We start from the raw sequence: 43884 nt of genomic DNA on the forward strand, positions 1-43884 counted from the left end.
CCATGACCTTGTTGTCAAAACCGATCACGACCGCCCATTTGCCCGCAATTTTCCCAAGACCGTCAATGACATTGGTGGTGCCCTCAACGTTGTCCGCAGGGTTGAAAAGCGTATGAAGCGGGGTCCAGGTGCCGGGGTCCACGATATATTCCAGGCGCTGCCATACGGTCATCTGGCCGCGCTGGTTGATCTTTTCTTCGGGAATACCTGCGTTTTTAACGTCGTCCACTGCGGCTAAGATCTGTTTTTCCAACCCAAGGACCTGCTCATAATTATTCTGGGTGCGTTTTATGGTCCCTTTTTTGAGCGCTTTACCAAAAGGCGTCATGTTTTCAAAATAGGATTTCATTTGTTTTTCCTTTGACGCCTAATCAATGACGGCTAACAGATCATCCTCCTCCACAACATCCCCCGCCTTGACGACAATCTTTGACACAGTGCCGGAACAGGGGGCAAATATGGGAGTTTCCATTTTCATGGCTTCGATAACCAGAATTTCGTCGTCCTCTTCTATGGCTGCGCCCGGTTCAACGCTTAAGCTGACAATTTTCCCTGACAGGGGTGCGAGTACCTCTTCAGACATGTGGATCTCCTTTCTTAAAAAGTTACCTGTTCGCTTTTCTGATACCCAACTGATCCAGAGCAATAATCCACTTGCAGATATTGGCGGAACCTTCCACCATGGCATAAGTGGGAGCATCCCGGTAGTAGCGGGCCACGGGATATTCTGTGGAGTAGCCGTAGGCACCCAAAATCCGCATGGCATAGTTGGCACATTTGTAAGCCACTTCGCCGGCCATGTATTTGGCCATGGCCACATCCATGCCGTTGTTCAGTCGTCCCTGATCCTTGGCCCAGGCCGCTTTGTAGACCAGAAGACGGCTTGCTTCGATTTCCGTGGCCATCTGGGCGATCATGTCCTGGNNAGCTGGCCCTGGTCCTTCTGCCAGGCGGCCTTGTAGACCAGCAGCCGCGCCGCCTCGATTTCAGCCGACATCTGGGCGATCAAGTCCTGGTTCATCTGGAACTCGCCGATCTTTTTGCCAAACTGTTTTCTCTGATTACAGTACTTGACCGCTTCGTCCAGACAGGCCTGGGCCAATCCCACGCCGCCGGCAGCTGCAGACAGACGAGTCTGATTCAAAGACGAAAATACAATTTTAGCACCATCACCGGGTTTGCCAAGGATATTTTCCTTGGGTACCTTAACATTGTCCAAAAACAGTTCGCCTGTGGGGGAAGAGTGGGAACCCAGCTTGTCCAGGGAAGAAGTTTTTATACCGTCATAGTTTTTGGGTTCAATCACAAAGGCGGACAGCCCCTTGGAGCCGGCAGATTTATCCGTATAAGCGTAGTAGATCAAACAGTCTGCCACATCGGCATTGGAAATCCAGGTTTTATTGCCGTTGAGCAGCCAATGATCGCCCTTATCTTCGGCCGTGGAGGCGATGTTCATGACATCAGAACCTGCATCCGGTTCGGTGATGCAGAAGCCGCCGATGTATTCGGCAGTGCACAATTTTTTCACATATTTTTTACGAATTGCTTCATTACCGTATGTATAAATGGTGTAAGCACAGCCCAGCACCTGCATATTCACCTGGACCCTCAGGGATGAAGAGGCACTGGCCAGTTCCTCGGTCACGATCATGGCTGCCAGAAAACCCAAGTCTTCTCCGCCGTATTCTTCAGGAATTACTGTGCCGAAATACCCCATTTCACCCAGGGGATGCATCACCTCTTTAATGGGCAGGTAATGCGCCTCATCCCACTGGTCTGCAAAGGGAACGATCTCTTTTTTTGCAAATTTACGAATCTCTTTCTGGAGCATTTGCAATTCTTTGCTTAATTCAAAATCCATCTTAATCTCCCTCGCTTCTCTTAAGGCGTATCAATCCTTTTTATCCATTCAGATAGGATTATCGTAAAATTAAAAAAGGGTCAAGGAAAGTCTGATTAAATATTTGATCAAAAATGATTTTTAAACCCCTGCATTTTTATTTTATCCTTGCTGATTTAAATAATATTTACAGCAGAAACAAAGACTGAAAACAAATCAAAATTCTGTATTGAAAAATCTTATTCCCAGTGTGCCTGAACCCTGCGTCATGAAAGAGTTTGTAAAAAATTGTAAAAAACTGTTGGCTTTTTGCCCAGCAAAGCTCATTTTTGGGCAGAAATTATCAAGCGGATAATGGGTTCAAAAAATAAGAGAAATATATCATGGAAAATGACATTCTTATACATAACGGCATCCTTTTAACCATGGAAGATGGACTGCCCGTGATTGAAAACGGGTTCGTCCATATTAAACAGGGCAAAATTGCGGATTGCGGACCCGCACTCCCGGAACAGATAAGGAATATGGCCCAAAACCCTGCACGACAGATCGACGCCTGCGGCGGAATTATTATGCCCGGACTTGTGAACGGGCACACCCACACACCCATGTCCATGTTCCGGGGACTGGCCGATGACCTGCCCCTGGATCTCTGGCTCAATGGGCATATTTTTCCTGCCGAAGCAAGGAATATAAACCCAGAATCCGTGGCGCAATGGACAGCCCACTCCTGCAGGGAGATGCTGGCCGGGGGCATCACCACCTGTTGCGACGGCTATTTTCTGGAAAGCCATGCGGCAAAGGCCATGGCAGATAGTGGCATCCGGGCTGTGGCCGGCCAGGGGGTGATTGATTTTCCTGCGCCGGGCGTTCCTGATCCTGCCCAAAATATTGATCATGCCAAAGACTTTATTGAGAAAACCAGCACCCTGTCCCCGAGAATTACCCCGTCTCTTTTCTGTCATTCTCCCTACACCTGTTCAAAACAGACGCTTGTGGCGGGAAAGAACCTTGCCCGGGAAAAGGGGGTTCTGTTCCAGATCCATGCCGCAGAAACCCGGGCCGAGCCGGGTATGATCAAGGAAAATAGAGGGCTGTCCGTAATCGCCTACCTGGACAGCATAGGCATCCTTGATCCGGACACCCTTTTAATCCACTGCGTGTGGCTGGATGAAAACGACATTGAGATTATTGCCAAGCGCGGGTGCGGGGTCATCCACTGTCCTGAATCCAATATGAAACTGGCATCCGGGGTGGCGCCGGTACCGGACATGCTAGCTGCAGGTCTGACCGTGGGCCTTGGCACGGACGGGTGTGCATCCAACAACGACCAGGATATGTTTTCTGAAATGGACACAGCCGCCAAACTGCATAAGGTTGTGCGCCTGGATCCCTGCGTCATGGATGCCCGCACCTGCCTGAAAATGGCCACCATTGAGGGTGCAAAGGCCCTGGGACTGGGTGATATCACGGGCTCCATACACCCGGGCAAGGCTGCGGACATCATTGTGGTGGACACTACCGGCCTTCATATGACCCCCATGCATGACCCCTACTCAGGTCTGGTCTATGCGGCAAGGGCTTCGGATGTCTCCTGGGTGATGGTAGAGGGCAAAATACGCCTTAAAAAAAATCCGCCTCTCCATCCTTTGGGGACAGACAGACCGGCCGGATCATACAGGCCGACCACCCGTTGACTCCCTGTTTTGGATGTGCAGTGTCCGGCTTTCAATACTGTTTTTGTCGAGTCCCTTTACAACTTCGCTAACCGTTGTAAATGCAGTCTCAGCATGTTAGAATTCTTTATTATCAATTGGAGGGAATCGTGGAAAAACTAGTTTTTGGCCTTCATGTCAATAGCAATATCAATATTGAAATTATAAAAAAATCTCTGCTTTTTGAGCTGGTTAGAGAAGAGCCCACCGAACTCTTTTATATGACGGAGACAGGCGGTTATATCTTTATTGCCAACTACGGAAGTGTGGTGTTTGTCGATGTTGAACAGGATAAACAAACCCTTATCCTGCGCTCAATCCATAATCTCTTGGAAATTAAATCCACATCGGACTTTCAAAGTGAAAAATACACCATTGAAATCGACAGCAAAAAACAACGCAGAGTTCTTTTCAATAAAATCATTCTGACTTCATACGAGGTAGATAATATCTACACGATCATGTTCTCCATCGCCCAGTCCATTGCCTTAGGCTATTACAGTTCACGGTCTGAACATCTTCTAGAAGAGACAAGGGTTTACACCACCCAGCTGGAGACAAAAGGGAAAGTCGATCTAAAAGGCAGACAACTGATCCAGTATATCGGAAAAGCCCTGAACTTAAAAAATCAAATTGCCCGCAACCTCTATATCTTTGACACCCCGCAGCTCATGTGGGAGGAACAAAGCCTTGACCAGCTGCATACCGCCCTGACCCGTGAACTTGATATAACACTGCGCTACCGCTATATTCAGGAGAATCTGGGCATTGTCCAGGAGAATTTGGAGCTGTTTAAAGACCTTTCGCAGCACAGCCACAGTGCCCAGCTGGAGTGGATTATTATCATCCTGATCCTCATTGAGGTGGTCGATCTGTTTGTAACAAAACTGATCCACTAGTTTTAAAATATGAATGGAACGTTTAAGTTGTGAAGGAGGCGTGCATTATGGGAAAAAAGCTTAGGGCCTGTAAGGCGTGTAAAAAGAAAAAAGAAATTTTGCGAAAATCATCGGATACGTCAAAAGCATTTGTCTGCAAAAACTGTGGCGCCTCGTCAACTGAAGCTAAGATGCTTTGCAAACCAGTCATGAAGAAATTGACCTATTCATGCCAAAAATGCAAACGGTTATCAAATAAGGCCAAACGGTTGTGCAAGCCTGAAGAAATCATTTAGTGCTTATTGTGACGGTGCAATTTTCCAAAATATTAACAGAATGCTGTTTTTATGAACAATGAAAAAGACAAATTATCCCAGGAGAATTATGAGCTGTTCAGGGAGTTGGACCCGGACGTTCTTCAAAAAAAATTTCTCAATGCCCTGCTGAAAATCCAGAATGTCAGGCGTGGATCAATCTGGATCAAACGGGGCCGGACCTATGTTTGTGTTGAGGCCGCCGGCATTGACAGCGAAAATATTGTGGGGGTTACCCTGGATGCAGGCTCACCCTCCATTGTGGGGTGGGTAATTGAAAACGGCAAAATGACCATTGCCCAAGCGGGCTCCGATCGCCGTCACAACCGCGAGGTGGAAGCACATTTCGCCATCAAAAGCAGCCAGATCCTCTGTTTTCCTTTATTCATAGACGGACAGGTCTTTGGGGCGGTACAGATTATCGACACCAACCCTGACAGTATTCACCTCAATCTGGATTCTTCCTACCTTTCCCATTTGCAAAACCTGCTTGAAATCTGTTCCATCGCCCTGGGCAACGCCCTATGTTATGCCAGGGAGCAGAAAAAGAATCGCAGGCTCTCATCGGTTCTGTCCAGGGTTGAAAAGGAAAATACCATTATCGGCCAGAGCAAGGCCTTTCACAAAAGCATGGATCTTGTCAAAAGCTATGCACATACCGACTTCAATGTGCTGATAACGGGCGAAAGCGGGACAGGCAAGGAGCTTGTGGCAGAACGCCTTCACACGGGCAGTGCCAGAGCGGATTATCCCTTCCTGGTCCAGAACTGTTCGGCCATCCCCGAAACCCTTTTGGAAAGCGAATTGTTCGGGTATAAAAAAGGGGCCTTTACCGGTGCAACCCGGGACCGGGCAGGATTGTTTGAGGCGGCTGACGGCGGCACGGTGTTCCTGGACGAAATCGGAGACATGCCCATGGGCACCCAGGCCGCGCTTCTTCGGGTACTGCAGAAAAATGAGATCAAACCATTAGGCGCCAGCCAGGTCCGGTACATCAATATCAGAATCATTGCAGCCACCAATAAGGATCTTGCCGGGATGATCCAAGAAAACCGGTTCAGACAGGATCTGTATTACCGCCTTTCCGTACTGCCGATTCACCTGCCGCCATTGCGGGAACGAAGGGAAGATATTCCGTTGCTGGTCCGGCATTTTTTAAACGTGGAAGGTCGGAAAACAAACATTTCCGAAAAAAAAATCTCCCCTGAAGCCATACACCATCTGGTCGCTTATACATGGCCGGGAAATATCCGGGAACTGGAAAACCTTATCCGGTATTTGATGGTTACAACCCAAAACGAAATTATAAAACCGGTTGATCTTCCCGAACGTATTCTTAAAATCAACCCGGATGGGGTCACAGAAAACACAGCGCTAAGAAATACAGATCCCCAAACAAATGGGACACGATACCTGCGCGATATTTGCGCCATGACCTGGCCGGATCTTGAAAAAGCCTATGTCATGGCGCTCATGGAAAAATTTAACTGGAATATCACCTGGGCGGCAAAGGCATCAGGCATCAACCGCTCAACCTTTGCCTCGCGCATGCGCAAACTCGACATTCACCGGGGCACAGGAGAATCACCGGATTCAACCAGCATGGGCTGAAAGTCTTAATATTGACATGTCGTTCAATAAGACATACAGCAGCAGTGCGATAGAGGCTTTGGCCTGTAACCTGGAATCCCTCGTGGATAAATATGCCGATCCTGCAGATCCTCTGGTTGAGGCCACTTACCGATATGCCATGGAATGTGAAAGGGATTTTTTTCAGGCAGCCTTTGAATTCGCTTTGTAAGCGATAAACACCTCAACAAATAACGTTTTTGCCTCTACGCTCTTATAATAAATTCAAAACTGTAATTTTATTTATTTTACACTATGCGACAACTGTTTCTACGCCTTGCTTTTGCCCATTATGTAACCCTTTTGTTTTTCAGATAATTTTCTAAAATTGTTTTTAAAAAATTATCTGAAAAACAAAAGGCACATTTTATGCTTATTAAAAAACAGTTAAAAATAAAATAGATGTCCCGGATCCTAAGTGCTATACCGGTATACCCATAACAGATGAATAGACAATAATGTTGGAAAAAATTTATATTTCTAAAAAATTGACAAAGGTGAAGTTTCCGCTGGGCACCCCTTGGACAACCTGGTGTCTGTATAAGAAAATTGTTGGAGCCGATCATGAAATTTTCAAATTATAATCCAGATGAATACTATGATGAACTCTTCCACAAGGATGGCACCGTCAGGGAGGGCGCTAAAAAGCTGATCGACAAAATAGAGTCTTTGCCCGAAGATGCGCTGCTTATAAAGCAAAAATCTGCGGAAACCTCGCTTCTACAGTTAGGCAACACCTTTAATGTATATGGAAGCGAGGAAGGAACGGAAAAAATACTGCCCTTTGACATTATCCCCAGAATCATTGAGGACAGGGAGTGGCAGCAAATCGAAAAGGGCTTGCAGCAGCGCATCCATGCCCTGAATCTGTTCCTTGAAGATATCTACCATGATAAAAAAATCATTAAAGATAAGGTGGTCCCTAAAGATCTGATCATGTCCTGCACGGCTTACCGCAAACAGATGGAAGGATTTACCCCGCCCAAAGGCGTCTGGTGCCATGTCACGGGCACGGATCTGATCCGGGATACGGACGGCAAATTCTATGTCCTTGAAGACAACCTGCGCTGTCCATCCGGCGTATCCTATGTGCTTGAAAACCGCCAGGTCCTCAAGCGGACCTTTCCCGAAGTTTTTGCAAACTCCCGGATCCGAACCGTTGACGAATACCCCCACAAGCTTCTGGCCACCCTTGAAAATCTTTTGCCTGCCACAGGCTCCAACCACAAGATCGGGGTACTGACCCCGGGGCGGTATAATTCCGCCTATTTTGAACATTCGTTCCTTGCCCAGCAGATGGGCATTGAATTGGTGGAGGGCCAGGACCTTGTGGTCTCCGACGACCGGCTTTATATGCGCACCACCAAGGGACTTTCGCCCATTGAGGTTCTTTACCGCCGCATTGATGATGACTTCATTGACCCCAAAGTGTTCCGGCCCGATTCCATGCTCGGGGTTCCGGGTATTATGTCCGCCTATTTCAAGGGCCGGGTGGCCATGGCCAATGCACCGGGAACCGGCGTAGCTGATGACAAAGCCGTATACGCCTATGTACCCAAAATTATTTCATACTACCTGGGAGAAGACCCCATTTTGCCGAATGTGCCCACCTATGTGTGCTGGGATGACAAAGACCGTGCCCATGTGCTTGACAATCTGGATAAGTTTGTGGTCAAAGCGGCCAATGAAAGCGGCGGATACGGCATGATGATCGGTCCCCATGCCGACCAGGCGGAACGAGAGGAGTTTGCCCGCCGTATCAAGGCCAATCCCAGGACCTATATTGCCCAGCCCACCATCAGCCTTTCCCAGGTTCCCACCATTATCGGGGACCATTTTGAAGGGCGGCATGTGGACCTTAGGCCATATATTCTGTACGGCGAGGATATCTATGTACTTCCCGGCGGGCTGACACGGGTGGCCTTGAAAAAGGGATCTTTGGTGGTGAACTCGTCCCAGGGCGGCGGAACAAAGGATACATGGGTACTTGAAACAAATTAACTTATGTTCACCCAAAAGCAGCATTTTGGGTTCAATTTCCCAATTGGCTGAAAACAAAATTTTCACTTTTGGACAAATACTCTCTTGCAGGACCTGAATCAGGAAAAATAGGAGATACCATGTTAAGCCGCGTTGCAGATTCCATCTACTGGATGACCCGTTATATTGAAAGAGCCGAAAATATAGCTCGTTTTATTAATGTAAACCTAAACCTTTCATTGGACATGACCACAGGAATGGCCGGGTCCTGGCAACCCCTGGTGATGACCACAGGGGACCACGAAATATTTGAAAAGCGTTACGGTACAGATTATTCCAGAGAAAATGTGATTCAGTTCCTGGCCCTGGATAAAGAATACGGCAATTCCGTGATTTCCTGTGTGGGCATTGCCAGGGAAAATGCCCGAAGCGTCAGAGAGATCATCTCATCGGAGATATGGGAACAGATTAACCGCTCCTATCTTCTGCTCAAGGATGCAGCCCAAAACCGCCTGGCCAACAAGGACCCCCACCGCTTTTTTAACGACATCACCGCAATGAGCCATATGTTCACAGGCCTGTTGCATGGCACCATGTCCCGGGGGGAGGCCTTTTATTTTGCCTTGCTCGGCCAGTTTCTCGAACGGGCTGACAAGACCTCCCGGATACTGGACGTAAAATACTTCATGCTGCTGCCCACGCCCGAAAACGTCAACTCCCCCTACGATGTAATCCAGTGGGGAGCCGTGCTCAAATCCACCTCCGGATTTGAAATCTACCGAAAACAATTTCACCGGATTGTACCCAAACAGGTGTGCGACTTTTTAATCTTTGATTCGAATTTTCCCAGATCCATCCACTGCTGCCTGACAAATGCCAAGAGCGCCCTGCACAAAATCACCGATACCCCCAGGGGTGCCGCATCCAATCCGGCGGAAAAAAGCCTGGGCCGGTTATGTGCAGACCTGGATTATTCGGATATTGATGATGTAATTTCTGCAGGCATGCACGAGTACCTTGATGCCCTGCAGAGAAAAATTAACCAGGTGGGGATTGACATCCGCCAGGCATTTTTCAAAATCCCCGACAACCTGATGGAACAGGCATCCGCATCAGTCCAGTAAAACGAACCTGATCCACCCCTTATAAGGAGCATTTACATCCATGGCAATTCAAGTGGCCTTGTACCACAAGACCGATTATATATATGATCGTAAAATCCAATTAGACCCCCAGGTCATCCGGCTGCGGCCCGCCCCCCACTGCCGGACCCCGATTTTAAGTTACAACCAGACCGTTTCTCCGGAGGAACACTGGATCAACTGGCAGCAGGACCCTTTCTCCAACTACCTGTCCAGGCTTAATTTCCAGGAAAAGACCGATCATTTTTCCATTGTAGTGGATTTAGTAGCGGAAATGGTCACCATCAATCCCTTTGATTTTTTCCTGGAAGAGTATGCCCGGGAGTATCCATTTAAATATTCATCGGAGGTAAAAAAGGACCTGGGACCTTTTTTACAAAAAACCCATGTGGGCAGCAAATTTACAACCTATCTTTCCCGCATCAGCCGCCAAAAGGAGAACACAATTGATTTCCTGGTCCGCGTGAACCAGGATCTCCAAAAGGCCATCCGCTACAACATCCGCATGGAGCCCAATGTCCAGGCCTGCGAGGAGACACTGACCAAACAATCGGGTTCCTGCAGGGATTCGGCCTGGCTGCTGGTCAATATCCTGCGTCATCTGGGACTGGCATCCCGGTTTGTATCCGGGTACCTGATCCAACTCGCCGCAGATGTAAAATCCCTTGAAGGACCTTCAGGACCCGAGCAGGACTTTACTGATCTGCATGCCTGGGTGGAGGTGTTCCTGCCCGGGGCCGGCTGGGTGGGGCTGGACCCCACATCCGGACTTTTGGCCAGTGAAGGCCATATCCCCCTTGCCTGCACCCCGTTTCCCAAAAGTGCGGCACCTGTCACAGGGGGGCTTGAAATGTGCGAGGTGGACTTTTCCCACACCATGCACGTTACACGCATCCACGAAGACCCCCGATCCACCAAACCCTATCCCGAGGAGATATGGACAAAGATTCATGATCTTGGATTCCGGGTGGATAAAGAGATTCAAAAAGAAAAGATCTCCCTGACCATGGGCGGGGAACCCACCTTTGTATCGGCCACGGACATGGACGCTGATGAATGGAACACCGCAGCCGTGGGACCCACCAAAAAAATCAAGGCCATGGAACTGCTCCAGCGCCTGCGCGGCAAATGGACCCAGGGCAGCCTGCTGCACATTGGCCAGGGCAAATGGTATCCAGGTGAGTCCCTGCCCCGCTGGGCATTGGGCTGTTACTGGCGAAAGGACGGCAAAGCCCTTTGGCAGGATCCGTCTCTTCTGGCGGATGACACCCTGGACTACAAATTCGGCCCGGCCCAGGCAAAAACCCTGATGCAGAGCGTCACCCGGGTACTGGGCGTGGATGAACAATATATTATACCAGCCTATGAAGATGTGTTTTACTGGCTGTTAAAGGAGCAACGTCTGCCGGCAAACGTGACCCCCGAAGACTCCCGGCTCAAAGACCCCGAGGAGCGTGCCCGCATGGCCCGGGTATTTGAACAGGGTATCGGTGCAGTCACCGGCTTTGTTCTACCCATCAAAAAGGGTTCATGGAAAAGCTGTCTCTGGGAGCTGCGCGCCGGCAATTTATTTTTAACGCCGGGAGATTCACCCATGGGACTTCGTCTGCCCCTGGACAGCCTGCCCTGGATATCACCCAAGCAATACCCCCATGTGGTGGAAGAGGATCCTATGGGAATTGACGGCCCGTTTCCAGATCCGCTGACTTCGGGCCCGGACAAAGAACGGTTGCGTCGGGCGGAAGAGGCAAAGCAGGGACAATTCCATATCCCGGGACAACCGGAGACAGAAACCCGGGATGATATTGTATCACAAAGTCTTTGGCCCGCCTCCCATGCGGGTTATAACAACGACGGCACCGAGCCGGTCATCCGTACGGCCCTTTGTATCCAGCCCAGGCAGGGACGGCTGTATGTATTCATGCCGCCCATGGCCAGTGCGGCGGATTATTTCGAACTCATTGCCGCAGTGGAACAGGCAGCCGGTACCACAGGCTTTCCCGTGATTATTGAAGGCTACACCCCGCCCTTTGATCACCGGATCAATGTCCTTAATATCACCCCGGACCCCGGTGTGATCGAAGTGAACATTCACCCGGCAACCGATTGGGGCCAGATGGTGGATGTAACCTGTGATCTTTACGAAGAGGCCAGACAGTCAGGCCTTGGTACGGAAAAGTTCATGCTCGACGGCCGGCATTCCGGCACTGGCGGCGGCAACCACATTGTCATGGGCGGCCCCAGCCCCGGCCAAAGCCCCTGGCTTGCCCGGCCGGACCTGCTGCGCAGTTTTTTAACGTTCTGGAATAACCATCCCTCCCTGTCTTTTCTCTTTTCAGGGTTGTTCATGGGACCCACCAGCCAGTCTCCGAGAATTGATGAAGCCCGCCACGACACCCTGGATGAACTGGACATCGCCTTTGCCGAACTTGACAAGCAGACATCCTCCTATCAATCCAATTTCCTGCCTGGATCAGATATTGGATTACCATGTCCGCCCTGGCTGGTGGACCGGTTATTCCGGCACCTTCTCACGGATCTTACCGGGAACACCCACCGGGCCGAATTCTGCATTGATAAATTATACTCCCCGGACTCCGCCTCGGGCCGGCTGGGGCTGTTGGAGTTCCGCTCCTTTGAGATGCCGCCCCATGCCAGGATGAGTCTTGCCCAGCAGTTACTGCTGCGCATATTCATGCTCAAATTCTGGAAAACGCCATACAAGGAAAAATTGGTACGATGGGGCACAACCCTGCACGACAAGTTCATGCTGCCCTTTTATGTATGGCAGGATTTCTGCGATGTCCTGGATATTCTGCGCCGGGAGGGATATGACCTGACACCTGGGTGTTTTCATCCCCACTTTGAGTTCAGGTTCCCCTTTATCGGAAAAGTCTGCCATGCCGGCGTGGAAATGGAGCTGCGCACAGCCATTGAACCCTGGCATGTACTGGGAGAGGAGCCTGGCGGCGGTGGCACGGCCAGGTATGTGGACTCCTCTCTGGAGCGTATCCAGATCAAAGTGAGCGGCATGACAGACAGCCGTTACCAGGTGCTATGCAACGGACGCCCCGTGCCGTTGCACCCCACTGAGGTGAAGACCCAGTCCGTGGCAGGAATCCGCTACCGGGCCTGGCAGCCCCCTTCCTGCCTGCATCCCACCATTGGCGTGCATACCCCGCTGATCTTTGATCTGGTGGATACCTGGAACCTTCGATCCGTGGGCGGGTGCACCTATCATGCGTCCCACCCTGGGGGACGAAATTATGATACCTTTCCAATAAATTCCCTGGAAGCAGAAGGTCGCCGGATCTCCCGGTTCAGGGATATCGGCCACACCCCGGGTCCCATGGAGCAGATACCCAATGAACCCTTAAATCCGAGGTTTCCATACACCCTGGATTTAAGAACCCGGCCATAACGTTTGGCCTTCCCCGGGGGAGGGCCACCATTGGCCTGACAATGCAAGGAGATCCTTAAACCCACAGTTGATAAATGGCTTACACAATATACAAATTGTTTTTTTTAATGAAGTGCTGGATCCCCGGATAATCATGTGATAATCAGGATCACCGAATTGCTGATCGAGGCGTGACATGAAAGAAACAAAAAGGCTGATGCAATGAAACCCGGGGAGAGTTTAAACGGATCTTCAGAGCGCATACTGAAAATCCAGTATTTTATCTATTTCGGGGTGATGGGGATTTTTCTGCCTTATTTTAACCTCTATTGCCATCATCTGGGTTTCACCAGTTTTGAAATCGGTTCCCTGTCTGCCCTGAGGACCGCCATTACCATTGTCTTTTCAATAGTGTGGAGTATTGTTGCCGACCGGTATGCCTGGCGAAAACCGATTTATGTTCTATTCAATTTCCTCAGTGCCGCAATCTGGGTCTTCTTTCTGTATATCAATGATTTTTCGGGCATGGTCATTGTGACCATTTTTCATACTATTTTCTTTGCCCCGCTCATTGCATTTATAGAAGCCTTTGCAATGGATGAACTGGGTGGTGGGGGCGGTGACAAGAACAGGTATGGCCGGATTCGTGCCTGGGGATCGGTGAGTTTTATCCTTGTTGTGTTCAGTCTGGGCAAGGTTTCCGATCTTTTCAGCATCAATACTATTGTTCCTCTCATTCTGGCCGGTTACACGCTTCAGGCGATCTTCTCGATTCCCATGCCCAAGGCGAAAGCAAGGGAGGAACAATTTCACGCCGGAGTCAGAGAACTCCTCAATGCGCGGACCCTGACCTTTCTCACCTGCTCGTTTCTGATGATCTTCAGCCATGGGACCTATTATGGATTTTATTCCATCTATCTGGAGGAGTTGGGCTATGGCCCTTTTTTTATAGGGTCGACCTGGGCTGTGGCCTCCATCGCCGAGATCGTGATTATGATCAACTCCGGCAGGATTTTAAAATATATCACCCTTGAAAATATGATCTTCTTTTCTTGTTTGGCTGCTTCAGCCAGGTGGTACCTTTTATGGCGTGCGGTCACAGTGGCTGAAATCATGATCGCTCAGCTGCTTCATGCATTTACCTACGGGACATTTCATGTGGCCTCCATCCTGTATATGGATCGGCTTTCAACAGGGGAGACGCGTACCCTGGGACAGGCTGCCAACAATGCCGTCTCGTACGGCCTCGGCATGATGGCCGGTTTTATGCTGAACGGCTATTTGTATGAGACATATGGCGCCCGTCTCTTTTTGATGAGCGCATGTGTGTCGCTTGCCGGTGCGGTTGTATTTAAAATCTTGGGCCGTTGATTTGAACCGTATCGTGCTGGGTGGAGTGAACGGCAACCCAATAAAAACCCAAAGTCAGAATTACCGATTACCAAGGATACGTGCTTGATAGGGATACGATATCATGATATATTCACCCGATTTTCAATCAGTTGGACAAAATTAGGACGTGACAAAAAAGAAAGATAAAACCATATTCCGCTGTAAAACCTGCGGTACACAGACACCTAAATGGATGGGCCAGTGCCCGGACTGTGGCGATTGGGACAGCCTTGTTGAAGAGACCCTGGTGGTCCGGATCCCAGGTGTGGCAGGTGCGGGCCGGCCGGCCATTGCAGCCAGACCCGTACCCATTGAATCCGTGGAAGCCTCCATGTCCGTGCGTATGTGCACCGGCATCAATGAATTTGACCGGGTCTTGGGCGGCGGTATTGTAAGCGGCTCCCTGGTACTTATCGGCGGAGACCCCGGGATCGGTAAATCCACGCTCATGCTCCAGGTGTTGTCCACCCTGGCAAAGGCCGGGAAAAAATGCCTGTATGTATCCGGCGAAGAATCCATAGGCCAACTTTCCATGCGGGGAAAACGTCTGGGATCTTTGGGCCGTTCTTTGTTTGTGGTATCTGAAACCGATCTTGAGGCAATTCTTGCCATGGCGGAAAAAGATGAATATGACGCCATGGTTGTGGATTCGATTCAAACCGTATTCCACCCCCAGGTGACTTCCACACCGGGCAGCATAACCCAGATCAGGGAAGCATCGATGCAGTTCATGCGCCTGTCCAAAACAGTGGGTCTTCCCATTTTTCTTGTGGGACACGTCACCAAGGGCGGCGCCATTGCAGGCCCAAGAATCATGGAGCACATGGTGGACACAGTGCTCTATTTTGAAGGGGATAAAAACCATATTTTTCGAATTCTTCGGGCCGTAAAAAACCGTTTTGGGTCCACCAATGAGATCGGGGTGTTTGAAATGCGGGATCAGGGACTGACCCAGGTGCCTAATCCATCGGCCGTGTTTTTGTCTGAACGGGCTTTGGTGGCCCCGGGATCGGTGGTTACGGCCAGCATGGAAGGGTCCCGCCCGATTCTGGTGGAAATCCAGGGCCTGGTCTCTACGTCCGGGCTGGGTACACCCCGGCGTACGGTTCTAGGGCTGGACAGCAACCGTGTAGCCCTGATTGTGGCGGTGATGGAAAAGCGCCTGGGAATGAATCTGGCCGGCCTGGATATTTTCATGAATGTTACGGGGGGGGTCCGCATCACCGAGCCCTCGGCTGATCTTGCCATTGCGGCCGCGCTTGCCTCAAGCTTTCTGGATCGTCCCGTGCACAAGGAGACAACCCTGATCGGCGAGATCGGCCTTACCGGCGAGATACGGGCGGTCAGTCATGCCCAGGCCAGGATCAAAGAAGCCGCCAAAATGGGATTTACAAGATGCCTTGTGCCCACGGCCACCATGAAACAATTAGCAAAAATCAAAGGCATGGCCATTGAAAGTGTCAGTTTTTTAAGGGATGCCGTGGAGGTTTTGTTTGAAGGGTAAAAAAAAGCCGGCAGGAAAAGGCGGCACGAGCGGCCAGTGGGCGGATCATCTCACACAAAAGGCCAAATCCATGGGATATCCTGCCCGATCCGTGTTTAAGCTTGAAGATATTCAGAACAAATTTCAGATTATCAAAAAAGGGGACATTGTTCTTGATCTTGGCTGCTCACCAGGGTCCTGGACCCTTTATGCGGCAAAACTTGTGGGGGATCAGGGGCGTGTGTTCGGAATTGATTTAAAAGCGGTTGAAACAAATCTGCCGGCCAATGCGTTAACCATCCAGGATGATATCCTTAGCCCTGAGCACCCGGCGTTTATTGAACCCCATACAGGTAAATTTAACGCCGTAATCAGCGACATGGCCCCGGCCACCACAGGCAGAAAAGATGTGGATGCCATCCGGTCTCTTGAACTGTGCCGCATGGCCCTTGACACGGCCTTGAAAAATTTGGCTTTTCAGGGTAATTTTGTGTGCAAAATCTTCCAGGGAAATGACTTCAAAACGTTTGAGCAAGAAGTGAAGGCCGCGTTTAAGGAGTGCCGGGTATTTAAGCCCGAAAGCTGTAGAAAACAAAGTAAAGAAATTTATATCATAGCAAAAGCAAAGATAAAATAAGGAGGCAACATCCATGTCAGGACATAGCAAATGGTCGACCATTAAACACAAGAAAGGTGCGGCCGATAAAAAGCGGGCAAAGGTCTTTACCAAGCTGATTAAGGAAATTACAGTGGCCGCGCGCATGGGCGGGGGTGACCCCGGGGCCAATCCCCGGCTGCGCCGTGCCATCGATTCGGCCAAAACCCAGAACATGCCCAAGGACAATGTGGACCGGGCCATTAAAAAGGGTACCGGCGACATGGACGGCGTCAATTACGAGGAGATCCTCTATGAAGGATACGGGCCCGGCGGCGTAGCGGTGATGGTGGAATGCCTCACGGACAACAAAAACCGGACCATTGCCGATGTCAGGTATATTTTTAACAAAGCCGGCGGCAATGTGGGTACGGACGGTTGCGTGGCCTGGATGTTTGATAAAAAGGGCGTGATTACCATTTCCAAAGAACATGCAGACGAAGAGACCCTCATGGAAGTAGCCCTTGAGGCCGGGGCTGAAGATATCAAGGACGAAGGAGAGACCTTTGACGTACTCACCGCACCCGAAGATTTTGATGCGGTCAAGGATGCCATTGACGGTGCACAGATTCCCTGCGAGGTGGCGGAAATTTCCATGGTTCCCCAGAACACCACAGCCGTATCAGGCAAAGAAGCAGAGCAGATGGTCAGATTCATGGAAGCCCTGGACGACAACGATGATGTCCAGAATTTTTATACCAACGCCGATATCCCGGATGAGGCTTTTGACGCCATGTAATGTCTTTTGAAATTTGCAATATAAAAAGCCGCCATATGTATCATGGCGGCTTTTTATATTTTTCCCGCAAAATGTGGCAGCACAGGATAGTTCAGGCTCAAAGGCCGGCCAGATAATATTCAATCTCTTCAAAAATATCTTCGATTTGATACAATGCTTTGTCCACCTCGGAAAGCTCCCGGGCCGCGATGCCCCCTTCAATGTTCCAAACATTGCTCTATAGGGAGTTTACACTGCCCTGCAGTTTTTTTTATATTTTGAATTCAAACAAGACGATTGAGTCATTACCCGCTATTATATGGTCAATGGATTAAGAATGGGAGAAATATTATGTTTACCCTCAATGATTTGTTCGATATTGCCATAAAAATGGAAGAAAACGGCCGATCTGTCTATCTGAACGCCCTCAAGCAGACCCACAACAGCGGGATTGAAAGTCTTGTTCAGTGGATGGCCGATGAAGAAAAACGACACAAATCCTGGTTTCAAGAACAGAAAGGCCGTCTTTCTGCAGGCAGCAGGGACCTGGATGTCATGCTTCCCGGCGTGATTAAAGAGATGATGGGGGACAACAGCCTGTCTTTGAGTGAGCTGGATTTTTCAAAAATCACTACACCTGTGAAGATGCTTCAAACATTCATCATGTTTGAGAATGACACGATTCTGTTTTATCAATTTCTTGAGGCCTTTGTGGAATCAGAATCCGTTAAGGATGGACTTCACGAGATCATAGCTGAAGAAACCGCCCATGTAGACAAGATATCCGAGATGATTCAGTCTTTTAAGGCTGCAGGGGAGCTGTAGCATGGGAAGAACCCGGACCTTATCAAAGCAGGGAATAGGGATCCACATTACACTCTTTACCCTTTAGCTATGGACTTAACAACCACCGGCTTGAAGTCGGTGGTTGTTAAGTCTTTTATGGGATCAACTGTTTATTTGTAAAAATGTGCCTGATCCGACCCCATTGTCCCTTATGTCCTTATTCAGTCACTTGCCCAGTATTCCTTTCAGATAACTCTCCTCTCAAACGATTATAGACCTTTTCAGAGATCCATTCGCTCACGACATTCTGGAACTCTTTTTCATTCATAAATTTCCCGAAAATATTTTCATTCTGTTCCATACGTTCAATGAACAATGCTTGCAGCATTCCTGAAAAAAGAAGGGAAAACTTCTCCTGTGGATTAACAGCAGCAGCTTCTTTCAACGATTCTTCCTCTACAGCCGCCTCAATAATCTGATCAAAGAAAAGCTGATCAGCCTCAGTAAAATCAGTTCCAAATCGTTCGTTCACCACATCAATCAATTGAGAGAGCAAAAGCTCTTCTTTATGCAGTTTCCCACTACCCACTTCTATCGGTCCATCAAGGCTTTTTGCATCTCCTTCACACAAATTGATTGAACCTTCGCTGATTTTCTGAATCCGGTAATATTCCAATCGAATGTCATCATCAAAACTGTAGCGAGGGCCGGATTCCCGTTTTGGTAATTTAGGGAGAAGATAGCGCAGGAAGGTATATATTTTTTCAAGTTCAGAGTCCTGATACGGAATAACCTGCGAAAGAAAGGCATATAAATTTCTGAAAGCGGCCATTTTCCCCCTGATGAGTTCAGCCTGTCCTTCGTCCTTATCTTTCAGGATTGAAAAACGTTCCACTGCTGGATCAATGGCAGCATTCAAGGCCTTATGGTCAGCATGGCTCTGTCTTTTTTTCTGCTTGAAATAGACCGATACAAATGCATCAAGCTCTTCCCGGGTATAAATCCCGGACGCATCCAACTCGGCCTTGATCGCATACATTGTATTCGGATCAGCCTCTTCGCCCATCTCTGAGCCTTCATAATATTGTTTAAATGCTTCCCGAATCTCTTCACGGTCATTCACAAAATCCAGGACAAACGTATCTTCCTTCAACGGATGCATACGATTAAGCCGTGAGAGGGTCTGAACCGCCTGAATCCCTGAAAGCCGTTTATCCACATACATGGTATGAAGTAGAGGTTGATCAAATCCTGTCTGATATTTTTCCGCAACAAGCAGCACCTGATATTCCGGTGAATCGAATTTCTCCGGCAGTTCTGTTTCACGGATACCGTTATTCATTCCAGTTTCTGTATATTTCATATATGTTCTGTCGTCTTCCACCTCACCGGAAAAGGCGACCAGCGTTTTAATCCAGGTATATTTTTTTTCACGAATATACTTGTCGAATGATAGTTTATATCGAACCGCCTCCAGCCTGGAACCGGTCACCACCATCGCTTTGGCTCTGCCACCGATTTTATGCCGGGTCATGGTATTAAAATGCTCCACCATGATCTCCGTTTTTTGAGCAATATTGTAGGGGTGCAGGCGCATGAACCGTGCAAGCGCTTTGGCTGCACTTTTCCGTTCCACCTGGGGATCTTGGGCACCGGCCTGAATCAGCTTATAATATGTGGCATAGGTCGTGTAACTGTGAAGGACATCCATGATGAAACCCTCCTCAATCGCCTGCCGCATGGTATACGTATGAAACGCCTGCCCGTTCTTTCCGCCTTTTTTTCGGCCAAAAACAGAAAGTGTCTTATGCTTGGGGGTGGCCGTAAAGGCAAAAAAACTTAAGTTGGCCTGTTTGCCCCGCTTGGCCATGCTGCGATACATCTCCTCCAGTGACTCACACTCTTCATCCCCAGCGCCATACTGGGCCGTTTCCTCTCGAATCTCCCAGGCGCTTAAGACCTCTTTCAGATCGGTTGCCGACTCCCCGGATTGAGATGAATGTGCCTCATCAATGATCACCGCACAACGCCGTCTGGGAAGAAGGTTGTCTCCTTTATCCCCACGCTCTTCTGCCATCTTCAGAAGTTGTTTTGTGACATGCGGAAACTTTTGTAAGGTGGAGATAATAATCGGAACACCATTGTACAAAGCGTCTGCCAGCTGGCCGGAATGTTTGTCGATCTTCTGAACAACACCCTGCCTGTGATCAAACTGGTAAATCGTATCCTGCAACTGTTTATCCAGCACACGCCTATCTGTAATCACGATGACCGAATCAAATACCTTTTCATCCGCATCGGTATGCAACGAGGCCAACCGGTGCGCCAACCAGCCAATGGTATTGCTCTTGCCGCTTCCGGCGGAATGCTCAACCAGATAATTGTTGCCGGCCCCTTCGATTTTCGAAGCCGCAACCAGCTCACGAACAGCGGAAAGCTGATGATAGCGCGGAAAGATCATGGTCTCTTTTTTGATCAGCTTATCGTCTTCGGTCCGTTTGTCTTCAACCTGAAGATGAAGAAAACGGGCAAAAATATCCAACAGGCTTTCCCGCTGCCAAACCTGTTCCCACACATACGACGTTCGATACCCGCCTGCATTTGGCGGGTTGCCTGCCCCCCCTTCATCCCCCTGATTAAACGGCAGAAAAAAAGTTGCCGATCCGGCCAGGCGTGTAGTCATATAAGCCAGTTCTGTATCCATCGCAAAATGGACGAGGGCGCGTTTTTTGAAATCAAACAGCAATTCCCGGTGATCCCGGTCTTTTTTATACTGACGAATCGCGTTTTCCACGGTCTGTCCGGTCATGGGATTTTTCAACTCAGCCGTGATCACCGGCAGCCCGTTGATAGAGAGAACCAGATCCAGTTCATTGCTGTTTTTGCTGCTGTAGCGCAACTGACGGGTCACGGAAAGCCGGTTGGCACCATACTGCGACTCAAGCGTTGGATTCATTCCGTGGGCCGGTTTAAAAAAACAGACCCGAAAGGTCCGGCCATGGCACTTGAACCCGTTTCGCAGCACCGGCAGCATGCCCTGTGAATTGAGCCAGAAATTGAGATCTTTGAGCAGGGTCTCATCGGTTTTATCCCCCAGCATGGTTTCAATGCGTTTTAGTTCTTCTGCCTGGGTTTCTCGGATAAAGCCAATGACCTGAGTTGGGAAAAACGCCCGTTCAATATCATACCCATCTTTGGGCAGGGCTGAATAGCCATTGGCCAGAAGATGAGCCTCAATTGCCGATTCAAACTGTTCTTCCGTATGTATTTTGCTCATTTTTCAGCTTCCCTTTTCAGCTCTTTGGTTCACCGAATTCAGCTTCCATCTCTTCGATGGACGGCAGGCTTGGTTTCAGATTATCCGGCAGGGCGCGGGTCAGTTGATATTCAGACACTCCCATTGGCTTGGCGATATCACTTAAGGCATATTCAACCACCACGCGATCACGGGATTTGCACAGCAGGATACCGATGGTCGGCTCGTCCCGGTCACTGCGCAACTGTTCATCCACGGCTTTCAGGTAAAAATTGAGCTTGCCTGCATACTCCGGCTCAAACTCGCCTGTCTTTAGTTCAATCACCACATAGCAGTGCAATTTTGTGTGGTAAAACAGAAGATCCAGAAAAAAGTCCCGCTCGCCAACCTGTAAACATTGTTGACGCCCTATAAAGGCAAACCCCGTCCCCAGTTCAAGCAAAAATTTGGTTATATGGTCAATCAGTGCCTTTTCCAATTCCCGTTCATTGTAGTCCTGTGTCAGCGTCAGAAAATCAAAGGTATAGGGATCTTTGATCAGTTGCTGCGCCAAGTCTGACTGCGGAGCCGGAAGCGTACTTGCAAAATTGGTAACCGCCTTTCCCTCACGATGATACAAACCGCTTTCAATCTGGTGGGTCAGGACATTCCGGCTCCAGTTATGCTCAATGGTTTTATTAACGTAGTAGAGCGCTTCAGGGATATCCTTGCATTTTGAAATGATGGTCCGGTTATGCCCCCAGGGAACCTGAACCAATTTGGCCACAACCTGTGGCCATTTTTGATGTCCATCTCTGTTCAGCGCACTCTTTTCGGATTGTTCATCTATATCACGGGTCAATTGCGAAACATCCTGTTGCGCAATTTGGTCACAGTCTGCGGCCAACTTTGAAACACCTTCTGTGTAAAAAAGATACCACTGCCGGATGGCTCTGATATTTCGATACGAAAACCCCTTCATATCCGGGAATTCCGCCATGAGATCAGCGCTCAACTGCTTCAAAAAACCACTGCCCCATTTGGCTGATTGCTGACGTTCCACGATGTCCGCACCCAGCTCCCAGTAAAAGGTTAAAAGGGTTGTATTCACCTGGACGGCCGCTTTTATCTGGGCCTTGCGGATTCGCTGTTTGATATCGGTCAGCCAGTTGCGGTATTCAGGTGTTTTGAGAGGATGGTCAGTCATAAACTATCGTCCTCCTCGTGTTGAAGCGCAACGCTTTCGTTTAGCGTGTTTTTTTAATACTTGAATGTACTCAATAGCAACTTGTTCCAAGACGGTGCAAAATTCTGTAAAACCATAAGCTTGTTGCTGTGATAACGTTTGAACAAACGCCCTGACCTTTGATTCTGACATCATAGGATTGGGAGCCCTTTTATGCAATCCGGCATTCATAATGGCATTTCTACGAGCCTCACGCAGCCTGCCACAATCCAGTTTTAACTTTTCAATGGTGGTTCCTGCAGCAGAGTCACCTTCTATTGCAGCCTCTATTGATCCATCGCCTTTATACCGAAAACGAGATTCACAGTTTTCGGCAAGAGGAGATATGAATAACTTTACCTCCCACCAGCTTTCTTTTTGAACAGCACCAAAACCGGGATGCTGGGCACCGGGTTGAGGAAAACAGGCCACCATATTGTCCCAGGAAACATCTTCACCATTGATACACCTTGATTGAGGCTTCAGGTGTTCAATATGGGCGTTATGGGAAGACACCCTCATTAGAGTATAAGCGCAAAGAAAGCCCTGCTCAGTGAGGAGGGATTTCAACACAGCGTTGGTAGGAAAGCCTCCACAGCCATAGCGAAAATTTTCAGGGACAGCGGTATTCGTGGCACGCCACTTCTGAAGTTCGGTTGGTTGGGATTGCTTAACTATCTTCTTCATCATCAAACTCCCAACGGTTCACACTGGCCTCAGCCCCTATCAGATCAGGATCGTTTCCAAATTTTTCACGCAGTTCGGCAATTAGTTCACGTGCTTTTGTGTACTCATCGTTGTCAATGTGCTGATCAATCTGTTCGAGACCCTTTTTCAGTTCCACATTTCGTTCTGAACTGCCCATAATATGGCGTAAAATCCAGCCACTGCTACGGCCGAGAGACTCCGGCTCAATCCTGACGTCACCGCCTTCTTTCAGAAAGATTACATGGCCTGGTGTCGTTTCCCCAATGGTTTGAGGAGAATGAGTTGTGGTAATAAACTGGAGACAAGGAAACACCAACGGCAGATCTGTTACAATTTTCCGTTGCCACTCAGGATGCAAATGCAAGTCGATTTCATCAATAAGAACAATGCCCCGACCACTCTTGACCGGATCGTCGTTTTTTTCATTCAGCAGAATGAGACGCCGGGCAATATCAAAGCACATCGCAATGATGGAACGTTCCCCGTCGGAGAGCTTTTTTACCCTCAATGCTTGTTGCTTTGTGGAATCAAGAAGATTTCCTTTTTCATCAAGAATGGTCGTATCGACCGTTTTATCTACCCATAAATCCAGCGCTTCTTTTGAGTTTTCGGTATCACGTTCCAAACGCCAGTTGGAAAACTGAGGGCAAAGCTCATGCAACGTCTGTTGAATCAACTTGAGCTGTCTGGCACTGCTGCTTTTAGGAGCTTCGTCCGCGATTGCCTTTTTGCTTTCCCACCATTCCACCACATCGTTAATATTAAAGCCCCGTTTACTGCTAAAAGCCCCCGCATAAGCCGGGTGGACCTTTTTTAATTTCCCCTTTTCATAGGTCGGACGGGAACGCCCAACGGAAAACAGCAAAAGCAGTGGCAAGGAGTCGAGTTGTACTGACACCGGGTTACCGTCGATACTGCTTACAAGCTCTGTCCCTTCTTTAACCGCTTCTGTTTCCGTACGAAAGGTCGCCACATCCTCACCTGAGCGAAAAGTTCTTTCTTCCCGGGTATGGATGACACTTTCAACCTTGCTTCGATACTTGATGCAATTCAGCTGTAACGCATTACTTTGTGCTGTTTCAAACAGCAACCGCGCATCCAGTATATTTTGACCATGGCTGATATCACCCAGTTCAAATCCTTCCGGTGTTGGAGCAATCCCTTTAGTCATGCTCCCCAACGCCTGGGACAGGAGAATACTCAGAGATTCCAGTACGGTGGATTTACCCGCACCGTTTACCCCGACAATCAAATTCATGCCGGATTTGAAAGGAATCGAGGTATTGGTCAGACCTCGGCAATTTGTTAGCTTGAGTTCCTTAATTTGCATTCAGTACCTCCTCGCCCAGCTTTCCTGTGACGGCTGCTGAAATCAAAGTTGTGCGGCGTTCTTGTAGAAGGATGATAGTTTTTTCTGTGATTGATTTTAGTTTGTTTAGTTTATCCTGCTGACTGTTGACTTCTACAACAATACTTTTTTGTTCTGCAAGAGAAGGAACTGGCACAGAAATATCCTTAAATTCATCCCAGTAGAGCCGTAGTCGATCCCAAACAATACCATGAGAACGGCAGGCACTTTCATCGCTGAACATAGGCGTTTTAAACAACATTCCATAATAATCGGTAGAAATATTTTCACATGGCTCAGCCACAACGTAATCAGGGCTGACTAAGCCATCACAAGGCACACATCCAACCGCACCTTGCCACATTCTCATTTTATTGAAAGAAATGTCCCCTTTTAAAGCCACCTTATATGTGTTGAAATCTGCGGCCTGTTGTTCGATTTTATCATTAGAGAATTCTCTCAATGTAACGCCACTATGAATAGAAACTACGAGAAGCGGAAGTTCAGGGCGTCCTCGTTCATCACGTTCTTTAAATAAGGTGGTGATTCTCTTTAGTTGCCAATGAGTTGGAATCATACCAAGCCAGGGAATACCCGATTCTTTAAGGGGGACGTCGGGGTTCAAGCCACGGGTGACGGCACGGGCGATGAGGGCGCATTTTTTTTCATCCAGCAGTTTTAGCAGCCGCTGTTTTGCCCCGATTAACTGGTCCAGCTCGGCTGTTTTTTGATCCAGATAATTGGCTATTTGGGTTTGGGTGTGAAGTGGAAACCACGTAATCTCTAAATTTTTAATTTGTTCCTCGTTCAGTGATGGGACTGCTCCAGGATTTACGATTTCAGAGAAAGGAAGGTTTGATAGGCTATATCTTACAAATCGATGTTCCAATTTTTTGTTTACAGTGAAGCCCATCATATTGTTATCAATACAACCTGGAGAGCTTAAAAAACGGAACCTTTGAAGAAGTAATGCCGCACCTACTTTTGCAAAAACAATACAATTAGATTCGAGAATAGTTGCACCTAAGGACTTTGCAGTTTCTTTAGATACATAATTGTCTGTTTCAGTCAAATAAATCTTTGAGTTACCAAGGTCTTTAACCTTATAAAATGGATACTCTGCACCTCTTATACCTTGCTCATGTTCAGGAAAACCTACGCCACCCTGGAATTCACCTAAATATTTTAACTTTACAGTACTGCTCATATCAGCGTCACCTTTTTTAGCAATCGCATAAATTCATCTTCGGCACCCCTGATATCAGCATCTATTTCTTCAAGGGGACGCAGTTCGGTAAATTTATAAAAGTAACGGTTAAAATTGATCTCATACCCGATTTTGGTTTTGTCCTCATCAAGCCAGGCATCAGGCACATGGGGCAAAACTTCCCGCTGGAAATACGCTTCAATGGATTCCTTCAGCGGAACATTTTCAAAGTCGCGCAGTTTGGGATCAGGCTCATAGTCTATCTTGCCTTTGCTTTTCTTTTTAATCACCGGTTCGGCATTTTCATCCACTTCCGTGAAGATAGACCGGAAAGTTTTAACCTGGGGTACCTTCCATTTGCTTTCTCTGTTTTTCAGCAGATTTTGAACCGCTTTCCAGGTTACATTCCAGTCATTGGATGGTTCCCGCCCGAGTTCCTTGTCAATGGCCTGCACATCGTGCAGCAGTTCAGGGCAGTATTCAAGAAATTGCTCTTTTCGTTCAAGGCTCATCTGATAAGTCAGCCGCAAGGGTCGCTCGACCGTGATGCGGGCAAAGCCGAAATCGGCGTTGTCAAAAATTTTGCTGGTATCGGATTCGGCAAACCGGCCGTACTCACGAACGATTTCCAGGATATGGGTTTCATTGAACTGGCGGCGTTTGTCACCCAGACTGCGGCGCAGGGGCTCCCATTTGTCACGGGCATCGATCAGTTGAATTTTGCCTTTTCTGTGTTTCGTTTTTCGATTGGTCACAATCCACACATAGGTGCCGATGCCGGTGTTGTAGAACATCTGCTCGGGCATGGCCACAATCGCTTCCAGCCAGTCGTTTTCAATGATCCATTTGCGGATATTGCTCTCTCCTGATCCGGCACCGCCGGTGAAAAGCGGAGAGCCGTTAAAGACAATGGCCAGCCGGGAACCGTCGTGGTCGCCATCCACCGGTTCAAATTTGCTGATCATATGCTGAAGGAAAAGCAGGGCTCCGTCATTCACACGAGGTGTCCCGGCTCCGAACCGGCCGTTAAAGCCCTCTTTTTCCGATTCGCGATTGACCTCTTTGGCCTGCTTTTTCCAGTCCACCCCAAAGGGCGGATTGGCACAGAAATAATCAAAGGTCGCTTTTCTATCGGAGTTGGTTTCATCATATTTAAACTGGTCATCCAGAAGGGTATCTCCAAAACGAATGGTAGACTTGCTGGACTCTTTGGGGTCTTCCTTCATCAAAAGGTCGGATGCCGCCACCCCAAAGGAGCGAGGATTAAAATCCTGCCCGTAAACATAAAGTTTGGCCTTGGCTTCATGCTCCAGCAGATAATTGCGCGCTTCCGACAGCATGCCGCCGGTGCCGCAGGTGGGGTCAAGCATTTTGCGCACGGTTCCCGGTTTTGAAAGCAGATCGTCATCATTGATAAAAAGCAGATTGACCATAAGGCGGATCACTTCCCGCGGGGTAAAGTGATCCCCTGCTGTTTCATTGGCCTGCTCATTGAACCGCCGGATCAGATCTTCAAACAAAAGCCCCATGTCAATGTTGTCCACCACATCGGGGTGCAGATTCACATCACAAAATCGGGAAACCAGCAGAAACAGAATATCATGCTCACGCATCCGTTCTATTTCCGCCGTAAAATCAAACCGCTCGAAAATTTTGCGTACATTTTCAGAAAACCCTTGAATATAGGAGGTCAGATGCAAATGAATGTGTTCCGGGTCCCCTTTAAGCTTGTTAAAATTCAGCGGTGAATGATTGTGGAAACGCTGACCGGATGCTTTATTCAATATGGTGTCAAGCGCTTCACCTTCAAGCTTATCTTTATACTGCTCATATTTCTTCAGCACGGCATCCTTGGTGCCTTCCAAAACACAGTCAAAACGACGCAGCACCACCAGCGGCAGCATCACCCGCTCATATTGCGGCGGACGATACGGCCCGCGCAGCAGATCAGCAATGGACCAGATAAAATTGGACAATTCGTGACTTTTGCTCATAGCGCCACTCTCGGAATATTCAAATTTTCCTCTCTGCAAAATTTTTTAAACAGGGTAAGTGCCATCTTTAAAGGTTTTGTTTTACTATTCTCCCAACGATTTACCATGGCAAAGCCGGCACCCAGTGCATGGACCAGTTCTTCTTGACTGAGATTCAGCACAGCACGAACCGTCTTTACCTGTTCTGAAAAGTGTTTTATACCCATAGCCTCCACCCTGTAATTTGTCAGTATTATAAATGATATGACAAACTTATAACATTTGCCATAACCTTTGCGAGTGCATTTTTCAATACACCTGGTATTTTTCACAAGGTTTCCGATGAGAGGAATCCGCCATGAAATGCAGCGGTTGTTTCATATCAATCCAACCGGAACAAAATGGTTTTTTCTGTCAATGGGGATTAACTCCCGGCAAAGGCAAATGACATTCCCCTCTCCCAGGACAAGGCCTTTTTTTTCAAGCACGGAGAAATGCCGAACCGCGTCTTTTTTCGGACTGCCGCTTTTTTTGATTTCCACGGGGTGCAGTATTCCGTCCTGTTCAATGATGAGATCAATCTCTTTTTTATCGGAATCACGATAGTAATAAATAGGGGGACGTCTGCCGTCATTATAATAACTTTTGATGATTTCACTCACCACGTAAGATTCAAAAAATGGTCCGGCCATGGCTGACACCTCCAATGTCTGGGGGCTGGTCCATCGGGTTAGATAAGCACACAAGCCGGTATCCAGAAAATACATGTTCGGTGCTTTAACAATCCGTTTCAAAGCATTGTTGAAATAGGGTTCAAGCAAGGTGATAATCCCGGAAGAAACCAGTATGGAAAGCCATTGTTTGGCAGTTGGCGAAGTGATGCCCACATCCTTTGCCAACTCTGAAAAATTGACCATCTGACCTGTTCTTGCCGCACAGGCCTGCATGAATCTCATGAAGGAAAGCTCATCGGCGACCTGGGTCAGATCCCTGATATCCCTTTGAAGATAGGTGTTCACATAGGATGCATAGTATTGCTCAATATCCTGTTCAATCTCATAAAGTGCCGGCATGGACCCTTTGAAAATCCGTTCAAAAACATCATTGACATTTTTTACAGACTCTTTCCGACCGGATAATTGTTCATATGCCGTGGTATAGGGTTGATTACCTGTGTCGAAAATCTCGGAAGTGGAGAGCCCCAGCATATGGATGACCCCTACGCGGCCGGCCAGACTCTCAGAAACGTTTTTCATCATATGAAACATTTGTGAGCCTGTCAGCCAGAACGCCCCTTTCTGTTTTTTTTCATCCACCCGCATCTTTATATATGGCAGAAGTTCCGGTGCATACTGAATTTCGTCGATCAGTACCGGAGCCTGATACCGTTGTAGAAAAAGCTCGGGGTCTGTCTTGGCCAGCTCCCGGATCAACGGATTGTCAAGGGTTACATAAGCCCTGTTCTCTGCCGAGATCTTCCGTAGCAAAGTTGTTTTTCCAACCTGTCTTGGCCCGGTGACCAGAATGATCGGAAATGCCAAACTCATTTTGTTGACAACATTCTCAAGGTGTCTTTCGATATACATGGAATATCTCCGTGTAATTTAAAATATAGTTTTATAATACACAAGCCCAGCCTAAATTGGAACGGTTAATGAGCATGGGCAGCAATTTTAAATTATCACCCTTCGGGCGGGATCATAGCTGATAGGAGATTCCTATACTATTAAATTACTGGAGTATGGAAAGAATCTGGCCTTGATTAGAGCAAGGAATAGGGATCCACATCTATGGCGATGGAGACGGATTTCACCTTCTGGATGGCCGGGTCCCGAACCATGGCAGACACCATCCGGCTGATATTTTCCGAATACAAACCTTTGATAAGAATCTGCCATCTGTACCGGGAGGAAATTTTCTGGATGGCCGCTTCAATGGGTCCCAGAATCTGGGCTTGGGGTTCCAGGGTATTTAACCGGACAAGGATGTCTGCGGCAAGCCGGGCATGATCCCTTGTCTTATCCGCATTTTTCCCTGAGATCTTGAGTTGGATCATCCGGGAAAACGGCGGATACATCAACGCCTTTCTAAATGGGGTTTCCTGATTGAAAAATTCAAGGTAATCCTGGTTACGAGCGGCTTTAATGGTGAAGTGATCGGGGTTAAAGGTCTGCATGATCACCCGGCCCGGTTCCGCCCCCCTGCCCGCTCTGCCCGCCACCTGGGCCAGCAACTGGAAGGTGCGTTCACTTGCCCTGAAATCGGGTAGACTTAAGCTTAAATCCGCACAGATCACCCCCACCAGGGTAATGGCCGGAAAATCATGGCCCTTGGCCAGCATCTGGGTACCCACAATAATATCAACGGTTCGGTTGCGGATCTGACGTAAAATTGCCAGGGTACTGCCCTTTCTGGCCGTGGAATCCTGGTCCATCCGGGCCACCCGGGCATCTGGAAACAGGGTTTTGAGCATGGATTCAATTTTTTCCGTGCCAAAGCCCAAATTCCTGATTTTCCCGGTGCCACAGTCAGGGCAGCGGATATCAGATATTAAAAGATGGCCGCACAAATGGCATTTATAACGGTCGGCCTCCTTGTGAAGGGTCATGGTCACATCACAATAGGGACATCCCAGGGTTTTGCCGCAGGAGGCACATACCGGAAACGTGGAAAACCCCCGACGATTTAAAAAAATCAAGGCCTGATTACCCTTTTCAAGGCAGAAACGGATGGCCCGGCCAAGCTCCGGGGTAATGATCCGGTCGGTATAGCAGCTGCTTCCCTGATATTTTTTCATATCCACCAGGGTAATTTCAGGCAGCGTCTGGTTGTTTACCCGCCGGGTCAGTTCCAGTTTAAAAAATTTTTTCGACATCACATTCCTGCAGGACTGCAACGAAGGCGTGGCAGATCCCAACACCACAGCGCAGTTGTGCATTTTTGCCCGGACCACGGCAAGATCCCGGGCATTATACCGCAAGCCCGATTCCTGTTTATAAGAATAATCATGTTCCTCATCCACAATAATGATGCCGATCTCCCGGATGGGCGCAAAAATCGCTGACCGGGCGCCAATGACGATATTGACCTTGCCGAGACTGATTTTCCGCCACTGATCCAGGCGCTCTCCCTGGGAAAGCATGGAGTGAATTACCGCAATTTTTTCACCAAACCTTGCCCTGAAACGCCCTTCTGTCTGGGAAATCAGGGCAATTTCCGGTACCAGCACAATGGCGCCACGGCCTTTTGCCACGGCATCCGCCACCAGGCGCATGTACACCTCGGTCTTGCCGGATCCGGTCACACCCACCAGCAAACAGGGGGAGAACACATCTGCGCGGGCCTGGATCTGTTTTACAACGGCGGCCTGTTCATCGGTGAGTTCGGGCGGGGTATCCGGTGTCACCGGCTCCCCTAAAGGATCTCTAAACACCCGGCGGTTGACCACGTTCAGCCAACCGGCCTCAACCAGGGGCTTGATTAAATTTGCTGCGGTAGGCACATGGCGCTTCAAACTGCTCAGGGAGACTTCCCTTGCCTCCCGGACAATAGCAAGGATCTTCTCGCGCTTGGCTGACATCCGGATCTGGAGCGTCGGTGTTTCCTGCGGCAGGGAAATAAATTTTTCGGTTTTAATCCCGGCAGTCTCCGTTTGAAGCACGGCGGTGACCTGCACCAGGTCTTTTTTTTCAAGGCCCCGCAGTACGGCTGCCCCGGCAGGATCTCGCCGGGAAAGGGATTTTAAAGAGATCCCCTCCTTTGCAGAGGCCAAACCCAGAACCCTGGCCTCTTCATGGGGTAACTCCCCGGCTTCAAGGGCCTGTGCGCCCTTGACCGTAACAAAGGCGCAGGAGACATCCATGCAGTCCAGGCCGGCGGGCATTGCCGCTTTAATGGTCTCCCCTAAAGGATAGATATAATAGCCTGATACCCATTTAAAAAAGGCAATGTCAGATTCGGGAAACAGGGGATGATCATCCAGCAGATCCAGCACATCTTTGGTCTTATATGGTCCGCTTTCCTTTTTCTCCGCCAGGATATAACCGGTAACTCTGCGCCGCCCGAAGGGTACCAGCACACGCATGCCGGGACAGGCATCAGCCCGGAATGCACCCGGAATCGCGTAAACATAAGTCTGGTTCACAGGAAGGATAACAGCAACCTCAATGTAGTCGGTGGAAATCATGGGGGCATTGTGCAGGATAAACTTATGAATTTCAATATCCAACTCACAGCCATGGGCTGATCATACGAGAAATTCAAAAACGCTAATTGTAGGTTAACTTTTTGGGCTTGCGCCAAACTACACTATTCCAGAAGCCAGGATTCGTGATTGTAGTAGGAGAGCAGCACCGGAAAAAGAAGGGTGTTGATTTCGGTGTGGCGGCTTTGGGTCATGCCTTTTCCGAATACCAGTTCGCTTCTGAATACCTCAGGGGTTAGAAACCGGGTGGGAACGGTAAATTCAAGTTCTGAAATTCGTTGTTTGCCAAGGCTGTTGTCCCAATCTTTACGGGTGCATAAAAACCAGCCCCAGTCCCCGAACGAGGGCACATTTTCATGGTATGGCAGAATAAAAAATCCGGCAGATATCAATGTCCTGCCAATACAAAGATAGCTTTCTTTGGCAAGGTAAGGAGAGGTGGCCTGGACAGATGCAATGCCGTTTTTTGACAGCCTGTGGTATACTTTAAGATAAAATTCCTTTGAGTAGAGTTTGCTCAGCTCCGGTGTGGATGGATCGGGCATGTCTACGATAATGACGTCCCAAAATCCTTTAACCTGTTCCAGAAACTTGTCGGCATCCAGGTTCATGACCCGGACCTCGGCGACGTGCCGCACGTCATCCGGTTTCCTTTTTCTGTCAGAGGCCGCTTGATAGATCTGGCGAAACTCCCCCGGTGAAATCCCGGGACCTGTCAAGGTGGTCACCCGGGCGCTGTCAAACGCATGATTATTAAGCCGCGAGAGCAGGGGATGGGTGGCGGCAAGGCTTGTCATGGCCGGGTCCAGGTCCACCAGGGTAATCAGTTCAACATCCGGGTATTTTAAAACCTCCCTTAACGCGCAACCGTCACCGCCGCCCAGGATCAACACCCGGGTGCGGGCCTGTGCCAGGGCCATGGCCGGATGAACCAGGGATTCATGATACCGGGCCTCGTCCGTACTGCATAGCTGCAGGTTTCCGTTTAAAAAGAGCCGGACTTCGTCCAGGGGCTTGAAATGCGTAATAACGATATGCTGATACTGGCTGGTTTTAGAATAGACGATTGGGTCGTCATACAGGGACTGTTCATTGGTGACCTGCCACCGGCGGTTGTTCATATACCCGAAAATCACCACAACACAGGTGGCGACCATGATCACAAGCAATGGAATATTACGCCGGATGATTTGTTTACGGGTAAAATAAATAAAGGTAATCAGGGCAAGAAAAAAGTTCAGGCCGGCGGTTAAAAAAGCCGCTTCCGTAATCGGAAAAAAACGCAGAAGGATGAACACATAAACCAGGGCACCTGCCAAAGACCCGATATAGTCGGCGGATAGGATATAGCCCAGGTTGGTGGACAACTCCTTTGAAAAATCGTTGTTGATACGTATGATCACCGGAATTTCAAGGCCGATGAGAATGCCGATCATGGATACAAAAAAATAGAGCACCAGGCTGTAGTGACCGGTATATCCGTAGGACAGATAGGTCAGGGTGGGTGAATACCCGCCTAAAAGCGCAAGTGCAATTTCAATGCCGATAAAGACGTATACCAGGCGCTCCTTGGGAATTCGAGCCTGGATGAGGCTGCCGAACCCCATCCAGAACATCATCAGACCGATGACCATGGCCCACTGTTCAAAGGCATTGCCCAGGATCATTGAGGCAAGGCTTGCCTGGATGTACTCAAGGATGATGCCACAGGCACCGGATGCAAACATGCACAGGCACAGCAGGGCCGAGGCCGGGTTGAGCCGGGAGTACCCGGGTGCCCGAACGCTCCCATGAAGTTCAGATGGCATGGGCAATGATCAGCGCCACGGCAATAATGGTCGCCTGGACCACTACCAGGGCTGCCACATTCTGGTCCTCTTTGATCTCAGTTGCAATATTTGTGGTGGGCAGAAGAAACCGGTCCACAAGGGCACTGAATGCAAGCAGCAGCACCATGCCAAACACCGTATAAACAAAAAACCCAATAATATCATTTACCCAGCCGGTAAAAGGACCGGAAAGACTGCTTTTCAAAATGATTCCCAAAGCGACCAGAATACCGGCCAGACCAATGCCTGCGGCCAGATTGTTCCGCTTGATTTCATCCCGGACGTTAAAGGGGTTGGTGAGTTCATAGACCAGGCCAAAGGTCAGGAGCACAATCTGCCCCAGGACAAAAAAGAGCAGGGCGGACCCCAGGGACTGAATAAAACTGCCGCCGCCGCCGGACATGCTGCCGTTGAGAATACAGCCCGTAGCAATGTACATACCTGCCTCCACCATGCCAAGGGCGGTATTGCCGGTCGTGGTGCGCCCGCCGCCAAGGATAAATACCTTTACACACTCCCGGTCGTTGTTTATACGTCCCATCATGATGAAATCGTTGAGGAACCGGGAAAAGAAAAGACAGCCCGTGATGATTACACCGTCGACCAAAAGATAGAGCATATCGGTCCTGAACCCTGCAGAATCCCCTGAAAGCGGGCCGATCATGCCGATGGCAATGCCAAGATAAAGCCCTGCCCGCCTTAACCCCACGGCCACATTTCCGTCATCAATGTGACGGTCATCATCAAAGTCCTTGGTCCGCCAGTCATCCATTTTTTTAGCCAGAAAAATAAATAAAATGCTCACCAGGGCGTAGCACAACCCTTGTCCCATGCTGTTTAAGGTTGCTGTAAAATTCATAAGTAGTTCTCCTTATTTACCATTTGACTTGGGACCGCCGCCCCTAAGCCCTGAAGCGCCGCCCCTCACCGAGGCAGAAGCGGTTTTAAATCCGCCGGTTTTCGAAAAGGTGCTGTTCTGATACCGTGGTGACTGGTTCATGGTGCTGCCCCGGGTGCCGAAGGTGTATCCGGTTTGGCTCTGGCCGTAATAGGGTTTTTTGTATCTGTAGTCCGAGTGCCACCTGTTCCATGATCCATAGGAATAGTAATGGGGCGGGAAAAAGAACAGGTTGGAAAAAAAGGCATATTTCCCGTACCAGGACCAGAAATTGTTGCCGTTTTCGTCCTTTTTCCATTCCCCGTATTCGGGATTGCCGACATAGGCCATACCGGGGGGAGCGGCCTGGGGATCGGGCTCAAATTCACCATAGGGCTTGGACAAAATCGCCATGCCCAGGTTGTCCATATTTTGTTCATAAAAAGAGGCATTCACCGCTTCCCAGCCGGTTTCCGAAGTTTCCCCGTTCTCTTCCTTAAGGTATTTATGAAAATGCTTTAATTGGGTGCTCTCAAGGTAGAAGGTAGCGGCATTGTGCCGGGAATCAGGCCAGCCTGCCGCCAAATCAAGGTTCAAGGCCTTGAAGGCGGATTCCAGCCCCGGGGTAACCCGTATATTCATCCCCTTGCCACCCGATTTCAACTCTGCAATGGATTCGGCCTCGGACTGGGTTAGCGCCTGAAAAACCGCAGGGGATACCTGTACGGTATAGGCGAAAATTCTGGGATTATAGAAATCTGACCTTTCATCCCAGGATTCACGATAGATATTGACAAAATAGTCCACTTTCATATCTTCAAGAATTTTGGTGTAACTTTGGTATAACTGATCCAGATCCTTTTCAAATTTTGGTGCCTCCCTGGAAAGCGTCACCTTTGCCTCTTCAATGGCATCGGCTGCCGTGACAAAAGCGGCATAGTCGGCAGGTCCTTCGGTATGGGCCTTATACTGGGTCTTTACAATATCCGTATTGATCTTCGTATCATCCGCCATTTTGACAAACGGGGCGAACCGGGCCGTAATTTTGGCTTCTGACGCAGGAAATTGTTCCTTTGCCTTGGCCACGGGTTCCTGCTCCAGGCCTTGCACCTTTGACAGGATGGTGTCTGCCGACTCCAGGGCGGATCTCTCCATGGCCTGGGTCCGGTTCATGGCTGCCGTGATTCTGCTTACACGTTCCAAGGGCGCTTTGGCCTGATCTTTAGCATCCCGGATTATCGAGTTGACCTGCTTGATCTGGGCTAAAGCCTGGACGTCACCTTCGGGCTTATCCTGTTTGATGGTGACGTTTAACCCCTTGTCATATAGATCCTGTGCCCGGGCCAGGGTGGCACCGGCATCGGCAAATGCCCTGCCCCATTTTTCCCTTGCTGCATACTCAGCCATGGCAGAGAAGTCCGGGGAGGTTGACAGGCCGGCATATTTTTTCTTCTGGGCTTCAATGAAATCCCGGGTAGATTCCAGATCCTGTTTTACCGCTTTGGCCTGGGTTTTGGTTGCATCGGAAAGTCCCTGGCCGCAACCGGTCAGAAAAACCAGGGCCAACAAAATAAAAACCACATTTGTGAATATTGGTTCCGTTTTAACCCGGGGGTGACGGCCTGTCATGTTTTGCCTCCCCCCTTGGAGATAAGAACCAACTCCAACGGGTTCACGGGTTTGGAAATATAAATCCGGTATTCCTCTTTGTCCCCGTCCTGCCACTCTTCAATGGTAATGAACAGGGACGATCGATTATTGACAAATTCATACATATAAACCTTTTCTTCTTTGCCGTTGCGACGGTATACGGCAGCCCAGTCGTCATCATAATCAAAGGTTTCACCGGCATAGACAATCGTGTCCTCATCCTCGACAATCTGGTCCAGATCATCTTCGTCAATGGGCTGGCCCTCTTCATCGGTCAGCCGTTTGAATTTGATCTGCTCCAGGGTGACACATACCTCCAGTTCATCATCAATTTCCCATTCAAAATGGCCCACCGCACCGGTTTCCAGGCACAGGCATGTCAGTTCGGTGACAAAATAATCTTTCAACTTTGAATAATCCTCACTGGCCTCCTGGTATTTGTTGATCTCCTGGATAATATAGGTGCTTCCAAAACAGGTAAAAAAGTCGCCAACACCTGCATCCATGATGGTCAGTCGTACCTGCTCCTCCTTTGACAACATGTTGTCCGGGGCCAGGGTGCGGATAATGGAAAACCGCTGTTCAAAAGACTTTTGTTCGGAAACGGGTATCATGTCAGCCCTCCTGACGCCTTGACGTTAACGCATCCGTCCTGGCTCTGAAACGTTCGTTCATAACACTTAACGCATTGGAACTTTGGGAAGCAATGCTGATGGTCTCCCTTGAAATGGCAGTGTAGGCCTCAAATGCCTGCTCATAAGTATTACACGCCTCTTCCAGAGCTTCAATATTCACGGTCATGCTCTGGCTCATCTTTGCGCCCTTGACCGCAGCATCGCCAATGACCTTTGCCGTATCCGTCATGGTCTCGGCTGCTGCCTTCTGAACCATATCCAGGTGTTTCAAGGTATCCATCTGCTGCTCCGCCGCCACCCGAACGGCCAGGGCATTTTTCACGGCTGTGGCCAGGATCATATCCGTGCGCTGGACCAGACGCTGGACCAAATGAGAATTTCTGACCATCATCTCTCCGCCGAACCGGGTCTGAAGATTGGAATTGTCAATGGTCTGCAGGTCCACAACAGCCATGGCCAAATCAGAGGCCAGGGTGATCAGCGCCTCCTTGACCCGGGGATCGGTCACCGTCTCAAGGTGTACCGTGAGCTTTTCCCAGATCAGCTGCCCCAGGTAAATCTGTTCCTGCAGGGCCGGCTGGATCTCTTTTAATGCATCACAAATCTGGGACAGTTCCGCCGCGTCAAAAGCCACCTGGTCCGCCTCGTTGCGCAGGTGGTCCCGGATGCCGTCAATGGTGGAGTTAACGGTTTCCCTGCGTTCGGCAATGATGCGCAGGATCTCGTCGCCCTTGGGCAGACGGTTTACGGTGCGGGTGAAAAGCCCCATCACTTTTTTAGGCAAAGGCATTTGCGTTTTCGCCACCATGGTGGGGTTAACCTTGTCCAGTTCGGTTTTAATGGCCAGGATATTTCTTGCCACAGGGGAGCTCTCCTCAACCGCCACATTTTTCAGCACCGAGCCCATTTTACGGTCGTATAGGGATACCTGGGTCTGGGTTTTTTCCATGACTTCCCGACCCAGGGAAAATACAAAATTGCCGAGCTGCCAGTTGGACGGGTCTGTTTTGACCTTCTCCACAAAGGCCTGGGCGTGATTTTCAAGTGCCTTGATATCTTCAACAGCAAGGTGCCCGGGCTGGACCGGCACCAGCTGGTTGGGTGCCTGGACAGGGGTAAGCGCCCCCTGCCCGGATGCTTGTGTAACTTCCGCTAATACAGGGGCTTTGGCCTGACCGGCCACATTGGCTAGTTCCTGAGCCAAACTGGACATATGTTTTCTCCTTTATGAAAATTTACCTTCAAGAAAATGAGCCATGGTTTTAAATTCTGCAATTTCATTATTGTCCACAATTTGCCGGGATCTGGCGCATACCTCATGAAGGTTTTCAATGGTTTTTTCAAACGCCGACCTTTGGATCTGTCTGCTGTCCGGGGAAAGGTCGAGATACTCTTTAACGGTTTTAAACAGGTGGGTGGCCCCGATTTTTTTCAGCTCATAGGTCAGGGTCTCCCCCGGGTAACGGGTGATCATATCCGGGATAAGCGCTTTAAGATCGTCCACAATGGATTCTATTTTCAGAATAAGGTCCATGGAAAAATCACGGTCGGTCCGGATCAGAATATTCAGCTTGATCAGGGTATCAAGGATTTGTTTGAAATCAGCACCCGGATCTTTTTTGGCAGGCGGGGATTGATCCTTGGGAGACGATGAAACTTTTGGCACCTTTAGACGCCTGATAATGAGCTTGAATGCAAATAACGCAATAATAAATACGGCAGCTGTAATTATAACGGTCATGAACTATTCCCTTCCAAATTTTTAAAAAAAGCCTTATTTAATGGCAGCTTTAATACCTTTTAGACCGGGTTGGCACTATTGTTATACATTAAATGACGCGAAGTTCAAGTCAATCCGCCCTGTTGACTATGCAACCCCATGCAAGCTGCCTGCCGTTTAATTAGAACTCAATGCAGCCTCCGCGAGTATCCTGCCTTACTTGACTTTATCCCATGCAATGATTACTTCCTTTTGCCGGCTGCAGGCGGTATAATGGTGCCCTATTGTCATTAACTTAAGCGTTAATGGCAAGAAGCAAGAAGGAAAAGTGCCTTTGGCACCAGTTTATATGTTAAGACATAGGAGGCAGGAACATGAATACAGCCCGATCAGGTATTAAGGGTATTGTTTGCATTATGGCTGCAGCAATGCTGACCATGGCAGGGTGCGCGTCATCCAGCTCCAATGTATATACCTATGAGCAGACCATGCAGGCCCAAACTGTGGAGACAGGGACTGTGGAATCTGTAAAATCCGTCATCATCCAGGCCTCAAATCCTCCGGTTGCCGGTGGTGCCATCGGCGGTGTAACCGGCGGTGTGATCGGCAGCTCCGTCGGCCAGGGCCACGGACGGGGTGTGGCCACCATTGTCGGTGCCCTGGCAGGTGCGGCCATTGGCGCAGCCATTGAACATGAGGCCGGAACCAAAAACGGGTTGGAAATTGTTGTTAATCTTGACAGTGATAGAACCATTGTAGTGGTTCAGGAAGCTGATGTACCGATATTTCCCGGGGACAGGGTGCGGGTGTTGACTGCCCCGGATGGCACGACCCGGATATCTAAATAACAGGAGAATATGAAAAAAAACAGTGCAGTAAATGATAAACTAAGAAACGTTGCCATAATCGCCCATGTTGACCATGGGAAAACCACACTTGTGGATGCCATGTTCAAACAGAGCGGGATGTTCCGGGAAGGCCAGGAAGTGGATGACCGGCTCATGGACTCGATGGACCTGGAGCGGGAGCGGGGCATTACCATTGCCGCCAAAAACGGCTCTGTCACCTGCAACGGCATAAAGATTAATATTATTGACACCCCGGGCCATGCCGATTTCGGCGGTGAGGTAGAGCGGGCCCTTTCCATGGCGGATTCCGCCATTTTGCTGGTGGATGCATCTGAAGGGCCTTTGCCCCAGACCCGGTTTGTGCTCAAAAAAACCTTTGAGGCAGGTCTTCCCGTACTTGTAATCATAAACAAGATCGACCGCAAGGATGCCCGGCCCGATGAGGTTCTGGACATGGTCTACGACCTGTTCATTGATCTTGGCGCGACGGATGAACAGCTGGAGTTCACCTACCTATATGCCATTGGCCGGGACGGGATTGTCAAGCGGGGACTGGAAGAAGAGGTAGATAACCTAAAGGTCCTTTTTGATATCATCATCAATGAGATGCCTGCGCCGTCGTATGATCCTGACGCCCCTTTCCAGATGCTGGTGTCAGACCTTGGCTATTCCGATTACCTGGGCCGCCTTGCCATTGGCAAGGTATTCAACGGATCTGCCGCCTCCAACGCGTCTCTGGTCTGCATGGATGAGAACGGCGGCCAGAAACAGCTTAAGGTGTCCAAACTCCAGTCCTATGACGGCATAACACTGGTGCCGGTGGATCAGGCAGACACCGGAGACATCATCGTTCTGGCAGGCATTGAGGACGTGAAAATCGGCGATACCATATGCACCCGGGAAAATCCGCTGGCCCTGCCCAGGATTACAGTGGACGAACCCACGGTGTTCATGCGGTTTACCATTAACACCTCCCCTTTTGCCGGCAAGGATGGCAAAAATGTCCAGTCCAGAAAAATCCGGGAGCGCCTGCTCAAGGAAACCTTGCTCAATGTGGCCATTGAGGTGGAGGAGAGTACCAATGACGACAGCTTTATTGTCAAGGGACGCGGGGAGCTGCAGCTGGCCATCCTCATTGAGACCATGCGCCGGGAAAATTTTGAAGTGTGCGTAGGCCGCCCCAAGGTCATTTACCGGGAAGAGAACGGGCAGCTCCTGGAGCCCATTGAACATCTGTTTGTGGATTGCGATGAGAATTTCATGGGCGTGGTCACCGAGAAACTGTCCGTAAGAAAGGGCAAGATGACCAACCTGGTGAACAACGGCAAGGGCCGGGTCCGCCTGGAATTCTCTATCCCCTCCCGTTCACTGATCGGGTACCGGGACGAGTTCATGACCGACACCCGGGGCACGGGCATCCTGAACTCCTATCTGTCCGGGTATGAAGCCCATCGCGGGGATTTTCCCGTACGCTACACCGGCTCCCTGGTGTGCGACCGCCAGGGCAAAGCCGTACCCTATGCCCTGTTCAACCTGGAACCCCGGGGCCGTCTTTTCATCACGCCGGGCACCCCGGTTTACGAGGGCATGGTCATTGGCGAACACAACCGTCATTCGGATATTGACGTCAATGCCTGCAAAGAGAAGAAGCTGACCAATATGCGTGCATCCGGAAAAGACGAAGCCACCACCTGCTCCCCTATCAAGTCTATGACCCTTGAACAGGCCATCCATTTTATCAGGGACGATGAAATGGTTGAGGTCACCCCCTTATCCATCCGCATCCGCAAGGTGGAACTTAATGCTGCCAAACGCCATATCCTTGCCGGAAAGCTTAAGAAAAAGGATTCCGAGTCCTGATATCCTTATGGTGCTTGTAAGAGCCTGTTTAAAAATTTGGGAGAATTGGGGCCATTTTCACAAAATTGCAGCCGCTTCATCAATTTTTAAACAGGCTTTAATATTTCCGGGGGAGTATTGATGATGATAAAAAAACTGCCCAGTGGATTTGATATCAATCACGGCATTCCAAATAAAATTTTTCTGACTGAAGCCAAGGGCGTAGAGCGTCCTTTTGTTACCCGTATCCTCTCTAAAGGTCAAACCGATGTCATGGATCGGGGGTATCAATCTCATAAAGATTTTGATCTTCTCCAGGAAGAGAGCAAACATTTTGTCTGCCGTATTAAAGCAAGCAAAAACCTAACCCGACATCACTGAAAAGGACTATAAATAATCAAGTTTTGACCCAAACTTTGGGAAAACATCAATGAAACAGGAACAAAATCATGGAAAAAGAGATCAGACAGATAATTCAGGATGATGAAAACTCCCTTGTTGAGTTTAAAACACCGGATGTCTCACCCCAATCTCTGGCCGAAGAGATCTCTGCATTTGCCAATGTCAGGGGCGGAGAAATTTTTATCGGGATTTCAGATGACGGCCGCGGCTCAGGAATCGATAAGGCACGCATTAAAAACCTGGAGGAAGCCGTGATGAATATTTGCCGGAACAATATTCTTCCCCCGTTGATTCCAATGTTTGAGACAACCATCGTTGACAGGAAAGTGATTGCACGGATCCAGGTTTCGGAGGGACTTGAAAAACCCTATCAGACCGCTTCCGGAAAATATATGATCAGGGTGGGCAGTACCAAAAGAAATTCCTCAAGACAAGAACTGCTGCGACTGTTCCAGAACGCGGGGGTGGTTCACATTGACGGAAAACGGGTCCCCGGGGCATCAAAACAGGACCTGGACCTTGATAAAATCAAACGCTATTTTAAAGACGTGTATGAGTTGGACATGGGATTGATGGATGAGGTGGAGACCAGGGCCTTGCTTGTTAATGCCAGTCTGGCTGAAATCGTGCATGCAAAGCTTTGTCCCAGCATGGCCGGGCTGCTTTTTTTCAGCAGAAAAGAAGGAGTGGTCACTGCCCTGGAAAAATACCTTCCCCAGGCCGGAATTCAATTTGTTTATTATCAGGATCAGGATCTTGAGGATATTTTTGACCGGCTGGACTGCTATGATCCAAGCCCGGAAGCCATTGACACAATCCTCCATAAACTTAAGCTGAACTGGAAAACATCTTTTGTGATCCGGGGCATGAAACGGGAAGAACTCAAATTCCCCCAGGGCGTTTTACGGGAACTGCTGGTAAATGCGGTGGTACACCGGGATTACAGTATCCATGCAAAAATCCAGATAAAAATGCAGCCCGGAATAATAGAGATCACCAACCCCGGCCGCCTGATCAACACCGTGACCATTGAAAAAATGAAGGCCGGTATTTCCATCAGCCGAAATCCCATTATCTTAAAATTCATGCAGAACTACAGATATGCCGACCAATTGGGAAGGGGCATCCCCATGGTATTTAGAAAAATTTCCGCAATGCCCGGGTTCAGCATTCACCTGGAAGCCCGGGACGAAATGTTTAAAGCAAGGCTTGAGTTTTCGTCAGAGAATTGTAGGCGGGGGGTCATACCGTGACAATCATTGACATGCCCTCAGATTCTCAGCACCTGGAACCATGCCAATTTATAATGCAATAATCAAGGTTTGCCCCCTGCTCGCCCCCTGCCCCAAAAGGTCTTACAATCTTTATCGTTGTGACTCGGCATCTGTTTCAGGGTCAGGGCCGGTCTGGTCCCGGGTCTGATCTGCAGATGTGAAGTGCGTCTGTTGACGAAATTTTGGCTTGCGCCATTCCACTTTGGACCACAACATGGGTGTGCAAAACCTGATCCATCCCCATTTCAAAATATTGATCAACCAGAAGGAGACCCAAAGCGCCCAGGCCAGCATGGCAACCCGGTAGGACCACATGGGAATGGACACCATCCAGGTCCGGGGCAGGACAGGCCCTGACACATCATGATACCAGCGCAGCAGGTTGGCACTGGAACCGTTACCCCGGATGTTCATATCCGGATGCCCTAAAAGTCCGTTGGATATGCTGAAAACCAGACATGCTCCCGACGCCAGGGTCAGTGCCACAATGCCCAGCTGGATCAGGTTGAACTTCATGCCGGTGAACTGATCGGCTTTGGACCGGAAATCCAGTGCAATCAGCCAGCCTGCCACAATGATCGCGGGTGCCGGATGGTTCATGGTGATGCCGATGAACAGCAAAAACCACTGCAACAGATTCAACGGCGTCCGCCCGGTTTTTGACAGGATAAAGGCAATGATCAGGATTACGATCAGTTCGGACCAGAACAGCACGGCCGGACCCAACGCGGGTTCCCCGCCCAGAAACAGGGGCCACCGGTTGCTGCCGGGTATGATATCCACACAGGCGTTGGCACTGTCCATCCCTAAATTCACAACCGGTGTTTTATAGAAGGGGCTAATACCGCCGGCTGACACCCATTGGAGTACAATTTCCTGGTGTCCCGGGACAATGGGCAGGGTCACCTGGTTCTGATCCTGCCGGATGGAGCGTACCCTGCCTTGAATTTTCACCTCCTGCAGCCTGGCGTCCTTGGG

Annotated in this window: 31 protein-coding genes and 3 pseudogenes; 15 read left to right on the forward strand and 19 right to left on the reverse strand. The window is 49.2% G+C overall.

Annotation, left to right across the window (positions count from 1 at the left end; genetic code table 11):
- The 3 genes and pseudogenes from B3D59_RS05435 to acd form a co-directional block, all read right to left on the reverse strand.
- The coding region (locus B3D59_RS05435) for a carboxyl transferase domain-containing protein (protein WP_286818273.1) at positions 1 to 349 on the reverse strand (349 nt) is incomplete at its 3' end.
- 18 nt (positions 350 to 367) lie between these two features.
- Positions 368 to 583, reverse strand: a complete 216-nt coding sequence (locus B3D59_RS05440) for an acetyl-CoA carboxylase biotin carboxyl carrier protein subunit (protein WP_286818275.1) — start codon at positions 581 to 583, stop codon at positions 368 to 370.
- A 22-nt stretch (positions 584 to 605) separates the two neighbouring features.
- A pseudogene (acd, locus tag B3D59_RS05450) lies at positions 606 to 1861 on the reverse strand (glutaryl-CoA dehydrogenase Acd).
- A gap of 362 nt (positions 1862 to 2223) precedes the next feature.
- On the opposite strand from acd, the gene B3D59_RS05455 reads away from it, so the two are divergent.
- The 11 genes from B3D59_RS05455 to B3D59_RS05505 all read left to right on the forward strand — a co-directional run bounded on the left by B3D59_RS05455 (position 2224) and on the right by B3D59_RS05505 (position 17971).
- Positions 2224 to 3537 (forward strand): amidohydrolase family protein, encoded by a 1314-nt coding sequence (locus tag B3D59_RS05455; protein WP_286818281.1) that lies wholly within the window; start codon positions 2224 to 2226, stop codon positions 3535 to 3537.
- Between the two features lie 128 nt (positions 3538 to 3665).
- Positions 3666 to 4454, forward strand: a complete 789-nt coding sequence (locus tag B3D59_RS05460) for an RMD1 family protein (protein WP_286818283.1) — start codon at positions 3666 to 3668, stop codon at positions 4452 to 4454.
- Between the two features lie 326 nt (positions 4455 to 4780).
- Positions 4781 to 6358: a sigma-54 interaction domain-containing protein gene (locus B3D59_RS05465; protein WP_286818285.1), complete on the forward strand. Its 1578-nt coding sequence runs from the start codon at positions 4781 to 4783 to the stop codon at positions 6356 to 6358.
- A 582-nt stretch (positions 6359 to 6940) separates the two neighbouring features.
- Complete coding sequence (locus B3D59_RS05470) at positions 6941 to 8377, forward strand: circularly permuted type 2 ATP-grasp protein (protein ID WP_286818287.1); 1437 nt, start codon at positions 6941 to 6943, stop codon at positions 8375 to 8377.
- Positions 8378 to 8496: 119 nt separating this feature from the next.
- Positions 8497 to 9480 (forward strand): alpha-E domain-containing protein, encoded by a 984-nt coding sequence (locus B3D59_RS05475; RefSeq protein WP_286818289.1) that lies wholly within the window; start codon positions 8497 to 8499, stop codon positions 9478 to 9480.
- A gap of 40 nt (positions 9481 to 9520) precedes the next feature.
- Positions 9521 to 12919 (forward strand): DUF2126 domain-containing protein, encoded by a 3399-nt coding sequence (locus B3D59_RS05480; RefSeq protein ID WP_286818290.1) that lies wholly within the window; start codon positions 9521 to 9523, stop codon positions 12917 to 12919.
- A 201-nt stretch (positions 12920 to 13120) separates the two neighbouring features.
- Positions 13121 to 14269, forward strand: coding sequence for an MFS transporter (locus B3D59_RS05485; protein ID WP_286818292.1), 1149 nt, complete (start codon positions 13121 to 13123; stop codon positions 14267 to 14269).
- A gap of 148 nt (positions 14270 to 14417) precedes the next feature.
- Positions 14418 to 15794 (forward strand): DNA repair protein RadA, encoded by a 1377-nt coding sequence (radA, locus tag B3D59_RS05490; RefSeq protein WP_286818294.1) that lies wholly within the window; start codon positions 14418 to 14420, stop codon positions 15792 to 15794.
- Positions 15784 to 16410 carry an RlmE family RNA methyltransferase gene (locus B3D59_RS05495; protein ID WP_004071322.1) on the forward strand — a complete coding sequence of 209 codons (627 nt, stop codon included), beginning with the start codon at positions 15784 to 15786 and terminating at the stop codon, positions 16408 to 16410. Before radA ends, B3D59_RS05495 begins: the two co-directional genes overlap by 11 nt.
- A 13-nt stretch (positions 16411 to 16423) precedes the next feature.
- Positions 16424 to 17167 (forward strand): YebC/PmpR family DNA-binding transcriptional regulator, encoded by a 744-nt coding sequence (locus B3D59_RS05500; RefSeq protein WP_286818297.1) that lies wholly within the window; start codon positions 16424 to 16426, stop codon positions 17165 to 17167.
- A 330-nt stretch (positions 17168 to 17497) separates the two neighbouring features.
- Positions 17498 to 17971 carry a ferritin family protein gene (locus B3D59_RS05505; RefSeq protein WP_286818298.1) on the forward strand — a complete coding sequence of 158 codons (474 nt, stop codon included), beginning with the start codon at positions 17498 to 17500 and terminating at the stop codon, positions 17969 to 17971.
- A gap of 178 nt (positions 17972 to 18149) precedes the next feature.
- On the opposite strand, the gene B3D59_RS05510 is transcribed toward B3D59_RS05505, so the two are convergent.
- The 15 genes from B3D59_RS05510 to B3D59_RS05580 all read right to left on the reverse strand — a co-directional run bounded on the left by B3D59_RS05510 (position 18150) and on the right by B3D59_RS05580 (position 38564).
- Positions 18150 to 21209 carry a type I restriction endonuclease subunit R gene (locus tag B3D59_RS05510; RefSeq protein WP_286818299.1) on the reverse strand — a complete coding sequence of 1020 codons (3060 nt, stop codon included), beginning with the start codon at positions 21207 to 21209 and terminating at the stop codon, positions 18150 to 18152.
- A gap of 16 nt (positions 21210 to 21225) precedes the next feature.
- Positions 21226 to 22374 (reverse strand): PDDEXK nuclease domain-containing protein, encoded by a 1149-nt coding sequence (locus tag B3D59_RS05515; protein WP_286818300.1) that lies wholly within the window; start codon positions 22372 to 22374, stop codon positions 21226 to 21228.
- Positions 22375 to 22377: 3 nt separating this feature from the next.
- Complete coding sequence (locus B3D59_RS05520; protein WP_286818301.1) at positions 22378 to 23079, reverse strand: retron system putative HNH endonuclease; 702 nt, start codon at positions 23077 to 23079, stop codon at positions 22378 to 22380.
- Positions 23063 to 24430, reverse strand: a complete 1368-nt coding sequence (locus B3D59_RS05525) for an AAA family ATPase (protein ID WP_286818302.1) — start codon at positions 24428 to 24430, stop codon at positions 23063 to 23065. Before B3D59_RS05525 ends, B3D59_RS05520 begins: the two co-directional genes overlap by 17 nt.
- Positions 24420 to 25655: a restriction endonuclease subunit S gene (locus B3D59_RS05530; RefSeq protein WP_286818303.1), complete on the reverse strand. Its 1236-nt coding sequence runs from the start codon at positions 25653 to 25655 to the stop codon at positions 24420 to 24422. Before B3D59_RS05530 ends, B3D59_RS05525 begins: the two co-directional genes overlap by 11 nt.
- Positions 25652 to 27649 carry a type I restriction-modification system subunit M gene (locus B3D59_RS05535; RefSeq protein ID WP_286818304.1) on the reverse strand — a complete coding sequence of 666 codons (1998 nt, stop codon included), beginning with the start codon at positions 27647 to 27649 and terminating at the stop codon, positions 25652 to 25654. Before B3D59_RS05535 ends, B3D59_RS05530 begins: the two co-directional genes overlap by 4 nt.
- A complete protein-coding gene (locus tag B3D59_RS05540; RefSeq protein ID WP_286818305.1) occupies positions 27646 to 27855 on the reverse strand; it encodes a helix-turn-helix domain-containing protein in 210 nt (69 codons plus the stop codon). The genes B3D59_RS05535 and B3D59_RS05540 overlap by 4 nt, the downstream gene beginning before the upstream one ends.
- A gap of 150 nt (positions 27856 to 28005) precedes the next feature.
- Positions 28006 to 29214, reverse strand: coding sequence for an ATP-binding protein (locus B3D59_RS05545; RefSeq protein WP_286818306.1), 1209 nt, complete (start codon positions 29212 to 29214; stop codon positions 28006 to 28008).
- 176 nt (positions 29215 to 29390) lie between these two features.
- Positions 29391 to 31856: a replication restart helicase PriA gene (gene priA, locus B3D59_RS05550; RefSeq protein ID WP_286818307.1), complete on the reverse strand. Its 2466-nt coding sequence runs from the start codon at positions 31854 to 31856 to the stop codon at positions 29391 to 29393.
- An 80-nt stretch (positions 31857 to 31936) separates the two neighbouring features.
- Positions 31937 to 33640 (reverse strand): polyamine aminopropyltransferase, encoded by a 1704-nt coding sequence (locus tag B3D59_RS05555; RefSeq protein WP_286818308.1) that lies wholly within the window; start codon positions 33638 to 33640, stop codon positions 31937 to 31939.
- Positions 33630 to 34520 (reverse strand): DUF350 domain-containing protein, encoded by an 891-nt coding sequence (locus tag B3D59_RS05560; RefSeq protein ID WP_286818309.1) that lies wholly within the window; start codon positions 34518 to 34520, stop codon positions 33630 to 33632. The genes B3D59_RS05555 and B3D59_RS05560 overlap by 11 nt, the downstream gene beginning before the upstream one ends.
- Before the next feature lie 12 nt (positions 34521 to 34532).
- Positions 34533 to 36167, reverse strand: a complete 1635-nt coding sequence (locus B3D59_RS05565; protein WP_286818310.1) for a hypothetical protein — start codon at positions 36165 to 36167, stop codon at positions 34533 to 34535.
- The gene (locus tag B3D59_RS05570) at positions 36164 to 36802 is read right to left on the reverse strand and encodes a DUF4178 domain-containing protein (RefSeq protein ID WP_286818312.1); all 639 of its coding nucleotides are present in this window, start codon (positions 36800 to 36802) and stop codon (positions 36164 to 36166) included. Before B3D59_RS05570 ends, B3D59_RS05565 begins: the two co-directional genes overlap by 4 nt.
- 1 nt (position 36803) lies before the next feature.
- On the reverse strand, positions 36804 to 38036 hold the full coding sequence (locus tag B3D59_RS05575; protein ID WP_286818313.1) for a toxic anion resistance protein: 1233 nt from the start codon (positions 38034 to 38036) through the stop codon (positions 36804 to 36806).
- A gap of 12 nt (positions 38037 to 38048) precedes the next feature.
- The gene (locus tag B3D59_RS05580) at positions 38049 to 38564 is read right to left on the reverse strand and encodes a hypothetical protein (RefSeq protein WP_286818314.1); all 516 of its coding nucleotides are present in this window, start codon (positions 38562 to 38564) and stop codon (positions 38049 to 38051) included.
- A gap of 353 nt (positions 38565 to 38917) precedes the next feature.
- Here B3D59_RS05580 and B3D59_RS05585 point away from each other — a divergent pair, with 353 nt between their 5' ends.
- The 4 genes and pseudogenes from B3D59_RS05585 to B3D59_RS05600 all read left to right on the forward strand — a co-directional run bounded on the left by B3D59_RS05585 (position 38918) and on the right by B3D59_RS05600 (position 42885).
- Complete coding sequence (locus tag B3D59_RS05585; protein ID WP_286818316.1) at positions 38918 to 39391, forward strand: glycine zipper 2TM domain-containing protein; 474 nt, start codon at positions 38918 to 38920, stop codon at positions 39389 to 39391.
- A gap of 9 nt (positions 39392 to 39400) precedes the next feature.
- Positions 39401 to 41251, forward strand: coding sequence for a translational GTPase TypA (gene typA, locus B3D59_RS05590; RefSeq protein ID WP_286818317.1), 1851 nt, complete (start codon positions 39401 to 39403; stop codon positions 41249 to 41251).
- 144 nt (positions 41252 to 41395) lie between these two features.
- Positions 41396 to 41581: pseudogene (locus B3D59_RS05595) on the forward strand (IS4 family transposase); the annotation flags it as partial.
- 98 nt (positions 41582 to 41679) lie between these two features.
- Positions 41680 to 42885 carry an RNA-binding domain-containing protein gene (locus B3D59_RS05600; RefSeq protein WP_286818318.1) on the forward strand — a complete coding sequence of 402 codons (1206 nt, stop codon included), beginning with the start codon at positions 41680 to 41682 and terminating at the stop codon, positions 42883 to 42885.
- 111 nt (positions 42886 to 42996) lie between these two features.
- Here the strand turns inward: B3D59_RS05600 and B3D59_RS05605 are convergent.
- Positions 42997 to 43884: pseudogene (locus tag B3D59_RS05605) on the reverse strand (hypothetical protein); the annotation flags it as partial.

The sequence above is a fragment of the Desulfobacter sp. UBA2225 genome (assembly GCF_002348205.1).
In the GTDB taxonomy this organism is placed as follows: Bacteria; Desulfobacterota; Desulfobacteria; order Desulfobacterales; family Desulfobacteraceae; genus Desulfobacter; species Desulfobacter postgatei.

What these genes read in the sequence shown, in the direction of transcription:
- B3D59_RS05440 (WP_286818275.1), bottom strand. Translation starts at nt 583, where the DNA reads ATGTCTGAAGAGGTACTCGCACCCCTGTCAGGGAAAATTGTCAGCTTA.
- B3D59_RS05455 (WP_286818281.1), top strand. Translation starts at nt 2,224, where the DNA reads ATGGAAAATGACATTCTTATACATAACGGCATCCTTTTAACCATGGAA.
- B3D59_RS05465 (WP_286818285.1), top strand. Translation starts at nt 4,781, where the DNA reads ATGAACAATGAAAAAGACAAATTATCCCAGGAGAATTATGAGCTGTTC.
- B3D59_RS05470 (WP_286818287.1), top strand. Translation starts at nt 6,941, where the DNA reads ATGAAATTTTCAAATTATAATCCAGATGAATACTATGATGAACTCTTC.
- B3D59_RS05475 (WP_286818289.1), top strand. Translation starts at nt 8,497, where the DNA reads ATGTTAAGCCGCGTTGCAGATTCCATCTACTGGATGACCCGTTATATT.
- B3D59_RS05480 (WP_286818290.1), top strand. Translation starts at nt 9,521, where the DNA reads ATGGCAATTCAAGTGGCCTTGTACCACAAGACCGATTATATATATGAT.
- B3D59_RS05485 (WP_286818292.1), top strand. Translation starts at nt 13,121, where the DNA reads ATGAAACCCGGGGAGAGTTTAAACGGATCTTCAGAGCGCATACTGAAA.
- B3D59_RS05500 (WP_286818297.1), top strand. Translation starts at nt 16,424, where the DNA reads ATGTCAGGACATAGCAAATGGTCGACCATTAAACACAAGAAAGGTGCG.
- B3D59_RS05505 (WP_286818298.1), top strand. Translation starts at nt 17,498, where the DNA reads ATGTTTACCCTCAATGATTTGTTCGATATTGCCATAAAAATGGAAGAA.
- B3D59_RS05510 (WP_286818299.1), bottom strand. Translation starts at nt 21,209, where the DNA reads ATGAGCAAAATACATACGGAAGAACAGTTTGAATCGGCAATTGAGGCT.
- B3D59_RS05515 (WP_286818300.1), bottom strand. Translation starts at nt 22,374, where the DNA reads ATGACTGACCATCCTCTCAAAACACCTGAATACCGCAACTGGCTGACC.
- B3D59_RS05520 (WP_286818301.1), bottom strand. Translation starts at nt 23,079, where the DNA reads ATGAAGAAGATAGTTAAGCAATCCCAACCAACCGAACTTCAGAAGTGG.
- B3D59_RS05525 (WP_286818302.1), bottom strand. Translation starts at nt 24,430, where the DNA reads ATGCAAATTAAGGAACTCAAGCTAACAAATTGCCGAGGTCTGACCAAT.
- B3D59_RS05530 (WP_286818303.1), bottom strand. Translation starts at nt 25,655, where the DNA reads ATGAGCAGTACTGTAAAGTTAAAATATTTAGGTGAATTCCAGGGTGGC.
- B3D59_RS05535 (WP_286818304.1), bottom strand. Translation starts at nt 27,649, where the DNA reads ATGAGCAAAAGTCACGAATTGTCCAATTTTATCTGGTCCATTGCTGAT.
- B3D59_RS05540 (WP_286818305.1), bottom strand. Translation starts at nt 27,855, where the DNA reads ATGGGTATAAAACACTTTTCAGAACAGGTAAAGACGGTTCGTGCTGTG.
- B3D59_RS05545 (WP_286818306.1), bottom strand. Translation starts at nt 29,214, where the DNA reads ATGTATATCGAAAGACACCTTGAGAATGTTGTCAACAAAATGAGTTTG.
- B3D59_RS05555 (WP_286818308.1), bottom strand. Translation starts at nt 33,640, where the DNA reads ATGCCATCTGAACTTCATGGGAGCGTTCGGGCACCCGGGTACTCCCGG.
- B3D59_RS05560 (WP_286818309.1), bottom strand. Translation starts at nt 34,520, where the DNA reads ATGAATTTTACAGCAACCTTAAACAGCATGGGACAAGGGTTGTGCTAC.
- B3D59_RS05565 (WP_286818310.1), bottom strand. Translation starts at nt 36,167, where the DNA reads ATGACAGGCCGTCACCCCCGGGTTAAAACGGAACCAATATTCACAAAT.
- B3D59_RS05570 (WP_286818312.1), bottom strand. Translation starts at nt 36,802, where the DNA reads ATGATACCCGTTTCCGAACAAAAGTCTTTTGAACAGCGGTTTTCCATT.
- B3D59_RS05575 (WP_286818313.1), bottom strand. Translation starts at nt 38,036, where the DNA reads ATGTCCAGTTTGGCTCAGGAACTAGCCAATGTGGCCGGTCAGGCCAAA.
- B3D59_RS05580 (WP_286818314.1), bottom strand. Translation starts at nt 38,564, where the DNA reads ATGACCGTTATAATTACAGCTGCCGTATTTATTATTGCGTTATTTGCA.
- B3D59_RS05585 (WP_286818316.1), top strand. Translation starts at nt 38,918, where the DNA reads ATGAATACAGCCCGATCAGGTATTAAGGGTATTGTTTGCATTATGGCT.
- typA (WP_286818317.1), top strand. Translation starts at nt 39,401, where the DNA reads ATGAAAAAAAACAGTGCAGTAAATGATAAACTAAGAAACGTTGCCATA.
- B3D59_RS05600 (WP_286818318.1), top strand. Translation starts at nt 41,680, where the DNA reads ATGGAAAAAGAGATCAGACAGATAATTCAGGATGATGAAAACTCCCTT.